The organism is Microbacterium sp. NPDC076895 (assembly GCF_040687115.1).
Lineage (GTDB): Bacteria > Actinomycetota > Actinomycetes > Actinomycetales > Microbacteriaceae > Microbacterium.
In genome coordinates, this window is sequence record NZ_JBFBMQ010000017.1 from 1 (window position 1) to 55,731 (window position 55,731).

The window sequence follows — 55,731 nt, forward strand, 5'->3', positions numbered from 1 at the left end:
GGAACCGGCCGATGGACGTGCACCTGGGCCTTGCCGACCCCACCATCCCCAACTTCGAAAGAGAAGAAATCCTGCCAAATACTTGACGCGGGACAGGGGCGCTCATCCGGTTCGCGGTCAGGTCCGCGTTGGAGGGCGGGTCTACGGTGCCGAACAGCTGCGTGTTGACGTGCGGGTACGCTTCGCCCGGGTCGGGGATCGGACTGGACATGATCCTGTCGGTCGGTCCGGTGTACACGTGGGCGGGTACGACCTCGTTGCCGCCGGGAACGGGGTTGCTGTAGGTGCCCTGATGCAGGCCGGCGAAGCGGGCACCGGCGGGCACCTCGTTTAGTGGGTAGAGCCAGCCGAGGATGTTGTCGAAGGACCGGTTCTCGAACATCACCACGATCAGGTGGTCGAAGGCCTGAGCCGGGCTTGCGGTCGGCGGAGGAAACGTGGGTACGGGGAGAGCGGTTAGCCGGTTGTACACCGCCACACCCCCCAGCCCGATGCCGGCAGCGCCGGCAGCGGCGACACCGAGGCCGCGGATGAAGGACCGTCGTGACGGTGTGGCGGACGCTGTCGCAGGCCGTTCGGGCTCAGATGGTGCGGGTGTGTCCATCCGCCGCCTCCTGTCCCGCCGCTGACCCTCAGGGTACGGGTGCCGGCGACGACGGCCCAATGCGCTCTCATCCTGGTCTCACAATCGCAGGCCTAACGTCACCGTCATGAGAGATTCAGCAATCACCCTGACCCGGCTCAGCCGCATGTTCGGGGACACACCTGCCGTCACCGATGTGAGTGTAGAGATCCCGGCCGGGGAGATTTTCGGGCTGCTCGGCCACAACGGCGCAGGCAAAACGACCACGGTCAACATGCTGACCACCTTGCTGCCCCCCACGTCGGGAGACGCCCGAGTCGCAGGCAAGAGCATCACCAGGGATGCGGCCGCCGTGCGTAGCCTGATCGGCTACCTGCCCGAGAACGTGCAGTTCTACGACAACCTCACGCTCATGGAGAACCTCCGCTTCTTCGGCCGGCTGTCCGGCATGAGGCGGCCGGACGCGCGGATCGCGGACGTCCTGAAGTTCCTAGATTTCACGGGGCACGAGCGTCAAAGGCTGGGCACGTTCAGCAAGGGCATGCGGCAACGGGTCGGGATCGCGCAGGCGATCCTGCACGCCCCGACCGTGCTGTTCCTGGATGAGCCCACCTCGGGGCTGGACCCGGAAGGTGTCCGCACCCTGCGGGAGACGATCGTGCGCCTCAACAGAGAGCTCGGGATGACGGTGTTCATGAACACCCACCTGCTGTCGGAGGTGTCCCGCACGTGCACCAGCATCGGCATCCTCAACCAAGGCCGCCTGGTGCACCACGACACCGTCACCGGCACCCTGGCGGCATACCCGCAGGAACAGTCGTTGGAGGAGATCTTCTTCCAGCTCGAGCGGGCCGGAACGCCATGAACATCGTCTGGACGAGCGCCCGGCATGAAGTGCTGAGCATCACCCGCGCTCGCGTGGCACAACTGCTGCTGGTGGTGTTCGTGGGCATGGTGTCGGTGTCTTCGGTGATCGGCTGGATCACCACCCGCACCGTCACCGCCGTCTACGAGGGCATCCTCGCCGCGGGCCTGACCGCCGCCGCAAATCCCTTCACCGACGTCGCCCCCCTGTATTACGCCCGTAACTCGGCGATCTACGTGGTGTTGATCGGATGCCTGATGGCCATCGTCCTCGGCGCACAGGCCACCCTCCGTGACCGCAAACAGGGCACCGCGACGCTGGTGCTCAGCCGCCCCCTCACCGTGCGCGCCCGTCTCCTCGGCCAGCTGGCTGGGATCGGGTTGGTGCTCGCGGTCGTGCTGCTGGTCAGCACGCTGATCAGCTGGATCTCGATCGCCGTGATCACCGGGAGCCCCCTGAGCGCGGATCTGACCGCCCGGCTGCTCGGATTCGCAGGAGTGTCGTGGTTGCTGCTGACGTTCTTCGCGATCATCGGGATGCTCTCCGGTCTATTTGCGCGGCGCGAGAGCACCGCCTTCCTGGTCCCGTTCGTGGTGTGGAGCGGCATCGCGTTCGTGCTCCCGCAACTGGGCACGGCAGCTCGCCCCGTCGCCCTGTTGAATCCTGTTCCGGCCGTCCCCGTCGCAGGGGACGCCTTCTCCGCACTGTCGTCGTTGACCAGCCCGCTGGCCATCACCGAGCAGTTCAAGACGACCGCGAGCGTGCTTCTCCAAAACGACCTGGTCACCGGCAGTGCTGGCGCCGGTGTCCTCGCAGTCACGGTCTTCCTGGTCGCCGGTGTGATCGCGATCGCCGTGATCCCAAGACGAAAGATTCGGAGTTCCCTCCATGACTGACATCGCCACGGTGGCGCGCAAAGAGATCCTCGAACTGCGCCGCGACCGCCTCTTCCTCATCCTGATCGGCTTCCTCGCCGTCGTCACCGTGATCTCCGTCGCGGTCGGCGCCGCGGACTTCCGCGCCCAACTCGACGCGTACAACATCTACGTCGCCGAGGTCACCGCCAGCGGCTCCGGTGTCACCCCCGCGGCCCCGCAGCTGTTCCCGTTGCAGCTGCTCCGCGGCGGGATCGAATACCTGGAGATCCTCGGTGCGCTGTTCGCGATCGTCCTCGGTTACGCCACGGTCGCCAAAGAGAAGCACCGCGGCACCCTGCCGCTGCTGCTCAGCCGCCCCATACAGCGTTTCGCCCTGGCCGGCGGCAAGATCGCTGCCCTCGCCGCCGTCTGGGGGGTTGTCGTTCTGGCCCTGGCCGTCGTATCGGCCATCGCGGTCACCACGATCGGCGGGGGAACTCTCGGGGGAACGGACCTGGTTCGACTCGCTCTGAGCTGCGGGTTCGCGTGGCTGTACCTGGTGTTCTGGTCGGCTATCGCGATCACCGTCACAGTGCTCACCCGGCAGCTCAGCGCCGGGCTGATCATCAGCCTGGTGATCTGGCTGGCGTTCGTGCTGGTTATCCCTCAGATCGGCGACACCATGGACCCCGACAACCAGGTCCCCGGCGGCCTGTTCGCCGCGTTGCAGATCCAGAAGCCCGACGAGCTCGCCGTCCTTGCCCAGTTCGCCGGGTTCGACGGGATCCGCAACGGCCTGGAAGTGTCCTCGGTCACCAAGCACTTCGAACGGATCTCGTTCGCGTTCTTGGGCATCAAAGACCAGTACAACCAGCAACCGCTGTCCCTGGTGTGGGTGGCGATGCTGCCCTACATCCTGACCCTCACGGCCGCGACCCTCGCCTCCGTGATCATCGCCGGCGCCGTCACCACCCGCCGCACACTGCAAAGGAAAGAATCATGAACAAGAAAACCCTCATCCCGCTCGTGGCCGGACTGGCGCTGACGGCCGGCATCCTCGCCGGGTGCCAAACCACCACCTCGACCACGCCGCCGGCCCCGGCGGGCTCGGTGAGCGCCGCGCCCGCGAGCGGGACAGTGCTGCCGGTCGCGTCGAATCCGATCAGCAACACCAGCACCGCTCCAGGTCTGAGCATCACCGCGGCGGCCGTGGAAGATCTTGTCGACCCGGCAACAGGCAAGGCGATGGATGACCGCCTGCAGATCACGCTGGCCAACAGTACGAGCAGTCCCTTGACGAACGTCGAGATATACTATCAGATGACCGACGTCACCACCCAGCAGTCCGAGGGGTACTACACGGCGCTTGCCGGTGTGACCATCCCCGCGCAGGGCGAGACGACCGTGTACTTCGACAACGGCACCGAGCCGGGGCACTTCCCGGAGAACATGTTCAGCTTGTACCGCACCTCCACCAACCAGGTAGATTTCGCCATCCAGGCCAGCGCCGACGGTGTCCAGGTCGCGAACGCCACCGCATCGAAAGGGGCCGGAACCGGTGAACAGCCCGACTGACGAACACCCGCACCAGCGGCCGGGGGGTGTGCGGTGAGGATCCTCGTCGTCGAAGACGACCTCGCGATCGGCGACGTCATCCGCCGCACCCTCTCCGAAACCGGGTACTCGGTCACGGTTGCCGCCACTGCGCCGGCCGGGATCGAAGCTTTCGAGATCGACACGTACGACCTGGTCATCCTCGACCTGATGCTGCCCGGTCTCGCGGACGGCGGGATGGGCGTGTGCCGCCGCATCCGGGAGATCAACCGCGACACTCCGGTGTTGATGCTGACCGCACTGGACTCGATGCGCTCCAAGGTCGCCGGGCTCGACGCGGGTGCCGATGACTACCTCGTGAAACCGTTCCACCTGGTGGAGTTGCTGGCCCGCACACGGGCGCTGCTGCGCCGTTCACCCCGGGCGCAGCCACCCGTGCTCACCGCGCAGGGTGTCACCCTGATCCCGTCCACCCAGACCGCGACCCGGGCGGGGCGCACCATCGACCTCACCCCGAAGGAGTACGCCGTCCTGGAGTACCTGATGCGCAACGCGGGCACGATTATCAGCTCCACCGAACTGATCGACCACGCCTGGGACAGCAACTACGAGGGGTTCAGCAACGTCGTGCAGACCTACATCCGTTACCTCCGTCAGAAACTCACGCTCCCCGGTGAGCCCGACATCATCCAGACCCGCCGCGGCGCGGGCTACCTGATCGCCGCCGACGCGTGATCTTCCGCCGTGCGACGATCCGTCTGACCGTCGCCTACACCGTCATCCAACTGGCGATCTTCGCGATCTTCGCAATCGGCGTCTACACGTTCGTCACCGGAACCTTCGATTTCGACGCCGCGGAAAGTGACGGGGAAGGTGCCGTCAACGCCGCTGAGCAAGGATTCGCGCTGCTGCGGACCGTGCTGATCATCTTCTACGCGTGCCTGCTGATCGTGATTCCGCTGTCCAGCTGGCTGATGGCACGGTCCGCGTTGAAGCCGATCAGGGCGAGCTTCGAACGACAGCAGCAGTTCGTCGACGGGGCGTCGCATGAGATGCGCACCCCGCTCAGCATCATCCAAGGGGAACTCGAACTGGCGCTGACCCGTTCCCGCACGCCGGCCGAGTATCAGGCGGCGATCACCGTCGCCCTGGCCGCGACGGACGGAATCATCCGGTTGACCGATGACCTGTTGAAACTGTCCCGCACCAGCAAGGAGGAACTCTCGGACAGCTTCACCCTGATCGACCTGAACCAGCTCCTCCCGGACCTGGCAGACGCGGCCGCCGCGGCGGGCCGCCGCGCCGACATCCACGTCGCCCTGCACACCGTTGCTGAACCCCTCCGGGTGCGCGGATCAGCCGAACTCCTCTCCCGCGCGATTGGGAATGTCCTGGACAATGCGCTGAAGTTCAGTCGCCCCGGCGGCACGGTCGCCCTCAGCGCCAGCACCGAAGGTAGCGCCGCCGTGATCCGCGTGATGGACGATGGGGTCGGCATGACGCCGGCAGAGCTCGCGCACGCTTTCGACCGATTCTGGCGTGCCGAGACATCACGAACCACCCCCGGGCACGGATTGGGGCTGGCATTGACCCGGCAGATCATGCACGCGCACGACGGCACCATCACCCTCGCATCTCAGCCCGGCCAAGGCAGCACCATCACCCTCAGGCTGCCCACCGCTACGCGCTGACCGCACGGACGGGTTTGGCCACTCTCACGTTCATCTCACGGTGCCGTCCGTAGCCTGAAACCGGTTCAGGCGGACAGCCGATGTCGGCACGCTCGCCACCGCGCTCGTTCGTTGGCGCGAGACGCACAAATCGAGAGGAATCAGTATGGACTGGCGCGTTCTCCCGACAGGTGCGGTGGCCGCCTTCGTGATCGCCGCGACCTGGCGCGTCGTTGTCCTGCTGTCCGAGGTTGCCCAGCAGCAAGCCGACGCCGGTATGCTGGACGAGTCCGACGCCGCGTCAGAGCAGTGGGACCGCTGGTGAGTGGGAGCAGCGCGAAGCGAAGTGCCGTGGTGAGGGAACGCGCATCATGAGAGTGATACGGATGAAGCACCTTCCCTCTCGGGTGAGGCGTTTCGTGCACTCCCAAGTCCACGCCCACTGGCGAAACCAGCCGATTGAACCGGGGACAGTGCTCTACGAGTCCTTCTCCGGCAACGGCATGCTCTGCAACCCGGAAGCCATCTTCCGCGAGCTTTTGGCGACGCCCGATCTGGCCGGGCTCACACACATTTGGGTCCTGACGGACCTGCGCCAGTATGCCGCGACGGTCCGGGAGTTTGCGGGAGCGCGCAATGTGAGGTTCGTGCGCCACGGGTCTGCGTCCTATTACCGTGCCCTGGCCACGAGCGAATACCTGATCAACAACGCGACCTTCCCACCCCAATTCAGCAAGAGACCCGGCCAGATCTACCTCAACACGTGGCATGGCACCCCGTTGAAGCGCATGGGCTACGACATCGACCGCGGCGCCCTCGGTACAGCCAACATCATCAGGAACTTCGTTGCCGCTGACTATCTCGTGGCCGCCAACTCCTTCATGGCTGAACAGATGTATGAAACGGCGTACAAGCTCGACGGAATATTCCGCGGCCGGATCATCGAGGAAGGGTATCCGCGAATCGACCGTCAGATCCTCGATACCGACGGCGTTGCTGCTGGCCGAGCGCGACTCACGGCTGCCGGTATCCCGCTCGGTGATCGCACGATCGTGCTCTACGCCCCCACCTGGAAGGGCGCGTCCTTTGCGCGCCCCGAGGACAACATCGACCAGCTGCTCGATGACGTCGCCCGGATGACCGCACGGATCGACACCAGCAAGTACGTCGTGCTCCTCAAAACACACCAGGTCGTGGACGCCCTCGCCGCCGACCGACCCGGACTGTCCCGACTGCTCGTGCCCAACGACATCCCCACGAACGTTGTCTTGGGCCTCACCGGGGTGCTCGTCACGGACTATTCGAGCATCTTCTTTGACTTCCTGGCGACAGGACGCCCGATCCTCTTCTTCGCGCCAGATCTCGACGACTATTCAGGCACACGAGGTCTCTATTTTGAACCGAGCGAGTTGCCCGGTCCCGTGTGCCGGACTATCGACGAGCTGGTGGCAGAACTAGCCGGAATCCCCGCGACCGACCGCATCCCGGCTGAAGCGGCGGCACGTTATCGGGCCGGCCAGCAGCAGTTCTGCGGCCAGGAAGATGGCCGGGTGAGCGAGCGGATCATCGACATCGTCTTTCGCGGCAACAGTGTTGGCCACCACACCCGACGCGTACGTTCCCAGAGTCGCCCATCGCTTCTGATCTACCTGGGGGGGGATGCGCTCGAACGGCATAACCACATCCGCCCTCAACCTGCTCAACAACATCGACCACTCCCGATTCGACGTATCTGCCTGCTTCAGCCAAGGCAAAACTCCCGCAGCGATCGAGAACCAACTGGCCATCAATCCCGCCGTGCGCCAGTTCCCACGCGTCGGCGGGCTAAACGGCTCTGCGATCCGTCAGCTGACCCGGCGTCTTCACTTTCGCCTGGGCAACACTCGTCGGCACCAGGTTGAGCCGCTTCAGAAAGCCCTGTGGGACGACGAGTGGACCCGCTGCTTCGGTGACAGCCGTTTCGACTATGTAGTCGACTTCAGCGGCTATGCCCCGTTCTGGGCGGTACTCCTGCTCCATGCCCCCGGATCGATGCGCTCAATCTGGCTCCACAGCGACCTCGCCGCGGACGCGCACCGCGAAATCAGGGGAAAGAAGCCGATGTCGCGCAACCTCCATCAGGTATTCGACCTCTACGAGCAGTACGACCACCTCGTGTCCGTCTCACCCGCACTGAGCACAATCAACCGTCGCAAACTCGGCCAGCATGCCGGCCCGGCGAAGTTCGCCTTCGCGCTCAACACCGCAGACGCCCAGCGCCTCAAAACCTCGGCCGCTCAGGATCTGCGAGAGACGACCCGCGACTCGGAGACGGGGATCACCCCTGATTGGGTGGCGGACCTCCTCGCCGACGACAAAGTGGCCAACTTTGTCTCGGTGGGACGACTCTCCCCCGAGAAGAATCAGGCACGCCTCGTCCGCGCGTTCAGCATCGTCCACGACGCGACGCCGACGACGCGACTCGTGCTCGTGGGAGACGGTCCCCTCCGAGGGGAGTTGGAGTCCCTGATCGAAAAGCTCGGGTTGGAAGGGTGCGTCATTCTCGCCGGTGAACAGCCCAACCCGTTCCCCATCATTGCCGCATCAAACTGCTTCGTCCTGTCCAGTGACTACGAAGGGCAGCCCATGGTCCTCCTCGAGGCGCTGGTGCTCGGACTCCCGATCGTCACGGTCGAATTCGAGTCAGCGACCAACGCACTACCGCCTGGATTCGGAATGGTAGTGCCGCAGACCGACGAAGACCTCGCCAGAGGGCTCCATGCCTTCCTCGCCGGAGAGGTCCGGTCAGGCGCATTCGATCACGAGACCTACACCCGGCTGGCGCTCGAGCAGTTCTACACCGCGATCGGCGTGCCCGTCCCCACCCCGGTGCAGGACACACCGAGGACGACGGGTGACTGAATCACCTCCGCGATCTCCCAGGGCAATTCGGAGGCTCTCACGTTCATCTCACGACCACTTTCTTAGCCTGAATTCACGGTCAAGAACTCACTTGACCCGCAACGAAAGGCAGTCCGCAACCGCCGTTGTGGTGGTCAACGACACCGAGAAGGAGAACACCATGAAGACAACAGTCAAGCGGGCGATCGCCACCGGCACGCTCGTCACCGCACTGGCCCTGGGCGGCACCGGAGTGGCCGTCGCCACCACCGGTGGTGCGGCCACCCCGGCAGATTCGACCAGCAGCGAGCAGGACCCCAGCTACGTCGGAACCATCCCCGCGCCGAACGACGGCACGGCCGACGAAGCCGAGGGCGCCGAAGGCGCTGAGGGCACCGAGGGACCGGAGGGTGCGGAAGGTGCCGAGGGGGCGGATGACAGCGCTGCGGACGCCGCCGAGTCAACCGCGCTGGAGGGTCTCGCGACGGTGACGCCTGAGGAGGCGACCGCGGCCGCACTGAAGGCCGTCCCCGGGACCGCGGCGACCGCGCAGCTGGAGAACGAGAACGGCTTCGTTGTCTACGGCATCGAGGTCACCGCCGCCGACGGGACCGTCATCGACGTGAAGGTCGACGCCGGCGACGGATCGGTCCTCGCCCAGGATGCCGCAGACGCGGAGACCGCCGACTAGCCTCCCGGGTCGGCACGAGGGGGCAGATGCAGACGACCGCATCTGCCCCTTTCTGTGCCCAGATCCCAACGACCCTGGCCGCGCCCTGCCTACCTGTCTTTGCGCTCTGCGCGACGGGTAGACGGAGGGTTGCGCTCGGCACCCTCGCTGGGTGGCGGCGGGATTTCCGGGGTGGACTGTTCGGTCTTGGACTCCACCAGGGACAGAGCGAACAGTCCCGCGAGCAGGCCGAAGATGAGCGCTGCCGCAACGAGGTCTCCGAGCTGAAGCGGGAACAGATCAGCGTCGGTCGAAAGGACGAAGTACGTCTCAGCCAGCGCGAAGATGGGCGTGAGGAACGAACAGGTGACAACTGATCGTTAGTGCCGGGAGGCGCTGGCGGGGAGGATGTCATCATGCCTGGTCCTTATCCCAAAGAGTTCCGCGAAGACGTTGTCGCGGTCGCTCGTAGCCGCGAGAGCGGCGTCACCATTAAACAGATCGCCACCGATTTCGGTATCAGCGAAGCAACCCTGCAGAACTGGCTCCGCCAGGCCGATGTCGAAGACGGCAATCGACCTGGTCAGACCGCCGCGGACGCGGCAGAGGCTCGGGAGCTGAAGAAACGGATCCGGTTGCTGGAGCAGGAGAACGAGGTGCTCCGTCGCGCGGCGGCGTACCTATCGCAGGCGAACCTGCGTCTTGGCGGCTCCCCAAAATGACGTACCCGCTCGTTGCTGAGCTCGCCGAAGCGGGGATTCCCGTCACGGTGTCGTGTCGGGTTCTCAAGCTCGCAAGACAGCCCTATTACCGGTGGCGCAACGCCCCTGTCCGGGACGCGGACGTGCTCCGCGCGTATCGGATCAACGCGCTGCATGACGCGCATCACGACGACCCGACTTTCGGGTATCGATACCTTGCCGACGAAGCCCGTCGGGCGGGGTGGCGGATGAGTCGGCGGACGGCGTGGAAGCTGTGCTCGCAGGCCGGGATCCTCTCGTCCGCGCAGCGCCGGCGACGTGGGAAGGGCAAGAAGGCCGGCCCGCCGGTGTTCGACGATCACGTGCAGCGGGTGTTCCGTGCCGATGCCCCGAACCGGCTGTGGCTCACGGACATCACGGAGCATCGGACGAGCGAAGGAAAGCTGTACTGCTGCGCGATCAAGGATGTGTTCTCCAACCGCATCGTCGGCTACTCGATCAGCGACCGGATGACTGCGAAGCTCGCCATCGATGCCGTCCGCAACGCCGTCGCCCGTCGCGGTGAGGTCGCCGGGTGCATCCTGCACGCTGACCGGGGCAGCCAGTTCCGCAGCAGGGTGATGGCCCGCGAGCTGCGCCGTCATGACATGGTCGGATCGATGGGACGCGTAGGCGCCGCCGGAGACTGTGAGAGTGTCGAGTACCTCCTGGCGGCCTGACTCTTGCTGACGACTGACCTCGAAGTCTGGGTGTCCTTGCTGTTGATCTGTCGTCCGTCAGGGGGCGTATCACCTTCGTGGTGCTGGCCGGGCGGGCGTGACCTCATAGGAGCCTGATCGCAACAGTCCCATCACAGTCCCGTCCACCCGACCGGCCAGTGTCACTCACCCTGTCCTGATCTGGTTGGAGCGAGCACTATGAGCATGCAGCATGTCCCCCCTCACCGTCGAGTCGTTGTCGGCGTCGACACTCACAAACACGTCCACGTCGCCGTCGCGATCGATGAGCTCGGCGCGGTCTTGGATCGCCGGTCTTTCGCGGCGGATTCCGGTGGCTACGGTCAGCTGATCGACTGGGGTGAATCGTTCGGTGGGAAGCTCACCTTCGGGATCGAAGGCACCGGTTCCTATGGCGCAGGCCTGGCCGGCGCAGTGCGCCGTCGTGGAATCGGGACGCTGGAGGTGATGAGAACGGACCGTCGCGACCGGCGGTTGCGAGGCAAGTCCGACACGATCGATGCCGAGAACGCAGCCAGGGCAGTTCTCGCGGGCCTGGCCACGGCCATCCCGAAGTCAGCTGACGGAACGGTGGAGATGATCCGTCAGATCAAGGTCGCCAAGGACATCGCAGTCAAGGCGCGAACATCCGCGATGATCAGCCTCAAGCAGGTCATCGTGAATGCCCCTGATGATCTGCGTCAGGAGCTGCAGCCGCTATCGAAGATGGCGCTCATTCACCGTTGCGCGGCGCTTCGTCCGGGCCAGGTGACCACGATCATCGCGTCGACCAAGCACACGTTGCGGTCGATCGCTCGTCGGTGGGAAGTACTGGATGCCGAGATCTCCGGGCATGAGAAGCTCCTGGCAGAGCTGACCGCGCAGATCGCTCCCGACCTCGCGAAAGCCTTCGCGGTCGGTCCTGACACCGCGGCCGAGATGCTGATCGTCGCCGGCGACAATCCGGAACGGATCCGTTCGGAGGCCGCGTTCGCCAGGCTCTGCGGTGTCGCCCCGATCCCCGCATCGTCGGGGATGACCACCCGACACCGGCTCAATCGGGGCGGTCACCGGCAAGCGAACGCCGCGCTCTACCGTGTCGTCATCGTTCGCATGCAGCACCACGAACCCACCAAGTCCTACGTCGCCCGACGGATCACCGAAGGCAAGACGAAGTCTGAGATCATCCGGTGTCTGAAACGTCTTCTCGCCCGCGAAATCTGGGCCGCGATGCGACCCATCCGCGAAGCCCGACCACCTCTCCAAATCGCGGCTTGACAGATATAGGAGCATCAACGCCGCCATGGAGTCGTTCTGGTCGCTGCTGCAGACGAACGTCCTCAACCAGCAGCGGTGGACGACCCGGCAGGAACTCCGGCTCGCGATTGTCGTGTGGATCGAGCGGAAGTATCACCGCCAGCGCGCCCAGGACACCCTCGGCGGCTTGACGCCCATCGAGTTCGAAGCCAAGCTAGCTGAGCCGCTCACACTGGCGGCCTAAACCGAAACTGTCACCTGTTCGTTCCTCACGCCCTAGGACGGTTCAAGCCCTCGCGCGCCTGTACTCGAAAACACCGTCCCGGCCGTGCGCTTCAAGGAGGTCATAGAGCACGCCATCGTGATCGAGGATGGGCTTGGGTTGCCCGTCCGGCTGGAGCGGGCAGAGGACGGATTCGCCACGATCGGCCGCCGCTTCGTCGTCGTGCAGAACCGCGATATACGTTTCGATCGACATACCGCCACGCTACCTGTGGCCCTTCACTTTGTCCGCGCTCTTTGCCGTAGCGAGACCCCTACCGCAGCTGCGCGAGTTCAGAGTGTCGTGCTGCCCTGTCTCAGCCGAGTTCTTCGTCCAGTTCGCGACGATTCTGCCGAGTCGGGTGGAAGGTGTGGATGTCGACGAGAGCGGGGAGGCCGGTGAGACCGCCGGGGCCGGCCATCGTCTCGAGGATGTCGTCGGTGACCTCGGCGTCGTTTGCTTCTCCGACCCATACCGCTGACGCGCCAGCGCTTCTGCCGTCCGCATCCGGAATGATGACGATGACGTTGGAGTGTTCGCAGGCATCCAGACATCTGCTGACCGTGACCGCGACTTTCGTGCCGGCGGCGTTTCTGATCTCGCGCAACTGTGCGACGTGGTCAGTGCCGGGATGCTTACGCCTGCTGCCGCAGTCGCCGCCTCGGCACACCACCACGATCATCTGATCGTGGGATGTCACCTGCGCTCGTCGTTGCTTCTTCGCCATCTGAACACCGCCTCAGTCTCGCCTTCCAGTTGTGCCGGGCGTTCCGTTCTGCAGTGGCGACGCTTCAGCGAGATGCTCGGCGCGTTGCAGGTTCTTCGATCTGGCGAAAACAAGCGCGGAGGCGGCCGCCACGATGGCGATCAAGGCCAGGGCGAGCGCTGCACCGGAAAGGCTGGCAGCGCCGAGCCAGCCGGCGATCGGATACGTGATCAGGAAGCAGGCGTGGGAGAGCGCGAACTGAGCCGTGTAGACAAGGTTCCGATTCGCGGGTGTGGAGGCATCGGCGAGAAGCCGCGACGATGGCGTGTTCACCAGGGATGTGCCCATGCCCAGCAGCACCCAGGTGCCCAGTAGCGCGATCCAACCTGCCCCGGTCGTCCCAGAAACGACGGTGACGGCGACGGCGGCGAGCAGGCCGACGACGATGAGGATCGTTCCGATGATCATCGTGCGGATGACGCCGATCCTCTCGACCACCCAGGGGATGTTCAACGCGACCACGAGGGAACCGATGCCGTAACAGGCCAGTGCAAGCGCGAGGGCGGCGTCATCGAGATGGAAGACTCCGCGGGCGTACACCACGGAGTTCACGAGCACGATCGCGGTGCCGGCCGCGACGACGATGTTGGTGAGCATCAGGAACCGCAGCGTCGGAGTGCGCGCGAACACCTTCGCCCCCATAGGGAGCCGCTGCCAAAACGACATCACCGGCCCGTCATCTGACCGGACCGGCAGCCGGGAGAGCAACACGAGGCTCGCCGAGCACGCGAACCCGATCGCGGTGCCGACGAACAGGTTGTTGTAACTGACTACAGTCAGCAACGCTGCGGCGATCATGGGGCTCACCAGCGCCTCGAGGTCATATGCGAGCCGCGACAGTGACAGGGCACGCGTGTAGTCGTTCGGCTCGGGCAGAACCGAGGGAATCAGGGACTGAAACGCCGGGGTGAAAGTAGCAGACGCCGACTGCAGCACAAAGACCAGCACGTAGATCTGCCACGCTTCCGTGACAAACGGCAACATCAGCGCGATCACCAGCCGCACCAAGTCGGCCGTCACGAGCACCGCCTTCTTCGGCAACCGGTCAACGACCGCGGCGATCAGCGGCGCGACGCCGACATAGGCGACCATCTTGATCGTCAGCGCCGTGCCCAGCACGGATCCGGCCGCATCCCCGGCGATATCGAAAGCGAGCAGCCCCAAGGCAATCGTGAGAAGCCCCGTACCCAGCAGGGCGATCACCTGCGCGGAGAACAACTTCGCATAGGTGGTGTTGCGCAGAACGCGCAGCATCAGCGGAGGTTCTCCGGTGACGGGTGTTCGCCACGGTGGTGCGGGGGGTCGTTGCTCAACGAGTGCTGTGCCTGGAAGATCGCGTCCGCGACCAGCTGCCGGGCGTGCTCGTTCGCGAGCCGGTAGAAGACCTTCGTGCCCTCCTGCCTGGCCAGCACAATCCGCGCCAGGCGGAGCTTCGCGAGATGCTGCGAGACGGCGGCCGGGGACTTGTCGACGATGTCGGCGAGGTGGTTCACCGAAAGCTCCTCATCGCGAAGCGCGAGGATGATCCGCACCCGGGTGGCATCGGCAAGCATCGAGAACACCTCGGCGGCCAGCTCGACGTAACTGCTCTCAACCGACAACGAACACTTAGTATCTGCATGCATACGCGGATTATTGCATACTAGTCAGAGTCGAAGGGGGGACATATCGAGCCGGATCGCTGCACTCAGGGTCCGGACAGGACCGTGACGGAGCGATCAGTTGCTCACCGAAGAGAGGCGGGTGCGACCATGATGATGAGTAAAGGCATTCAGATCGATGCCAGATGAGGAACGACGATTTCGTGATGCTGTCGAGTATTCCTAGTCCGCCTCCTTCGTGGGCGCAGTTCGCTCTCGGTCCGCTGACGATTCACACCTACGCACTGTGCATCATCGCCGGAATCATCGCGGCAGTATTCATCACCCAGCGGCGCCTCGCGGCGCGAGGTGCCGAAAGCGGCGTCGTCATCGACATCGTCATCTGGGCCGTCCCCATCGGGATCATCGGAGCCCGGTTTTACCACGTGTTCACACACGTCGGCGACTACTTCTATCCCGGAGCTAACCTCGGGAACATCTTCGCCATCTGGGACGGGGGTAACGCCCTCTACGGTTCCCTGCTGGGCGGCGCGCTCGGCGCTTACATCGGATGCCGTCGCACCGGTATCCGTTTCTGGTCATTCGCCGACGCGCTCGCTCCCGCGATGCTCATAGCCCAATCGATGGGCCGAGTGGGCAACTACTTCAACCACGAGCTGTTCGGGATACCGACGACGCTGCCCTGGGGGCTCGAGGTCCTCCCCACCGACACGATGTTCCCAGACGACCTCCCCGCGGGCACACTGTTCCACCCTCTCTTCCTGTACGAGATCATCTGGAACCTGATCGGCGTCGCGATCATCATTCTCCTCGAACGCAACTTTCGATTCCGGTGGGGACGAACGTTCGGCCTTTACCTCGTTTGGTACGGACTCGGGCGTAGCTGGCTCGAGGCCATCAGAATCGACCCGACCAGCGACGCCCTACTCGGGATTCCCGCGAACGTGTGGGCATCGTTCATTGTGGTCGCACTCGGAACCGCCCTGTTCATCATTCAGGGACGACGACACCCGGAAACAGAGCTCTCCGTATACCAGGAAGGACGCACCCCAACCGCAGCAAACGTGGGCTCTCCCGCGCGAACGTGATTTCGTGGACGCACCGTAGCCGCGGCGATGATTGGGTCGGCTTTCATACATGGTGTGGTCCGTGTAGTGAACATCAGGCGACGAAACGCCAGCGGATAGTTCCCCCCGGAATACTTCCTTCCGCCGACAAGACCGACCAGCTGGTGGCCGAGTTCGTCGCGCAGGGCGGCCGCCCACAGGACTGGCGTCCCGCGTACTCCATCGCCCCGACCGTCAACGCCCCGATCGTGCGGGAGTGGCAGGACGAGGGAACCATCGAGCGTGAGATCACCCTGGCCCGCTGGGACTGGCCCAAACCGGCGAACCGGCCCACGGGCGCCCCGATCATCAACGCACGCATCGAGAAGCTGCCCACCGGGTTCTGGGTGGGCGCGTTCTCCAACGCCCGCTGCATCGTCCCGATGATCGGCTACTACGAGTGGACGGGGGAGAAGGGCAACAAGCAGCCGCACTTCATCCACGCCGAAGACGACGCGCTGCTGGCCGCGGCCGGCCTGACCTGGACGACTGAGATCGACGGGCAGCGACGGCGGGTGTTCGTCGTCGTCACCCGCGAGGCGCGAGACGCCTCCGGCGAAGTCCACGACCGGATGCCGGCGTTCCTGTCTCGCGATCTCTGGGACGACTGGCTCAGCCCTGCCTCCCTCACCGTCGACGGCGACAGCGCCGCGTCCAAGAGCAACCGGCTCGAGCTGCTCGACGAGCTCGACGCGAGCTCGAGCGCGATCGCCGAGACGATGCGCACCCACGAGGTCGACCGGCGCGTGAACAACAGCCGCACCGCCGACCCTCGAGACCCAGGGCTCATCGCCCCCGTCGACGGGACTGTCGGAGACCATCGCTAGGGTTCGCTCATGCGCGTTACCGGCACGATCCGAAGCACTGCGACGGACACGATCACCGTCGAGGCCGACAGCTACGAGCAGGCCCGCGAGCAGCTGCACGCGCAAGTACCCGAAGGGCACGAGCTCCTCTCCATCCGGGTCGACCGGGGCGGTGAGGGAGAGTGACCCGCCCGCGCTACATGGACGCTCCCGAGGGCGTCGTCGTCTACGAGAACCCGTTCGTCTACCTGGCGGAAAACCCCGCGCGGGAAGCCGCCAACGGAGTCACCGGAGATCTCGGCGGGTGGGATGTCGCTGACGGGTTCCGCCTCACCGAGATACAGCTGCCCGGCGCCCCTGAGTCCGAATGGCGGATCTCCGTGATCGCCGGCGAGGTCTACGCCGTCCTGCGCCGCCTGCCGCTCGAGCGCGCCTACACATTCGACGGGCCGGTCTGGCTGATCGACCGCATCCCCGCTCAGCTGCAGGACGGACCGGCGTGGAGCCTGCTGCCGCCCGAACCGGTCGTGACGTTCATGCGGGAGATCGAGGCCCTCCGGCGCGAGCCGGACTCGTTGCTGATCGCGGTGCGCACCATCCGGGAGCAGCTGCCACAGCTGGCCAGCGCCTGACCGCCCGCGAAAAACCCACTTGCATATGTGCAAGAGCTAGTAGACTTGGGGTGAGAGGAGGCGATCGATATGACAACGACCACCGACACCGCCGCGGAGCTTCGCGAGCTCGCGAACCTGAACCTGCGGCACGAGCTCATCGAGAAGGCGATCAATGAGCGCCTCGTGGCCCTTCGTTTCGGCAAGGGCGTCCAGCTGCAGGAGCTCGGTGCCGCGCTGGGCAAGAGCGAGTCGCAGATGTCGCGCATCCTCAAGGCGCTGGAAAAGACCAAGGGCGTCGTCGTGACGGCCGACAAGCCGGTGGCTGCGACGGCTATGGAGCTCGTGCGCCAGGCACAGCGCGGCGAGATCTCGCACGAGGAGTTCATCGAGCTCCTCAAGCATTGGAACTACGACCCGCAGTACAAGACCCAGGGCGAAGCCGACGACTGGGAGGTCGTGGACAACAGCTTTGACGCGGTCTACCACGCCTATGTAGGGCTCGACCTGCTCTCTGACGAGGAGTACGAGGAGATCGAGAGCGCAGCCGCTTGACGGACTCCGACCACTCGGAGCACCTGGCTGCGCTTCGATCCCTCACCGCTGTCAACGGCCCGATCGACGCCGAGGCTCCCACCGCCACACATCAGCGCGAGCAGAACTACCGCAGAGGCCGCCCCACCGCGTCTCGAGCGAGGCTGCACAAGCAGATCATCCGGGAGTTCTTCGCCGAGAACGACGCGGTGATCCGTGACCGCCAGGTGCTGGTGATGGCCGGCCCTCCCGGCGCCGGCAAGAGCTCCGCGCGCCGCGAACGCATCCCCGAGGCCGAGGAGAAGCACTGGCGGTTCATCGACCCCGACGATTTCAAGACGCGGCTGCTGCGCAAGCTGCGTGAGTCGGGGGAGTACGACGACATCGTGCCGCCGGCGGTGAAGTCCCGCATCGACGCCGGCGACCGATTCGCTCCCGGTGAGCTCGCCGCCCTCGTGCACGAGGAATCATCCGACCTCGCCGCAGAAGCGGCGACGATCTCCCTCGAGCGGGGCGAGCGAGTCGTGATCGACGGCGTGCACGGCAGCAAGGTGAAGCTGCTCAAGCGGTTCCAGCAACTCTCCGACCAGGGGTACACGTCGATCGAGATCATCGCCGTCGACGGGCCGCGGGAGGTCACACGGGCTCGGGTGATCAACCGCTGGGAGAAGGGCTACGCCGCCTTCCAGGACGGCACCGACGACGCCGCCTACCAAGCCCGGTACGTCCCGGAGCACATCACCGACTCGCTGTACGTCGACGACGACCGATTCTCCGCGTGCGCACGGGCCGTGGCCATGGCCACCAAGGGGGCACCCGAGGGGATCACCGTGCGCGCAGACGTCTACTACGTCGACGACGTCAACGCCGCCGGCGCCCCGTGGCGCACCTACCGCAAGGACGTCGACGGCTTCGCTTACGACAAGCTCCGAGACATCCCCCGACCGCAGCCTCGCACGGCCGTCGGCGGCGCCGCGAGCACGCCTGCAGGCGGCGACGGCACCGCCGGAGTGGGGGAGGTCTACGTCGCCGGCTACGAGCGCTCAGACGGCACCGTGGTCCCCCCGCACACCCGCGCGCGGCCAGCTGGACAGTAGACCGGTTCTCCTAGGCTCCTCGCTCTTGCAAGCCCCGTGACCCATCCGGGTGCCGTGAGGTACGACGGAACCACCAAACGAAGGGAGCATCATGCCGGCAGGAGACGTCGAGACGTTCCACCAGGACGGTGCGTGGCACAACCGCATCGAGGGAGAGAAGGGGACCACCGGCCCGTTCTCCACCAAGGCCGAGGCGGTTGAGGCCGGCCGCGAGGAAGCTCGCCGCGCCAAGCGCGAGCACATCATCAAGAACGAGAACGGTCAGATCGCGGAGCGGAACTCCTACGGGAACGACCCGCGCGACGTGCAGGGCTGATCGTGCCGCTGCCGGTCGCGCTGCGTCCGCCGTTGGAGGTCGCGTTGGCGCGACCGGTGGCCACGATCCCCGCGCCCTCCGCGATGCCCGGCGGGTGTCTGTACGAACCGAAGCGCACCGGCGCGCTGATAGCGCTCGCGCAGGAACTCCCACCCGTCGTTCTCAGCCGGCTGACTGGCCTGGACATCTCCTCCGCGATCGCCTGGTCCAACGCGATCGGCGCGAACAGCACCGCCTACGCCGCCGCGGTCGTCGAGCGCGTCGGCATGCCCCTCCCAGTCGTCCTGCACTGAAATCTGACGATGACGTTTCCAGGGATGTCACGTCGTGAGAATCGGGCGGCACCGATTCTGCTCGGCGGTCAACTCGTCCTGATCGTGGCCGCGCTCTCCTTCGACATAGGCCACGAACAACACCCACGCCGTGTCCGATGATCGGCGTCGGGTGGGAGGGCGTCTGGTGTCCGAGTTCGTCGTTCCGGTCAACCACGTCGTATGACCTTGACGTGCAGGAGCCGCTCAATGCCGCTCGGTCGGCACGCTCGGCCGGTCCCCGGGAGAGTGCGTCGACTGAGGGTCGCAGCAGTCCTCCTCGGTCCTCCGTCCGGAGTTCCGACGGCGTTGATGAAGGAATCCGCTTAGTAGCACGATGAGCACCACGGTGGTAGACAGGCCGGCGATGACGCCGGTGTTGCTTTGGAGCCAGTTCGATATCGTCGCCGAGACAGCGGCGACGTCGGTGCGCCCTGCGGAAGGGGCATCGCCGACGACAACTGGAAACCAGTACCAAGCCAGGTAGACGCCGGTGAGGATCAGGACGGCGGCGGTGACCTTGGGAACGAATCGTGTCAGTGCGGCGATCCGCCTGGACAGCACAGAACCGGCTACGGCGGCGACCACGGCGACAAGCAGCAGGACGGTGGCGGAGCCGGCGGCATAGATGGCGAAGACGAGGAGCAGCCCGACGAAACTGGCTGTCGCCTGGGCCTGGGCGATGACCGCGAGGAGTACGCCGAAGGTGCACGACAGCGAGGCCGCGGCGTAGCCGACGCCGAAGACGACCATGCGCACGGCGCTGGGCAGCCGTTCGATTGCGCGGCCGGGTATGCCGGGAAGCCGGAGGGACATAGAGCGTCCGGCTAGCATCGCCCCGCCGAGCAGCACCAACAGGATCCCGACGGCGAGGCCGAGGGCTGGGGCGGCCTGGATCAGGCCCCGTGCGCCGGCGCTTACCGCGACGCCAGCCAAGGCGAGCGTGCCCGCAAACCCGATCGTCAGCGCGAGGCCAGCCCGTAGGGCGCGCAGCAGGCGCACCGGGGCTGAGGAAGAGGCGGCGTCGCCCAGCGCATGGGTGATCCAGGCCGGGAGCAGCGCGAAGCCGCAGGGATTGACGGGGGCGATCATCCCGGCGGCGAAGGCAAGGGCGAGGAGTCCGCCCATCGCTCAGGCCCCGGCCTTGTGGAGCGCGGAGACGATCGTATCGGCGTCGGGGTCGGTGGCGCGGAAGGTCACCTGTCCGTCACTGTCGACGATGATCAGTGTAGACAGCGCGGCGACCCCGAAGCGCTGGGACAGCGCCGCGCCCTCGTCGATGGCGGCGGGGACATGCACGGCGTCGACGTACTCCATGAACCTCTGAATGGTCTCGGTAGGTTCGCGCGGATCCATGTCGACGGCGAGGAACTGGGCATCGATGCCGGCCTCCTCGGCCGCGGCTGCCGCCCGCCCCCCGTGCCGCGTGGCTCCGCAGCGATCCCAGCGACGCCGCGTAGCCTGAACGATTGTGACCTCCGAGTATTCCGCCCACCATCTTCAGGTACTTGAAGGCCTCGAGGCGGTTCGCAAGCGGCCCGGAATGTACATCGGATCCACCGATTCGCGCGGACTGATGCACTGCCTCTGGGAGATCATCGACAACTCCGTCGATGAGGCGCTTGCCGGGCACGGTTCGACGATCGAGATCGTGCTGTACGCCGACGGGAGCGTCGAAGTGCGCGACCGAGCCCGCGGCATCCCGGTCGACATCGAACCCCGCACCGGGCTATCGGGCGTTGAGGTTGTCTTCACGAAGCTGCATGCGGGCGGAAAGTTCGGTTCCGGGTCGTACAGTGCGTCGGGCGGGCTCCATGGTGTGGGAGCGTCAGTCGTCAACGCACTGTCGGAGCGACTGGATGTCGAGGTCGACCGCGGCGGCAAGACGTGGGCGATGTCGTTCCACCGCGGTGAGCCGGGCGAGTTTGCCGGTCCCACGCCGGACTCTGCGTTCACGCCGTTCGAGAAGAGCTCCGTCCTGCGCGTTGTCGGCAAGGCCGCGAAGGGTGTCACTGGCACACGCATTCGGTACTGGGCCGATCGGCAGATCTTCACCCGTGACGCGGCGTTCTCCCTCGAAGACCTGCAGCAGCGGGCTCGACAGACGGCGTTCCTCGTGCCGGGCCTGACGATCACGATCACCGACGAACGCAATCCTGAGACACCGGTCACGACGGAGTATCGCTTCGACGGCGGGATCTCGGAGTTCGCCGAGTATCTCGCCCCGGACGCCGCGATCACCGACACCTGGCGGTTGCAGGGTACAGGGACGTTTACCGAGACCGTCCCCGTGCTGCAGGCATCCGGGGCCATGGTGCCGACCGAACTCGAGCGATCGTGCGAGGTCGACGTCGCAGTGCGCTGGGGCACCGGCTACGAAACGACGTTGCGCTCTTTCGTGAACATCATCGCGACCCCGAAGGGCGGCACGCACCAGCAGGGCTTCGAAGCCGGCCTCATGAAGGTGATTCGCACTCAGGTCGAGCAGAACGCGCGCCGACTGAAGGTGGGCAACGACAAGCTCGACAAGGACGACATCATGGCGGGCCTCACTGTCGTGCTCACCGTCCGACTTCCCGAACCGCAGTTCGAGGGCCAGACGAAGGAAGTGCTCGGCACGCCCGCGGTACGCCAGATCGTCTCGACCGTGGTGGCCCGGGAACTGGCTGCGCGATTCTCCTCATCCAAACGCGATGACAAAGCCCAGACCTCGCTGCTGCTTGACAAGGTCGTCGCCGAGATGAAGGCGCGGATCTCGGCGCGCGCTCACAAAGAAACGCAGCGGCGCAAGAACGCTCTCGAGTCCTCGTCGCTCCCAGCCAAGCTCGTGGACTGCCGCTCCAACGACGTCGCCGACTCCGAGCTGTTCATCGTCGAGGGCGATTCGGCTCTCGGCACCGCCAAGCTTGCGCGCAATAGCGAGTATCAGGCGCTGCTCCCGATTCGCGGAAAGATCCTCAACGTCCAGAAGGCGTCGATCAGCGACATGCTCTCGAACGCGGAGTGCGCGTCGATCATCCAGGTCATCGGTGCCGGGTCGGGTCGGTCGTTCGACATCAGCACGGCGCGCTACGGCAAGGTGATCCTGATGAGCGACGCTGATGTCGACGGCGCTCACATCCGCACGCTTCTTCTCACGCTCTTCTTCCGCTACATGCGTCCGCTGATCGAAGAGGGGCGTGTGTTTGCCGCCGTTCCTCCGCTTCATCGTGTGGTCGTGAAGCATCCGGGGACCAAGCCCAACGAGACGTTGTACACGTACAGCGAGGCTGAGCTTCACGCGCTGCTGAACCGGCTGACAAAGGCCGGCCGCACGTGGCAAGAGCCCATTCAGCGCTACAAGGGCCTCGGCGAGATGGATGCCGAGCAGCTGGCGACTACCACGATGGATCGCGCTGGTCGAACCCTGCGTCGCGTGCGGGTACAGGATGCCGAGGGTGCGGCATCGGTCTTCGAACTGCTCATGGGTAACGACGTCGCACCGCGGCGCGAATTCCTGATCGAGTCGTCAGACCGGCTCGCCCGCGAGCGCATCGACGCCTGATCCGCGCAGGCAAGAGCCGCTGGTGTAGCGACTCAGCGGACGACAGTGCCGATCGCTGCGACGCCGGCTTCGAGTGACACCCCTGAGGCGTCGCGCTTCGCGCCCGCGGGCGGCAGCGTGCGCGCCGCCCCATCCTGCGCGACCGCGCGCGGGTCGGATCCTGCCCAGGCAAGAACCAGGCGGTCTTCGCCCTTCAGCAGTCGGTGCGCGCGCACGCCGCCGGTGGCACGTCCCTTCGGGGGGAACTCACCCAGCGGCGAGACCTTGCCTGAACTCACATCTGCCCCGGCCAGCGCGCCTGCGCTTCCCGCGGCCGTCACCACGACAGCCTCGGCAGCATCCGCGGCGGGGATCACGGCAAAGCCGATGACGGACGCGCCTGAGCCGAGTCGGATGCCCGCCATACCGCCCGCTGCACGACCCTGCGCACGCACGGCGCTCGCCTCGAATCGCAGAAGCTGCGCATCGTCGGTGATGAAGAGAAGCTCGGCGTCGTCGGCGGCCAGCGCCCCGCCGACAACAGCGTCCCCCGGCTTCAGGGAGATGATCTCGATCTCATCGCGGGCTGCGATTTCGCTCGGAAGCACGCGCTTGACGACCCCCTGCGCGGTACCGAGCGCGAGCGGGATCGTGCCATCGAGCGGAACGATCGCAATGACGTGTTCTCCGCCCGAGAGCCCGAGGTACTGGTCTGCGCGGGTTCCGGCGGCGAGTTGCACGGCGTTACCGGGAACCGAGGGGAGATCGACCGGCGTGAAGCGCACAAGACGTCCGCGGGTCGTCAGGGCTCCGAGGTGGCCTCGCGTTGTCGCGTCGGCGGCGCTCCGGATCGCATCATGCTTCGACCGGCGCGTGGGAGACACGATTCCCCCACCCGTCGCGTCGGGATCGAGGTCCGCCCGAACCATCCGGCCTGTCGCCGAGAGGAACACGCGGCACGGAGTGTCGGCGATTTGCAGATCGACGGGCTTCTTCGACGACGAGCGCGACGCGACGGGCCCGCCGTTGAGCAGCAGAGTACGGCGCGGCGTACCGAATGCCTCGGCCGCGGCATCCAGCTCGGTGGCGACCTGCGCGCGGATCAGCCTGTCGCTCGCGAGCAATGCCTCGAGTTCGGCGATCTCAGCTTTCAACGCGTCGCGTTCCTGCTCCAGTTCGATACGCGAGAAGCGGGTGAGTCGGCGCAGCCGCAGCTCGAGGATGTACTCGGCTTGTGGTTGTGAGAGGTCGAAGACCTCCATGAGTCGGGTACGTGCCTGCTCGCCGTCATCGGAGGTGCGGATCACCTGGATGACTTCGTCGATGTCCACGATCGCGATGAGGAGGCCCTCGACCAGGTGAAGCCGCTCGCGCCTCTTGCCGAGGCGGTGGCGGCTGCGCCGCGTCACGACCTCGATGCGGTGACCGACATAGACCGCCAGCATCTCCTTGAGACCGAGGGTCTGCGGCTGCCCCTCGACGAGGGCGACGTTGTTGATACCGAAAGAGTCCTCAAGCGGTGTGAGCCGGTACAACTGCTCGAGCACCGCGTTCGGATCGAACCCGGTCTTGATGCCGATGACCAGCTGCAAGCCGCGGTGCCGGTCGGTGAGGTCGGTGACATCGGCGATGCCCTGCAGCTTCTTGGAGGTGACGGCATCCTTGATCTTCTCGATCACCCGCTCGGGGCCGACGAGGTAGGGAAGCTCGGTCACCACAAGGCCGGTTCGTCGCGGGCCGAGAGACTCGATCGACACCTTTGCGCGGGTTCGGACCGAGCCCCGGCCCTTCGCGTAGGCATCCTTCACTCCGTCGAGTCCGACGATGATGCCTCCCGACGGAAAGTCGGGCCCGGGAACGAACTCCATGAGCTCTTCGACCGTCGCTTCGGGATTCTCCAGCAGATGGATGGCTGCGGCCACGACCTCGATGAGGTTGTGCGGCGCCATGTTCGTGGCCATACCCACTGCAATGCCCGACGCGCCATTGACGAGCAGGTTCGGGAAGGCTGCGGGGAGCACTGCTGGCTGCTGGAACTGTCCGTCGTAGTTCGGGATGAAGTCGACGACGTCCTCATCCAGGTTCTCTGTCAGCGCGAGTGCGGGAGCCGCGAGGCGTGCCTCGGTGTATCGGGGAGCGGCAGGTCCGTCATCCAATGACCCGAAGTTGCCGTGCCCGTCCACCAGCGGAACACGCAGCGAGAAGGGTTGGGCGAGGCGTACCAGGGCGTCGTAGATCGCTGCATCTCCATGGGGGTGGAGCTTTCCCATGACCTCGCCCACGACACGCGAACTCTTCACGTGGCCGCGGTCGGGCCGCAGACCCATGTCTGCCATTTGGTAGAGGATGCGACGCTGCACCGGCTTCAAACCATCGCGGGCGTCGGGGAGGGCCCGCGAGTAGATCACCGAATACGCGTACTCGAGGAACGAGCCCTGCATTTCTGCTGCGACGTCGACATCCTCGATCCGCTCGGCGACCTCAGCGGGCTGGGGGGGACGGGATGACGGCATGACAAAACCTCGGACGCTGGAACGGACGCACCTCGCCCTGCGGGAAGAGGGCGCGTGGGAGACTGGCGTGGATGCCGATCACACTACCTGCGCACTCGCCGAGAACCCGGAGCCTCACCGACGTCGTGCCGGAGATGTTTCGTTCGCTGCGTGGGGAGGGCACCTGGCTGCGGCCTGTCCGCAGCACCGTCCTGGTCATGCTCGACGGTGTCGGAGCCGCACAACTCCGGGCGCGCGCTGGCCACGCGCGGTTTCTCGCGAGTGTCGGCGGTCCGCGGGATGTCGCGCGCACGACGTTCCCTTCGACCACAGCGAGCGCGCTCACGAGTCTCCTCACCGCGACAAACCCTGGACGCAACGGCATGCTCGGGTACCGTGTGCGGGTTCCCGAGACCGGCCGAATTGCCAACCTGCTGCATGGGTGGGAAGACGGCGATCTGCCGTCGGATTGGCAGCCGGAGACACCGCTCACCCGCCCACAGACGCAGCACGGGCCCGTCTACGTGGTTTCGAAGCCGGAGTTCGCCACCTCGGGCTTTACCCGTGCGACCACCGACGGTGCCGATTTCATCGGGGTCGCTGACCTCGATGACCGAATTGCCCGGGCCGGTGCGATCGCGGCGCAGCATCCGGGAAGTTTTACCTACCTCTACGTTCCTGAACTCGACGGCATCGGTCACCGCGTCGGCTGGGAGTCGGGTGCATGGACCGACGGTCTCGAACGCGTGGATGCCGCGCTTCGCGACCTGGCCCAAGCGGCACCCCAGGCAGGCCTGCTCATCACAGCGGATCACGGCATGATCGATGTACCAGCGAGTCGTCACGTGCTCCTGGATGACGGTGACCCGCGCATTGAGGGGGTCGCCGACATCGCGGGAGAACCGCGCATGCTGCATCTGTATACGCAGCCGCAGGCAGCCGATGCGGTGGCCGGTGTCTGGCGGGCGGTCGACGCCGAGCGCGCTTGGGTCATGACCCGTGACGAAGCGATCGCCGCCGGGGTGTTCGGGACCGTGAACCCAGACATGGTCGAACGGATCGGGGATGTACTTGTCGCGGCGAGGGCACGGGTCGCCTACTACGACAACCGGCTCGACGACCGGTCACCACAGCGCATGGTCGGACAACACGGATCGCTCACGCTCGAGGAGTCTGTCGTTCCTCTGCTTCGAGCTGGCGCATACGCCGCCTGACCGTTGTCGCTGCGTCCTTCAGGCTACTCGTCCGAGCGGGCGCCGAAGACGATCTCGTCCCAGCTCGGAAGGGCAGCGCGACCGCGCCGACGAGATGACGACAGTTGCGTCGCCTCGAGGTCAGCAGATTCCTCTTCAGCTGCCGCCGGCGGGGGAGCGGTGGCTTCGTCGTAACCGGGCTCGAGGGCATCGAACAGGGCAACCGGTGCACGCTCCGCCTCATCGGTGCTGGGCTCCGGAGCGGACTCCCGCTGACCGCGACGTCGTCGCAGCGCTTCGAGCAGATCCGCTGTCTCGGGGGACGTTGTCACGACGGGATCGGCGGCGCGCTTGGTAGCAGCCTCGCGAACCGCAGCGCTCGCCCGCTCCGGGGTGCGCTCTGCAGGTCTCTCCGCGTCGCGTGCCTGGTCATCGTCTCGTCGGGGACCGAACGCTCCGGAGTCGAATCGCGAGTCATCCTTCGACGGCGAAGGATCGAGAGCGCGCAACCGTGGGATGAGACCATCGGGGAGCGAGCCCTGCCGCGACAACTGCGTCGCATCGGTGTTCAGCGGCGACAGCGTCGTGCGGCGCGGGTCGAACCCCCAGCGGGCATCGTGATCGACGTCGCCGGTGCGGAACTCGAGCTTGATGACCCAGCCCGTGGCGTCCTTCCAGCTGGTCCACCGTTCCGTCGTGGCACCTGCCTCGGTGAGTTTCGCACGCACCGCAGCGCCGAATGTTGACTCACCATCGGGTTCCAGTTCTGCAGACACGAGCACGGGAACTGCCAGCGCTTGGCTGAGAACGTGCTCGCGTTCAGCAAGGACGGGGCCCTCGTACCGGCGCACGTCTTCGACCCGAGCTCCCAGAAGTTCCGCGACTTCCTCCGCGCTCAGCCCCGCACGGATCTGCGTCTGGATCTCACGGGGGCTCGGCCGGGCAGCCGTCGTATCGGACTCGCGTGCTCGCCGCGCGCGCCGAACTTCGAATGCCAGCGCGTCATCAAGTGCGAGCGTGAACCTGTCGCCCGACTCCGTTGCGAGGATCAGCTGATCGTCTTCCGTTGCGATGACTTTGAGCTGTTCCATCCCACGCTCCTCCCGTGCCTCTGCGGCGTGTCGGCCCCATGGTGACACACCGAGCCGCCGCGGCAGGGAATATCCGTCGCGCGCCGCTCGTTTCGTGGACGTCGGCATACGGACCGAGCATTTGCAAAATCCCGATCCGTCGTGCAAACTATCGCCGCCCATAGCGGCCCCGCAGCACCGCACCACAGCATCACGCAACGGAAGTAGAGAATGGCCACCGACTACGACGCACCGCGCAAGAGCGACGACGACAGCGAGTCCATCGAGGCGCTCAAGGAGCGGGTCCCCGACAAGATGTCGGGTTCGGTCGACGTCGACGATTCGGACAACCCGTCGGGCTTCGAGTTGCCGGGGGCAGACCTCTCAGACCTCGAACTCGATGTCGTGGTTCTGCCGCCGCAGCAGGACGAATTCACGTGCGCGAGCTGCTTCCTGGTGAAGCACCGTTCGCAGGTGGACCACGAGGAAGCCGGCGGAATCATCTGCAAGGAGTGCGCGGCCTGATCCCGGCGCGCTATCGCCGAAGCGCCTAGCGCGCTGTCTGAGCGCGTCGAATCGCCGCAGCGAGCCTGTCCGGTGTTCGGCTGGAGATGACCCAGGCTCGTGCCGGGTCATCCGGGTCGACGACAGGGACGACGACGACGCCGTCGATTCCGCCACGGATGACGTGCCACGCCGTCGCATCCAGGCCCGGACCACGGGCGAAGCGCGCATCCTCATCCGTGAGGGCAACGGGTTCGCCGAGGTAGCGAGCCTCAATCCAGGCTCGACCGGCGAAGAGGCGACCGTCGGCGACGCGCACCGTCGGGCTCACCCAGACCAGGAGCGCGATCGCGACGACGCCGATCGCTGCGCCGGCGGCCAGTGCGACGGTGGTGTCGATGGGGGTGAGAACCAGTGCCGCCATGGGTGCCACCACTGCGGCAGACACGATCACCCACAGCGACGGCCCCAGCCGTTCGCGATAGTCGGCCGCGGTCTGGACTCTCGTCGTTGCCATCGTGTTCTGCATTACCCTCGTTGCGTGACCCCATCCGTGGACATCCCCATTATCGCCGCCCACCCGCCGACGTATAGCCATCCGGGTGATGCCGGCGCGGATCTGGTCGCCGCTGAGGCTGTGCGCCTCGAACCGGGGGAGCGCGCGCTGGTGGGAACCGGTGTTCGCATCGCCCTCCCGGATGGCTACGCGGCCTTTGTCGTTCCCCGGAGTGGGCTTGCAGCCAAGCACGGCATCACCGTTGTGAACTCGCCGGGCACAGTCGATGCCGGCTACCGCGGCGAGATCAAAGTGTGCCTTCTCAACACCGACGCACGCGAACCATACGAGATCGCGGTCGGCGACCGTATCGCTCAGATGATCATCATGCCCGTCACCATCGCCCGGTTCCTCCCCGTCGAGGAACTGCCCGATAGCGCCCGCGGCGAGGGCGGGTTCGGATCGACCGGCTACGTCGGGGGTAGCGTTGACGCTATGGGACGGAGCGCAGCACGATGACGGAGCAGATCGACGAGGGTTCACCGAACGCCTCGGCTGATGGACCCGAGAAGGATGCCAAGTCCGCTCCCGTAGATCGGGATCAGTCTGGCCCCTTCGATGAGGCCGAAGCGCGCGCCGTGCGTCCCTACATCGACCTCGGCGCGATCAAGATCCTGCCGCGGGAAGGGCTGAACCTACGACTCGAGGTCGAGGAGCAGACCAAGCGCATCGTGGCCGTCGGGCTTGACTATGCCGGTTCCACGTTGCAGGTCCAGGCCTTTGCGGCGCCGCGATCGACCGGATTGTGGAACGAGACGCGAGACCAGATCCGCGCGCAGATCCGCCAGCAGGGCGGTCGCGTCGAGGAGCGTCAGGGCCCGCTCGGCCCGGAGCTCCTGGCGGAAGTACCCGTTGTCGCGGGGACGGATCCGTCGGCAGGCAAGCGCATCGCGCGCTTTATTGGCGTGGATGGGCCCCGGTGGTTCCTCCGTGGCGTTGTGGGTGGTGCTGCGGCCACCGATGTGGACGCTGCAGCGCAAGTCGAGGATCTGTTTCGGTCGATCGTCGTGGTGCGCGGCACCACGCCCATGCCGCCGCGCGACCTGATCCCGCTTCGAATGCCCGCAGCCCCGGGTACCACGTGAGCATTCCGCCCTCGGGCGCCGATGATGCTCCACAGCCCGACGAGTCAGCCGCTTCCTCTATGAGCGGAGAGCAGCCTCGGGTCTCGGATGCCGTCAGCGCCGCTCTTGGTGAAGCTGCTCGTCGCGCTGGTCTTGATCCCGCACAAGACGTCACGACGGGTCGCGCTGTCTGGGCTGCGATCGGCGGCTGGCGCGGCATCCTCGAATCAGTCCTCCCGAGCCTCGCCTTTCTCCTGCTGTACACACTCACGAGCGAGCTCGTGCTGGCGCTGGGTGTCTCGGTGGGGCTCGCACTGGTCTTCACCGTGGTGCGGCTTGTTGCCCGCTCGTCGGTGAACGCCGCGCTCGGGGGCTTGATCGCCGCCGCAGCAGCTGCAGCGCTTGCCCTCTGGACCGGGAGGGCCGAAGACAACTTCGTTCTTGGCTTCGTCACGAACGCCATCTACGGATCAGCGTTTCTCGTGTCAGCCGTGGTGGGATGGTCGTTGATCGGACTCGCCGTGGGATTCCTCATGGGCGAGGGGACAGCCTGGCGACGTGATCCGCGCAAGCGTCGGGTCTTCTTCTGGCTCTCGATCGCCTGGGCCAGCCTGTTCGCTGCGCGCCTGATCGTTCAGCTCCCGCTCTATTTCGCGGGAGACGTGACCGCGCTCGGAACCACCAAGCTGCTCATGGGTATCCCGCTGTTCGCCCCACTCATCGCCGTGACGTGGCTGGTGGTTCGGGCGCTGTATCCGCGACGCACCGAGTGATAGCATTTATCTTGACGTCAAGATACTTTTCGGCTTCAGATCCAGTAAGGGTCGCCTTGCTGGCAGGGTCTGATTCCGACGAACAAGATGGGGAGCGACCGGCTTCCCGCCTCCGCCGACGAAGGAGCACACATGTCCACCGTTGACAGCTTCGGTGCCAAGAGCACACTGACAGTCGGGGAGACCGACTACGAAATCTTCCGGATCGACTCCGTCGCCGGGTACGAAAAGCTCCCCTTCAGTTTGAAGGTGCTCCTCGAGAACCTGCTTCGCACCGAAGACGGCGCGAACGTCACGAAGGAGCAGATCCAGGCGCTCGGCTCCTGGAACCCGGATGCCGAGCCCGACACCGAGATCCAGTTCACCCCCGCTCGCGTGGTGATGCAGGACTTCACCGGTGTTCCCTGCATCGTCGATCTCGCCACGATGCGTGAGGCGGTGACCGCCCTCGGCGGCGACCCCGCCAAGATCAACCCGCTCTCGCCCGCCGAGATGGTGATCGACCACTCGGTCATCGCGGATCTGTTCGGCACGCCGAACGCCCTCGAGCGCAACGTCGAGATCGAGTACGAGCGCAACGGCGAGCGTTACCAGTTCCTGCGATGGGGCCAGACTGCCTTCGACGACTTCAAGGTCGTTCCCCCCGGCACCGGCATCGTCCACCAGGTGAACATCGAGCACCTTGCGAAGGTCGTGTACGACCGGGAAGTCGGCGGCGTGCTCCGCGCCTATCCCGACACCTGCGTCGGCACGGACTCGCACACCACCATGGTCAACGGGCTTGGCGTGCTCGGCTGGGGAGTCGGTGGGATCGAGGCTGAGGCCGCCATGCTCGGCCAGCCGGTGTCCATGCTCATTCCGCGGGTCGTGGGCTTCAAGCTCACCGGATCCATTCCGGCCGGTGTGACCGCGACCGACGTCGTGCTCACGATTACCGACATGCTCCGTAAGCACGGCGTGGTCGGCAAGTTCGTCGAGTTCTACGGCGAGGGCGTTGCATCCGTGCCGCTTGCCAACCGCGCGACCATCGGCAACATGAGCCCCGAGTTCGGCTCGACTGCCGCGATGTTCCCGATCGACGACGTCACGCTCGACTACCTGCGCCTGACGGGCCGTGACGAGCAGACTGTTGCGCTCGTCGAGGCTTACGCGAAGCTGCAGGGGATGTGGCACGACCCCGCGCGTGAACTCGTCTTCAGCGAGTTCATGGAGCTTGACCTCGGTACTGTCGTCCCCTCGATCGCCGGTCCGAAGCGCCCGCAGGACCGCATTCTTCTCTCCGAGGCCAAGTCCCAGTTCGAGAAGGACATCCTCAACTACGCCACGCCCACCTCATCCGAGTCGATCGTCGACCTGGAGTCGCAGGGGTCCTTCCCGGCATCCGACCCGGGCGGGGAACCCGGTGATGAGGACGGGCACGTGCACAACGTCCTGATCTCCTCCGGAGGGCCTGCGGCGGCATCCAAGCCCGTGAAGGTGACCACGCCCGACGGGCAGAGCTACCTGCTCGACAACGGCGCAGTCACGCTCGCAGCGATCACCTCGTGCACCAATACCTCGAACCCGTCGGTCATGCTCGCCGCAGGCCTGCTGGCGAAGAAGGCCGTCGACAAGGGACTCAAGCGCAAGCCGTGGGTCAAGACGACCCTAGGCCCCGGATCGAAGGTCGTCACCGATTACTACGAGTCCTCCGGTCTCGACAAGGCGCTCGAGGGGCTCGGCTTTTATACGGTCGGCTACGGCTGCACGATCTGCATCGGTAACTCCGGTCCGCTCATCGATGAAGTCTCGGCAGCTATCAACGACAACGACCTCGCGGTGACCGCCGTGCTCTCGGGCAACCGGAACTTCGAGGGGCGCATCAGCCCGGACGTCAAGATGAACTACTTGGCCTCGCCGCCGCTCGTGGTGGCCTACGCCCTCGCCGGCTCGATGAACTTCGACTTCGAGACCGACCCGCTCGGCAAGGATCAGGACGGGAACGACGTGTTCCTGAAGGACATCTGGCCCTCGACTGAGGAGGTCCAGGAAGTCATCGACTCGTCGATCTCGCGCGAGCAGTTCATCAAGCAGTACGCGACGGTGTTCGACGGTGACGAGCGCTGGCGCAGCCTCCCCACCCCGGATGCCGCGCAGTTCGAGTGGGACGAGAACTCCACCTACGTCCGCAAGGCCCCGTACTTCGACGGAATGACGATGGAGCTCACCCCGGTGAGCGACATCCGCGGAGCTCGCGTGATGGCAACGCTCGGCGACTCGGTGACGACCGACCACATCAGCCCCGCGGGGAACATCAAGGCCGGCACGCCCGCCGCTCAGTACCTCGCCGAGCACGGCGTCGCGCAGAAGGACTTCAACTCCTACGGTTCGCGCCGAGGCAATCACGAAGTCATGATCCGCGGAACGTTCGCCAACATCCGACTGAAGAACGAACTGGTCGCAGCGGTCAACGACGGTCAGATCGTCGAGGGCGGCTACACCCGGGACTTCACGCAGGAGGGCGGCCCGCAGTCGTACATCTACGACGCGAGCATGAACTACCAGGAGCAGGGGATTCCGCTTGTCGTGTTCGGCGGCAAGGAGTACGGCTCGGGCTCGTCGCGCGACTGGGCGGCCAAGGGAACGAACCTGCTGGGCGTGAAGGCCGTCATCACCGAAAGCTTCGAACGCATTCACCGCTCGAACCTCATCGGAATGGGAGTCGTGCCGCTGCAGTTCCCCGCCGGAGAAAGTTGGAAGTCGCTCGGCCTGGACGGCACCGAGATCATCAGCATCACCGGCCTCGAGCAGCTCAACGAGGGCGTGACCCCGAAGACGGTGCGCGTGACCGCTGAGCCGAGCGAGTTCTCACCGGAGGGCAAGCAGACTGTCGAGTTCGACGCGATTGTTCGTATCGACACACCCGGTGAGGCTGACTACTACCGCAACGGCGGCATCCTCCAGTACGTGCTGCGCTCGCTCGTCTGAGAGTCGAACGCAGCCGAGGGGCGGGGTGGAGACACGGGAGTGCTCGATCCCGCCCCGCGGCTCATCGATAGACTTGCGAGATGGCATTCCGGCTGGGATGCCACCCGACGGGAGGAGTGAGATGGCTTTGCTTCCCACGATCCGCTCGCCACGGGATCTGGACGCTCTCACGACGGATCAGCTCTGCGAACTTGCGGAAGAAGTGCGCGCGTTTCTTGTCGAGAACGTCGCTCGCACAGGAGGCCACTTAGGGCCGAACCTCGGCGTGGTCGAACTGACCATCGCGCTACATCGGGTGTTCTCTTCGCCGGATGACCCGATCATCTTCGACACCGGGCACCAGTCATACGTCCACAAGCTCCTCACGGGGCGCCAGGACTTCTCGCAGCTGCGCAGCCGTGGCGGCCTTGCCGGCTACCCGCAGCGCTCAGAGAGCGAGCACGACGTCGTCGAGTCATCGCACGCGTCCAGCTCCCTCAGCTGGGCCGACGGAATCTCACGCGCGTTCGCCCGCACGGGGCGCCGTGACCGCCATGTCGTCGCCGTTGTCGGGGACGGCTCGCTGACCGGCGGCATGACGTGGGAAGCGCTCAACAACATCTCCGACGACAACGACCGCAATCTCGTCATCGTCGTCAATGACAACGGACGCTCATATGCCCCGACGATCGGCGGCATGGCGCGGTACCTGAATCGCGTGCGTACGGCATCCAGCTACGAGACGCTGCGCAAGCGGTCCGACCGGATCTCCAGCCGGCTCGGGCCCGCGGCTCGCGCCTTCTACCGGGGCGTCCGGGGCGGAACCCGGGGTTTCCTTTCCCGATTCACGAACAACGAGGCGTTGTACTCGAACCTCGACATCAAGTACCTCGGCCCGATCGACGGGCATGACCTTCCGATGCTGATCGAGACACTCGAGCTCGCAAAGGAGCACGGGGCACCGGTCATCGTGCACGCGATAACCGAGAAGGGGCGCGGGTACGAACCGGCGCTCCGCGACGTTGCCGACCAGTTCCACGCTGTCGGCAAGATCGACCCTGTCTCGGGTGAGCCTGTCGGCGGTTCCGGTGCATCGGCGTGGACTGACGTCTTCGCCCAGGAACTCGTTGAGGTGGGGTCCGAGCGTGAAGACGTCATCGCCATCACCGCTGCGATGCTGCGCCCCACCGGCCTGCAGCCCTTCGCGGAGCGCTTTCCGCAACGGGTTTATGACGTTGGCATCGCTGAGCAGCACGCCGTGGCTTCAGCGGCGGGTCTGGCCTTCGGGGGCCTGCATCCCGTCGTCGCCGTCTACGCAACCTTCATGAACCGCGCCTTCGATCAGGTCATGATGGATGTCGCACTGCACCGCGCGGGGGTTACCTTCGTCCTCGACCGCGCGGGGGTCACCGGGCCCGACGGGCCCAGCCACCACGGTGTGTGGGACCTCGCCATGCTGCAGCTCGTGCCCAACATCCGGATTGCGGCACCGCGGGACGCGGAGCGACTTCGTGAAGAATTCCGCGAGGCGGTTGCCGTCTCGGACGCACCGACGGTTGTGCGGTTCCCCAAGGGATCCGTGCTTCCCGATCTGCCCGCCGTGGAGCGCCTCGAGGACGGGGTCGACGTGCTGGCTCGCGGGGGAGCGGAAGACGTCCTGCTCATCGGCATCGGACCTATGGCCCACATCGCGATGGACGTGGCCACTCGTCTTCGCGCCCAAGGGATCGGCGCGACGGTCATCGACCCGCGCTGGGCGATCCCCGTACAGCCTTCTGTGATCGACCTCGCCGCAGCACACCGCCTCGTGATCACGATCGAAGACGGCATCCGTGTCGGGGGGATCGGAACCCGCGTCCGCCAGGTCCTGCGGGAGGCTGGCGTCGACACTGCCGTTGACGAGCTCGGGCTTCCCGACGAGTTCATCGCTCATGCGACCCGCGAACAGATCCTCGAGGATGCCGGGCTCGTCGCCAGCAAAATCGCCCAGGATGTCGTCGCGCAGGTCCTCGGCACCAGGATTCCGATTGCACGCCGCGCTGAGAACAGCGCCGATTTCGTCGCCGAGTTCGCGGAACGGCGCGACTGACGAGGCAATGTCAACCAGAGAGGGGCCCCGGCTGATCCAGCCGGGCCCCCTCTCTCGTGTGCGGTCTGATCAGACGGCGGCGATTCCTCGGATGGGCGGTTCGTGGAACGTGCCCCCAAAGACGCGCTGAGACGCCCCTTCCCGATCGAGGTACGGCGAGGCGCCGCCATCGATGAAGGGCCAGCCTGCCCCCAGGATCAGGCAGAGATCAATGTCTTCAACCTCCGGCACGACGCCCTCATCGAGCATGATGCGGATCTCCTGTGCCAGCCCGTCCTGCACACGGCGAAGAATCTCGTCTTCGCCTGCCGGTGCATTCCCCACGGCGGGCTTGAGGATCTTCTCAGCGGCCTTCGTCCAGCCGGTGACCTTGCCGTTCTTGTCCTTCTCGACGACCTGCGGCAGCTCCGCCAACTCGTGGAAGTTCGCGTTGGCGTAGAAGCGCTCGGGGAAGGCTGAGGTCATGGTGTCCTGCACGTGTGCGGCGACTTTCCAACCCACCAGATCGATGAGCTGGAAGGGTGTCATGGGCAGGCCGAGGGGGCCGAAGGCCTTCTCGACCGTAAGCAGCGGCGTGCCTTCGTACACGGCCCGAGCCGCCTCGCCCATGACCTTCGCAAGAAGGCGGTTGACGACAAAACCCGGGGCATTGGCGGTGAGAACAGCGTTCTTGCCGAGCCCCTTGGCCACGACGAAGGCGGTCGACAGTGCCGCCTCGTCGGTCGCGGGTGTTCTCACGATCTCGATCAGCGGCATCACTGCGACCGGATTGAAAAAGTGGAATCCGACGAGTCGCTCGGGGTGCTCGAGCTTCTCGCCGATCTCCGCCACCGACAGGGACGAGGTGTTTGTCGCGAGAATCGCGTCTTCGGCGATGATCTTCTCGATCTCACCGAACACCTGCTGCTTGACTCCAACCTCTTCGAAGACCGCCTCGATCACGAAGTCGCAGTCTGCGTACTCGCTCTTGTCCGTGGTGCCGTGAATGAGTGCGCGCAGGCGATTCGCGGCATCCCCGTCGAGACGTCCCTTCTGCTCGAGCTTGCCGATCTCTTCGTGGATGTAGGCGAGCCCCTTATCAACGCGCGCCTGATCGAGGTCGGTGATCAGGACGGGAACCTGGAGCTTGCGCACGAAAAGCAGCGCGAACTGGCTGGCCATGAGGCCCGCCCCGATGATCCCGACCTTCTGGACCTTCTTGGCCAGAGCCCTGTCCGGCGCACCGACGGGTCGCTTAGCGCGCTTCTGCACGAGGTCGAACGCATACATGGATGCCGCGAACTGATCACCGGTGATGAGATCAGTCAGCGCCTCATCCTCGCGCGCGAACCCCTCCGCTTTCGTGCCACTCTTGGCCTTATCGAGCAGGTCGAGTGCCACATAGGGGGAGCGGGGGACCGTGCCGATGCGGCTCTCGAGCATCCCGCGGGCCATCTTGATGGCGATCGGCCATTTGGTGAGACGCTCGATCTTGCCCGGCTCGTTCTTGCGCTCGACCTTGACGGAGCCGGTGAGGACGCCATCTGCCCACCGCAACGAATCCTCGAGGTAGTTCGCCGCGGGGAAGATCTCGTCCATGATGCCGAGGTCATAGGCCTGCTGGGGCTTCAGCACCCGGTTCTGCTTGAGTGGGTTGGATATGACGACCTCGAGCGCGTTCTCGATGCCGATGAGATTCGGGAGCAGGTACGCCCCACCCCACCCCGGGATGATGCCCAGGAACACTTCAGGGAGTGCGATGGCGGCCGCCGAAGCATCCACCGTGCGGTACGTGGAGTTCAAGGCGATCTCGAGCCCACCGCCGAGGGCGAGGCCGTTCACGAAGGCGAAGCTGGGGACGCCCAGGCTCGACAGCTTGCCCAGAACCTGGTGACCCCGCTGCGCGATGAGCTTTGCGATCGCGGCCGAAGGAACCCGCGAAACGTCGCTGAGGTCAGCGCCCGCTGCCAGGATGTACTGCTTGCCCGTGATGGCGACCGCGTGGATCTCACCCGCGGCGGCCCGAGAGGCTAGACGGTCGAGCGTCTCCCCGAGCTCCTTCAGCGTTGCCGGTCCCAGCGTGTTGGGTCGGGTGTGATCGCGACCGTTGTCCAGGGTGATGAGGGCGAGCGTCTTGCCCGAGGCCAGACGCACGTCAGTCACCAGCGAGTGCGTGATGACCTCGCCGTCGGCGAGGGCATCGAGCGGCGAGAAGTCGATCTCGTCATAGTTGGTCATGGCGGCGAACTCCTACTTCTTCTTCTTGCCGTCGTAGTGCGGGTTTTCCCAGATGACCGAGCCACCCTGTCCCAGGCCCACGCACATCGCGGTGAGCCCGTACCGAACGTCGGGGCGCTCGGCGAACTGCGCCGCAAGCTGAATCATCAGGCGCACACCGGATGCTGCGAGGGGGTGGCCGAGGGCAATGGCGCCGCCCCACTGGTTCACGCGGGGGTCGTCATCCGCAATGCCGAAGTGGTCGAGCAGCGACAACACCTGAACGGCAAAAGCCTCGTTGAGCTCGAATAGCCCGATGTCATCGATTGTGAGGCCGGCCTTCTGCAGCGCCTTCTCGGTCGAGGGGATCGGACCGATGCCCATGATCTCGGGTTGCACTCCGGCGAAAGCGAACGACACCAGCCGCATCTTGGGGGCAAGCCCGAGCTGCTTGACCGCATCGCCACTGGCCAGCAACCCCATCGTCGCACCGTCTGTCAGCGGTGACGAGGTACCTGCGGTTACGCGCCCGTGGGGGCGGAAGGGGGTCTTCAGCGATGCGAGTCCCTCCATTGTCGTTTCCGGGCGGCGACCCTCGTCCTCGGTCGCGAGTCCCCAGGCGCCGTCAGCTGTCTTGATCGCAACAGGGACGAGATCCGGCTGGATCTTGCCGGCGTCGTATGCTGCCTGCGCCTTCTGCTGGCTGAGCATCCCGAAGCGGTCGGCGCGCTCCTTGGTGAGCTGTGGGAAGCGGTCATGGAGGCGTTCGGCCGTGACGCCCATGTTCAGCGCGCCGGGGTCGACCATCTTCTCGGCGACGAAGCGCGGGTTGGGGTCTGCGTTGGAGCCGATCGGATGACGCCCCATGTGCTCCACACCGCCCGCGAGTGCGAGGTCGTACATGCCGAAACCGATCGAGCCGGCCATGGTGGTGACGCTTGTCATCGCGCCTGCGCACATCCGGTCGATCGCGAAGCCCGGAACGGTCATCGGTAGTCCGGCGAGGATGGCCGCTGACCTACCGAGCGTCAGGCCTTGATCGCCCGTTTGCGAGGTCGCAGCGATCGCAACATCGTCAATGCGGTCCTTTGGGACGTCAAGATTGCGTTCCATCAGCCCGATGATCGCCTTGACTGCCAGGTCGTCAGCCCGGGTGTTCCAGTACATGCCCTTTTCGCCCGCGCGCCCGAATGGGGTGCGCATACCGTCGACGAAAAAGACGTCCGACATTTCGGCCACTCTGCCTCCAAGGATTGGGAATGAAGCCAGCCTAGGAACGCGTCAAAACGGCACAGAATCGGTTGGGTCGAACCTACGAAGCGCTCTCCGAGGCCTCGGAGGAGGGTTGACCGGATTCCACAAAGGCTTCAGCGATCACCTGTGCAGTCTGCTCAATCTGCCACGGTCGCGCACCAAGTTCCGCCAGCGCTGCGGCGATTCCGGCGGCGTCGGTGACAGCCGGGGGAGCCCAGGCGACGCGTCGCAGCAGCTCTGGGGTGAGAAGGTTCTCGACCGGCATATGCAACGACTGCGCGAGTTCGTCGATCGCCGGCTTGGCTGCTTTGAGCCGGGCGTCGGCCTCGGGGGCTCGGTCGGACCATGCTCTCACCGGCGGGATCGTGTCGGTGTTGCGCACCCGCTCGGGCGGGAGATCGAGGTCGGTGCGTCCCGCTTCGAACGCCGCCCACCATCGATCGAGTTCGGAGCGGCTGGCTCGACCGGTGAACTCCTTGAGGCCTGCGAGCTGCTGCTTGGTCTTCGGATCCGCGAGGATCGCGGCGACCAGAGCCCTGTCGGGAACGAGGCGTCCGGGCGAGACATCCTGCGTGATGGCGAGTTCTTCGCGGGCGAGCCATAAGGCCCGCGCGATCGCCAGTCCGCGGCGCCCACGCACCGTGTGGAGACCGCTGAGTCGGCGCCACGGGTCTTCCCTCGGTGGCTTTGGCTCCCGGGTGAGCACAGCGGAGAACTCTTGTGCCGCGAACTCCGTCTTGCCGGCATCCGCGAGCTGCTGCGCAAGGATGTCGCGCACATCGATGAGGTACTCGACGTCGAGCGCAGCGTACTCGAGCCACGCTTGTGGAAGCGGACGGGTCGACCAGTCGGAAGCCGAGTGAGCCTTCGCGAGAGTGACGCCGAGGGTCTCCTCAACAACGGCGCCGAGGCCCACGCGCTCTCGTCCGAGGAGTCGTGATGCTAGTTCGGTGTCGAAAATCGTCGGAGGCTCGAGGCCCAACTCGCGCAGGGAAGGCAGGTCCTGACTGGCGGCGTGAAAGACCCACTCGAGGTCACCGATTGCCTGCTGCAGCGACGAAAAGTCGGTGCCGACCGCTGGCGGGTCGACCAAAATCACGCCGGCGCCGCGGCGGAAGAGCTGCACGAGATACGCGCGTTGCGAGTAGCGGAACCCGGAGGCGCGCTCAACGTCGACGGCTACCGGGCCTTCTCCTGCTGCGAGGTGCGCAGCCGCGGCACGGAGGGCGTCGGCATCCGTGATCACGGTGTATTCAGCCACGGCTCACCCTGCGGGAGGTTACGGTTGCGATCTGTTCAGACCCGGGCGGAAGTCCCGCCAGCATGCACACGAGCTCTGCCCACGCCTCGACGTGCGCGTCGAGGTTCGCGGTCGGTGTCCACGACGCGCGAAGTTCGATCTGCGCGCCATCGCCTTCGTCGGCGAGACTCCCGAATCCCTTCGAGAGGGTCTTCGTTGCGGTGCCTGAGGGGGAGTGATAGGTAGCGGCGTGTGCCTGCAGGGCATCAGTGAGCCACGACCAGGTCACATCAGCCAGCAGCGCGTCCATGCCGATTTCGGGCTCGAGTGGCGCCTGGGCAAAGCACACGATGCGCCACGCTCCGTTCCACTGGGAGGGCTCGTCCGGGTCGTGCAACAGGATGAAGCGACCCGTTCCGTACGCTGAGTCGATGCCGGATGCCTCGGGCCTCACGTCGGCAGCAAGGGCCAGTGCGTGAGGAGCAAGGCCGGTGGGTGCGGGAATCTCGCGGACCGTGAGGTCGTCACGAAAGGTGGCCTCGCGAATCACCGCGGCCACGTCGTCGAACGCCACCCCCGACAGAAGGTCTCCGGTCACCCCGACAGACTAGAGTGAGGACCCCATGGTCGAGTCCAGGCGCGCCGCCTCCCCACAGTACGTCGTTGTTGTCAAAGCGGCCCTCACGGTGATCTCGTTGGCCCTCGGTGCCGTCGTTGCGCTGTGGGGCGGTATCGCCGTTCGCATGGCCCGGAAAGTCGTCACGCCAGCGGCTCGGATCCCCGATTGCCGCATCCTCGAGCTTGATACGTCTGCCCAGACCATCACGCTCACGCGGACCCCCGACACCGAACTCGCTGGCCGGTATGGCCTGTTCACCACGGGCACAGAGCGCTACCTCAAACTCGGATCCGTGCTGTCGGAAGCGACCGACACGGTCAAGCGCAAGCTCCTGACGCACGTCGGTCCCCAGGCGCGGATCGTCAGGGATGCCGCGTTCAGCGGGTGGTATTACGAGCGACCCGAAGAACTGCACCTGCCCTTCAGCCCGGAGTTGGTCGGCTCGGCGCTCGGACCCTGCCCCGCATGGTTGTTTCCCGCCGGTCAGGGCGACATCTGGGTGATCCAGGTGCACGGGCGTGGCACCACGCGAGCGGAGTGCCTGCGCGCCGTGCCGGTGTTCCACGGGTTGGGAATCACGTCGTTGGTCGTCTCGTATCGCAATGACGGCGAGGCGCCTCGGAGCCGATCGGGTACCTACACGCTCGGAGCTACCGAGTGGCGCGATGTCGACGCCGCGGTCGGGTTCGCCCGCCGGCGGGGCGCGAAGCGGGTCATCATCATGGGCTGGTCAATGGGCGGCGCGATTGCGCTGCAGCTCGCCCTGAACTCGGCCCACCGTGACCTCATTGTCGGGCTCATCCTGGACTCGCCTGCCATCGCCTGGCGAAGCATTCTCGACTACCAGGCGCGGGAGATGAAGCTTCCCGCCCCGATCACGCGCCTGGCGATCACGGTCCTTGGTGCCGATTGGGCGACGGCGCTCACCGGCGCGGGAGCAGCGATTCCGTTCCGTCGACTCGACGTGCTTGCCCGCTCGGCGGAGCTGCGGCATCCGATTCTCATCCTGCACAGCGACGATGACGGTTTCGTGCCCTCGGACGCCTCTCACGATCTGGTCGTCGCGCGTCCCGACATCGTGGAACTCGACGTCTTCAGTGTGGCTCGTCACACCAAGCTGTGGAACTACGACCAGGAGCGCTGGACCGGCCGAATCACGCGGTGGCTCACCCAGCATGGGTTCGTCAGCGAGCCCGCAGACGCAGATAGGTGAATCCGTCGTCGTCGACGAGGTGACCGGCGACCTCGGTCGCGACGGGGTCGTGGACCCCCAGAAACGGATGCTGCGCCGGTGTCAGCGCTGGTGCGACGGTTATGCAGTACTCGTCGATGACGCCCGAATCAGCGAACTTGCCAGCCAATGAGGGGCCGCCCTCACACACGAGGTGACGCATGCCCCGATCCCGGAGAGCGTCAACGATGAGCTCGGGCGTCGGCTCGTCGGAGGGGAGCCCAATGACCTCGGCCGAAAGGTGGGCGACCGATGCTTCCACCTGCTTCGCCCGGGATGCGGGGCACAGCGCAATCAGGGGTTGGTCCGCCCCGTCAGGCATCCGGAGTCCCTCCAATGAGCCGGAACGGGTCACGACCGCGAGAGCCGCCGACCGGGGGAGGAGATAGCCCTCGGCGCGCACTGTCTGAGCCCCGACGATCACGGCATCCGCGGCCCCACGGATTGCGCTGAGAATGAGCCGGTCTGCCCCGCCGGTGAGGGTCTCACTCGTGCCGTCGGCGCCGACGGCGGACCCGGTGAGCGAGGTGATCATGTTCAGCCGCACGGAGTCCGGATCAGCGGAGCCGTAGCGCGCGGCGACCCACGCACGTGCTGCGTCACGGTCGTCGTCGATGTCGATCGTGTCGAGGGTTCGTGGCGACAGTTCGGTCACGATCATGGAGAGATCCTCTCTGGGCCCATGGAACGCGGTCGGGGAGCCTCCGGGTGCGCGGGGTGTGGCGACACGCCGCGTAAAGTAGGAGGGTCCTCCCGCCCTCCCCGACTCTAGGCGGCACGCGGCACGCCCGCATCCGCCTCCTCCGCGGAAGCTACCCATGCCAGCATCCGGCCCCACCGGCATCGTCCACCTCGCAACGCGCGCACCCGAGCTCTCCGGCGACCAGATGGTGGCGGCGCTCACGCCCCCACCGCAGTTCGCCCATGCGTCGTTTGAGTCCTACCGCGCCGACCCTGCCTTTCCTTCCCAGCAGGAGGCGAAGGAACTGCTCATCGCCTTCGCCGGGGGGCGCCCTGAGGTGGCGCGCGGAGGCCTGTTCCGGCGCCGACCCAAGCAGCCCGAGCTCAAGCCCGGCGTCTACCTCGACGGCGGATTCGGCGTCGGCAAGACTCACCTACTTGCCGCGATCTATCACGCGATGCCCGTACGTCGGAAGTACTTCGGATCGTTCATCGAGTACACGGCCCTGGTCGGGGCGCTGGGCTACCAGAACGTCGTGAAACTCTTCACGGGTGCCGACCTGCTGTGCATCGACGAGTTCGAACTCGATGATCCCGGCGACACGATGGTCATGACCCGTCTGCTGGGTGAGCTCGTAGCCACGGGAACGCGTCTGGCTGCGACGTCCAACACCCCGCCCAACGCCCTCGGTGAGGGGCGATTCGCCGCGCAGGACTTCTTGCGTGAAATCCATGCGATGGCCGAGAGCTTCCAGACCATCCGAATCGACGGAACCGACTACCGTCATCGCGACGTCGATGGGCACGCAATATCGCTGGACTCCGCCGACTACGAATCAGCAATCGAATCGGCGTCCGCCGGAGCGATCGTGAGCGACGACCCATTCGAGGACGTGGTCGCTCAGCTGGCACGCGTCCATCCGTCGCGCTACATCCGGCTCATCGAAGGGGTGTCCCTGGTCGGTCTTCGCGATGTGTCGGTGTTCACCGATCAATCCGCCGCACTCCGATTCGTCGCCCTGGTAGACCGCATCTACGACGCGCAGATCCCGATTCGCGCGACCGGCCTCACCCTGGACACGGTGTTTCCGGAAGAGATGTTGGCGGGCGGATACCGCAAGAAGTACCTGCGCGCGATCTCACGCCTCGTGGCGTCCACACTCGCGTGAATTTCGTGGCGACCTCGGGGTCGTCCGAAACGTGATGTTTACCTGAGCGTCGGTCGTGTAACAGACGCGAAACACGGGGCACCCTCTGGTCGAAACCGGTCGCCGCGAGACTGGCCCCGCAAGTGCATCGGCTACCCGCGTCGATGCAGCTTTCGACACACGACACGAATTGAGGACTCTCAATGGATGCTGGAACTCTCGCCTGGGGTATTACCTCATCGGCGCTAGTCCTGTTCATGACGCCCGGCGTCGCCTTCTTCTACGGTGGTCTCGTCAAGGCGAAGAGCGTCATCAGCATGATGATGATGAGCTTCGGCGCGATGGCTCTGATCGCTGTGCTCTGGATCCTCTACGGATTCAACATGGCCGCCGTGAGCGACCCCTGGGCTTTTGCAGGAAACCCCTTCTCGAACTTCGCACTCTCGTCGCCTGAGCTTTCCAGCTCGGACTTCGTGCTCGCGCTCTTCGGCTCCACCTTCGCGATCATCACGGTGGCCCTGATCTCGGGCGCCATCGCTGACCGCGCCCGGTTCGGATCGTGGATGATCTTCGCCGGTGTCTGGGCGACAGTCGTCTACTTCCCCGTGGCCGCATGGGTCTGGGGTGGCGGCTGGATCATGAACCTCGGCACCACGCTGTTCGGCGAGGAGTCCGGGATCTTCGTGATGGACTACGCGGGTGGTACTGCCGTTCACATCAACGCGGGTGCTGCAGCCCTTGCCCTGGCCCTCGTGCTCGGCAAGCGCATCGGCTTCCAGAAGGGCATCCAGAAGCCGCACAACGTGCCGCTGGTCATGCTCGGCGCTTCGATCCTGTGGTTCGGATGGTTCGGCTTCAACGCGGGTGCAGAGGCCAACTGGTACTACGCCGACACCGAGACCTACGGCTCGATGGGTCCTGACTCGCTTGCCGGTGTGATCGTCATCAACACGCTCGGTGCAACCGCCGCCGCCATCATCGGTTGGCTGATCGTCGAGAAGTTCAAGGACGGCAAGGCCACGTCGGTCGGTGCTGCTTCGGGTGCCGTCGCCGGTCTCGTTGCGATCACCCCTGCCTGTGCGTTCCTGACGCCCGGCTGGGCGCTCCTGCTCGGTCTCGTCACCGGTGTCATCTGTGCCTTCGCCATCGAGCTCAAGTGGAAGCTCGGCTACGACGACTCGCTCGACGTTGTCGGCATCCACCTCGTCGGTGGTGTCATCGGAACGCTGTACCTCGGCTTCTTCGCAACCGAGACCGGTCTCTTCCTCGGTGGCGGCATCGAGCAGCTCACGGTACAGGCGATCGCAGCCTTCGGCGTCCTGATCTACTCCTTCGTCGTGGCCTGGATCCTGGGCTTCGCGATCGAGAAGACGATCGGCTTCCGCATCAAGAACGAGGACGAGCTCGCCGGTGTCGACACCAGCGTGCACGGCGAAGAGGGCTACTCGCTCGCCGGGCAGGTCTGATTCACCCGGAGTTCGTCTCCTTACCCTCAGGGGCGTCGCGACTGGTTCGCGGCGCCCCTGAGGCGTTTTCTCGTGTGTTCGCCGGTTAGGGTGACTTCGTGAATCGGCTGTCATCGCTTGTCCGTAAGGTTGCGCGTGCGCTCACGCCGCCGATGCGCAGGAAGGAACGTACGGATGCCGCACCAGACGCGCCGCCGCTCGCCGTCCGCACGCGGCTCATTGCGGCACCTGGCGCGAACGGCCTGAAGATCAGTTATGCACCCGAAGCGGACGGGGACGCTGACGCCGGCGAGATCGTGTGGACCTGGGTGCCTTACGCCGAAGGCGACGGACGAGGCAAGGATCGTCCGGTTCTCGTGATCGGCCGCCAGGACTCCGATCACGTCTACGCGGTGAGACTGACCAGCCAGCCGCACGACGGTGACCGGGACTACATCGCGATCGGGGCAGGGCCGTGGGATGCGCGAGGGAGAGCATCCTGGGTCGACATCGAGCAGCTCTACAGCGTGCATCATCGGGGGATGCGCCGTGAGGCCGCCGCGCTGGATCTCGACCGCTTTGTACTCGTCGCTAACGCGCTGCGTAGCCGCTACGGCTGGGATGCCGAGAAGCGTCGGTGATACTCAATGTGGTGGGCGATACCAGACTCGAACTGATGACCTCTTCCGTGTGAAGGAAGCGCGCTACCAACTGCGCCAATCGCCCAAGACCCTCGCGGGCCGAGTCTCGATCCTACCGGATTCCTGGTCAAGCACACGACCGCGGACTCCGACACGCGCGGAGCCGTTTCGGTTTTGCGCGGCGGCGATTCTCGACTAAAGTCGATCAAGCGCCACACGGTGGCGCAATGCGGATGTAGCGCAGTTGGTAGCGCATCACCTTGCCAAGGTGAGGGTCGCGAGTTCGAGTCTCGTCATCCGCTCGAGTGCGGGGCTTCCTTCGGGAGCACGACACGTGGGTCGAACCACACACGGTGGCGTGGCCGAGCGGCTAGGCACCGGCCTGCAAAGCCGTTTACACGGGTTCGAATCCCGTCGCCACCTCGCATGACAACTGAATAGCCTTTTAGGCGCGATTGGCGCAGCGGTAGCGCGCTTCCCTGACACGGAAGAGGTCACTGGTTCGATCCCAGTATCGCGCACCACCTGAAACCCCCGGAATTCCGGGGGTTTTTCGTTTACGTTGCTGGCACACGGCACGACGCCGTATCACCACGTTCCGTCGCGCCCTGTGGCGGAGCTGAGCCCATTGCGGCCGCAGTGTGGCGCGACCGAAAGGGTCCAAGATCCACGCTCACGACGAAGGCCCCCACCCTTCATCGGGTGGGGGCCTTCGGGTCGCGCTGGATCAGGCCTCGCTCATTGCGAGCTTCTCCTTCTGGCCCTTTGCTGCGTAGTAGGCGGCACGGGCTGCATCCCGGCGCGCCTGCTCGGCCTGGCCGGCCTCGCGAATCTCCTCCGAGACCGGGTAGTACTCGGTGGTGGGCTTGCCGTGGTACTTCTCGATATAGGCGTCAAGCTCCGGGCCCGATGTCCACGAGGTGATGAGGCAGTAGCGCGGCTTGTCGCCCTGGTGGTGGACAGCGTGCCAGAGTCGCTGGGTGTCGACGATCAGCTGAGCACCGGCGGGAAGAGCGATGCGGTACTCGATGCTCGGGTCGGTGCGGTTCTCACGAAGGACGAAGTAGCTGTCCTTGTCGTCGGTCAGATTGAAGAAGCCGCGAACGACCCAGCCGGTGCCATCGGGGTTCAGGCGGTTGTTGTCGTCCTGGTGGAGGTTGTACAGGCAGTCCGCGTAGGAGTTCGGCTGCAGCTCGATGATGCGGCAGCGTCCGACGTTCGCGCCCGGCTCCTTCGCCCGTGCAGTGAGAGTGGGAGCAAGTTCGGTCTGCGAATCGATCCAGACGCCGTCCTTGTCGGTGCGGGGCGGCTGGTGATTCCAGAAGCCGTTGCACTCGATCTCGCCCTTGGCCGAGGCGAGGGGAGCGAATCGGGTGTCACCCGAGGACTTCCAGTCCACGTATTCGATGTCGAGCCATTCCTTCGGATCGACGGGCTCGTTGTAACTGTCGAGGACGACAAAGCCGGTCTCGTCGAGAGCGGCGCTCTTGATGTAACCCATAGGGTCTGTGCCTTTCGGTCGGTGAGCCAGCGCGTTTTTACAGGCCCAACTTAGGTAACCCTACCTCCGGCCCTGCGCGGGAACCTGGGCATCCGCGCCGTGATTATTAGACTCGTCGGGGTCGTCCACACAGCCGGAGGAGACACTCGATGATCACTGCGACGAACATCCGCGCTCACGCCGTGAATACGGTCGCGTGGCTGGCGTCGGCTCAGGCCACGATCGTCGTCCCGGTCTATCAGCGGCAGTACCGGTGGGATATCGGGGGCTGCGAACAGCTCCTGAGCGACATCCGTGCCGTGGCCGATCGGGATGACGACCAGATGCACTTCATCGGCTCGGTCCTCAGCGCAGCCGATTCGGCGGGCCCACGCTCGGGCGAAGACGCCGAGGAGTGGGTGCTCATCGACGGGCAGCAACGCATCACGACGCTGATGCTTCTGGTTGCTGCCCTGTTCCACACCATCCGGGACGAAGACTCCGTACTTGCAGAGGAGCTTCAGCGCGTGTTCCTTCACGGCGCGACCGGTGACACGAAGCTTCGGCCCCATCGCGAGTGGGCAGGACTTTTCCGTGAAGTCGTCGTTGGGGCTACGGATGTCGCGCCGACGCCCTCGCGGTTCGCCGACAACTATGCGTTCTTTCGTAGTCAGATTGCCGCCGATGATGTCGCTCGGGTCTGGCGCGGACTCCAGCGGCTGGAGCACGTCGCCATCTCACTCGGCACCGGCGCCAATGCCCAGCAGATCTTCGAGAGCCTGAACTCCACCGGCGAGCCACTGCGCGACCATGAGCTGATTCACAACTACGTACTCATGGGACTCTCGCACGCCGAGCAGTTGGTCATCGAAGACGAGTACTGGGCCGCCATCGAGCGGAGCACCGGTGAGCACATCGCGTCGTTCTGGGCTCACTATCTCGTCATGGTCGGCGGACGCGAGGTCGCCACGACCGCATCGGGTCGCGGTGTCTATGACGTGTTCCGGGCGCATTTCCCTCGACTCGACCCCGCGGCGCTTCGAACCCAGGCGGAGCAGTGGAGATCCTTCGCCCAGCTCTACGCGACGCTGCTTGACCCCACGGGTGAGCCGGATGCCGAAATCCGGGTGCGTCTGCACCACCTCAATACGTTCGGCCGCGGGATGTACCCGTTGGTCATGTCGCTGTACGCGCGACACCGCGGCGGCGAGGTCGGACGTGACGATCTCCTCGACGTGCTCGACGACCTGCAGTCGCTTCTCTTGCGCCGCGATGTCGTCGGCGTGGGCTCGGAGCGCCTCGTTGCCCGCCTTGTGCGCGCATCCCGGGACGGCATCGACTCGCTCGTCGCGGCAATCTCGCGCCTGACTCCGTCGGATGACCGTGTGCGCGTTGCACTGAAGCACAGCCCCCTGCCGCATCCGGAGTATGTTCTGTCGCGGCTGGCCGACACCGATCCGGCGCAGAATGACCTCGTCATCGACCATGTCTTCCCGCCCGCGCCATCGGATGACTGGACCGGCGGCGATGGGCGGCGGTGGAAGGACTACAGCGAGGACGAACAGAACAGTCATCGTGCCCTGGCCGCGACCCTGGGCAACCTCACGCTGCTGGAGGAGGCACTCGCGGCTCAGGTCTTCGACGCCGACTTCCCCGTCAAGCGCAGTGTCTACGGGAAGAGCTTCATCACCCTGACACGGCAGCTGGAGTCCATCGAGACGTGGGGGACCGGTGCGATCAGCGCGCGGTCTGCAGAACTCGCTCAGCAGGTGATGACCCTCTGGCGACGCCGAGGACCCCTCGTGATCGACGATGACGGTTTGACGCCCATCCTGGATGCGACCCCGCGGCGTGGCTGGCCACGAGGCTGGGAGCGCGAGTTCTCGTACGTGGAATACGTCGGCGAGCACTGGGAAGTCCCCGATATCAAGTACCTCTTCAATCGCATCTTCAAGCGGCTCTGGGCAGATCGACGCGATGCCGTCATCGCGTACTGCTCACGGCGAGGTGGGCCCGTCTACAACGATCGCGCGTGGAACGGCGACTGGGACAGCCTGGATGCCGACCACCACCTGTACATGGGATGGGACTCGCGCTACATGATGGCTGCCGTCCAGGGAGTGCTCGAGGAGGCGGGGCTCGCGCCCGAGGTCTTTGTCAAGTACTCGTACATCGGGCAGATCATGTGATCGCTCTGGTCCGACGCCCCCGCTCGGCTCGGTAGCCTTGAGACTGACATCGCCCAGGAGTTCGCTGTGACACAACCGCTCGTCCCGTCCGACGTGGCCTATCCCGCCGACGGCTTCGCTCTCTTCCCCGACCGCTCCGTCGTCGCCCTGCGGGTCAACGGCACGTTGCGGGATCTCGCGACGGTTGTGACCGCTGAGGACACCGTGGAGCCGGTGACGATCGACAGCCCTGACGGGCTCGACATCCTTCGCCACTCCACCGCGCACGTGCTGGCACAGGCCGTTCAGCGGATCCGTCCGCAGGCGAACCTCGGCATCGGCCCGCCGATCACCGACGGGTTCTACTACGACTTCGGCGTCGATGAGCCGTTCACCCCCGAGGATCTCAAAGCCATCAAGAAAGAGATGGAGCGGATCGTCCGTGAGGGCCAGCGCTTCACACGCCGTGTCGTGACGGAGGGTGAAGCGCGCGCAGAGCTTGCCGACGAGCCGTTCAAACTCGAGCTCATCGGGCTGAAGGGCGGCGGTGCGGATGCCGCGGAAGGGGCATCGGTCGAGGTCGGCGGTGCTGAACTGACGATCTACGACAACGTGACCCGCGATGGCGAGACGGTCTGGAAGGACCTCTGCCGCGGACCGCACGTTCCGGGCACGCGCATGATCGGCAACGGCTGGGATCTGACCCGGATTGCCGGCGCCTACTGGCGGGGCAGCGAGAAGAACCCGCAGTTGCAGCGTATCTACGGAACGGCGTGGCCGACCAAAGACGAGCTTCGGGCCTACCAGCACCGCCTCGAGGAGGCAGCTCGTCGCGACCACCGCAAGCTTGGCGCGGAACTTGACCTCTTCTCGTTCCCCGACGAGATCGGGCCGGGCCTTGCGGTCTTCCACCCCAAGGGCGGCATCATCCGCTACGAGATCGAGCAGTACATGCGCCAGCGCCTGCTCGCCGCCAACTACGAAATGGTCAACTCGCCCCACATCACCAAGGGCGACCTCTTCATGACCAGCGGTCACCTGCAGTGGTACGCCGACGGGATGTACCCCCCGATGGAGCTCGACGAAGTCGTGGATGCCGAGGGCCACGTGACCCGGCAGGGGCAGGAGTACTACCTCAAGCCCATGAACTGCCCGTTCCACAACCTGATCTTCCGGTCGCGGGGCCGCAGCTACCGTGAGCTTCCGCTGCGTCTTGCGGAGTTCGGCACGGTCTACCGATACGAGAAGAGCGGAACCCTCGCGGGGCTCACTCGCGTGCGGGGGATGACCCAGGATGACGCGCACATCTACGTCACAGCCGACCAGGTGCGAGACGAACTCACTCGCAACCTCGACTTCGTGCTGTCGGTGCTGCGCGACTACGGTCTGCAGGACTTCTACCTCGAGCTGTCGACGAAGGAGGAGGGCAACCCGAAGTTCATCGGTGACGATGCCCTGTGGGCAGAGGCCACCGAAACGCTGCGCGAGGTGGCCGAAGCCTCGGGTCTGGAACTCGTGCCCGACCCGGGCGGCGCCGCGTTCTACGGACCGAAGATCTCCGTGCAGGCCCGCGATGCGATCGGCCGCACCTGGCAGATGTCGACCATTCAGCTCGACTTCAACCAGCCCGAGCGGTTCGAGCTCGAGTACACCGGCCCCGATGGGGCAAAGCACCGTCCCGTGATGATCCACCGTGCGCTGTTCGGCTCGATCGAGCGCTTCTTCGCGATCCTGCTCGAGCACTATGCGGGAGCCTTCCCGGTGTGGCTCTCGCCGACGCAGGTGGTCGCGATCCCCGTGGCTGAAGAATACGGCGAGTACCTCGATGAGATCGTGGCGCGCCTGCGCGCGCGCGGAGTGCGGGCCGCGGTCGATCACTCCGACGACCGGATGCAGAAGAAGATCCGCACGCACACGACACAGAAGGTGCCGATCCAGCTGATCGCGGGGGAGCAGGACCGCTCCGCAGGGACAGTCTCGTTCCGCTTCCGCGACGGGTCGCAGACCAACGGCATCCCGGTCGACGACGCGATCGAGCGCATCCTGACGGCGATCGCAGATCGCACTCTCGTGGACACCGCTGAGGACCTGGCATGACGGATGCCGGGACATCCGAGCCGGCATCCGTTCCCTCTTCCGAGTATGCCGGTGTACCCGACGGCTTTCAGCGACTGTGGACTCCACACCGGATGGCGTACATCCAGGCCGGTGCCGACGCAATGCGCGCCGCGTGTCCGTTCTGCGCGGCGCCCGGCAAAACGGATGCCGACGGCCTGATCGTCCACCGCGGCACGAGCGCCTACGTCTTGCTGAATCTCTTTCCGTACAATTCCGGTCACCTCCTGGTGTGCCCCTACCGCCATGTCGCAACCTACGACCTCGCGACGACGGAGGAGACTCAGGAGATCGCCGAGTTCACACAGACGGCGATGCGCGCGCTTCGCGCCGTTTCACGGTGCGACGGCTTCAACATCGGCATGAATCAGGGGGCGGTAGCCGGCGCGGGTGTCGACGAGCACCTGCACCAGCACGTGGTGCCGCGGTGGGCCTCGGACGCGAACTTCTTCCCGATCATCGCGCGCACCAAGGCACTCCCTCAGCTCCTGGGCGACGTGCGCGAGACTCTCGCGGCAGCCTGGCCCGCCTACTGAGCGTCGGGGTCAGCGGACCCGCGTGACCTCGAACTGCATCCGCGGGTGGGCATAGGCCCCCTGCGACTCGACCAGCTGCAGCTCCCGCTCGCCCGAGTCATACGTGTTCTGCAGAAGGTCGAACACGCTCGACACGGTCCGTGCGAGAGCAAGCGCTGGGTCACCGGTGGCGCCGTAGTGGGCGGTGAACAGCGCGGCAGTCACGTCGCCAGAGCCGTTCGCCTTCATCGGGATTCGCGGCGTCTGCACGATCCACGCGCCATCGTCGGTGACGGCGAGCATCTCGATCGTTCCTTCGGGTGCGTCTGGACGTTCGACGCTGGTGACGAGGACCGTGCGCGGGCCCATGTCGCGGGCGAGATCGGCCGAGACGAGCGTGGACTCGAGATCTGCCGGTTCCGTTCCCGTCAGGAAGCCCAGTTCGAACTGGTTCGGGGTGATGATGTCGGCAGCGGGGACCACACGCTCGCGCAGCAACACCGGGATGGCGGGTGCGACGAAGCATCCTGACTTTGCGTTGCCCATGACCGGATCACAGGCATAGACCGCAGCCGGGTTGGCAGCTTTCACCCGCGCGACGGCATCAAGGATGACGTCGCCGATCCCTTCCGACCCCTGGTAGCCCGACAGCACCGCATCGATCTGCGGAAAGACGCCGCGTTCTTCGATACCAGTGAGTACCTCCGCAACGTCGGCGGGGGAGATCAGCGGTCCGCGCCACGCGCCGTACCCGGTGTGGTTGGAGAAGTTCACGGTGTACACCGGCAGAACCTCGACGCCGATGCGCTGCAGGGGGAACACCGCTGCAGAGTTGCCGACGTGGCCGTAGGCGACGGCTGACTGGATCGAGAGGATCTTCATGAGGGCTGGCCTGCTTTCGTGGAACGAGCCGCTTCGATAGCGGCTGACAGATCGGATGCCAGGCGTGTCGCCTCGGCATCGGTGAGGTCGTGCACCGTCAGACGCAGGTGCTGCGCGGCATCCTCCCCGGCGAGCACGAACTCTTCGCCTGAGCGCGCGAGCCACCCGCGCCGCATGAGGTACTCGCCGACGTCTCGAGCAGGCACTCCGAGCGGCACCCACAGATTGAGACCGTCGGCTGCATGCGCCGGAACACCGGCATCCTGCAGCAGCTTGGCAACTGCTGCGTTGCGCTCGGCGTAGTGCTTGCCTGCCCGCCGGATGTCGTCTCGCACGGCATCATCAGTGAGCAGCGCGTGAGCCAGGCGCTGCAGCAGATGACTCACCCACGTCGTTCCCGGGCTCAGACGCAGCGCGAGGCGTGCCGCCGTGTCGGCGTCTGATGCGGTGACCGCCAGGCACATGTCGGGGCCGAGGAACTTCGACACCGACCGGATGAGAGCCCAGCGTTCGTGATCGGGTCCGACGATCGTGTGGAAGGGGCGCTCGGAGAGCAGCGAGAAGTGGTCGTCCTCCACGACGAGAACGTACGGATGCTCGGCCAACTCGGCACGCAGCGCCGCTGCCCGCCGGGCCGACAGGCTGGCGCCCGTGGGATTCTGCGCGCGCGGGGTGCTCACGATGGCGCGCACCCCGGCATCCAAGGCCGCACGGAGCCCGGCGACTGTCATGCCCTCGTCGTCGACGGGAACCGGCACCGCCCGGTATCCACCCAACCGCAGGATGTTCATCGTCGACAAGAAGCACGGATCTTCGACGGCGACGGCATCGTCACGAGTGAGGGATTGGCCGAGCAGCCGTTCGATCGCGTCCGAGGCTCCGCCCGTGATCGTCAACTGCAACTCGGGCTGATCGACCATCGCCTCGCGCATCCATGCGGTGGCCCACAACTCGAAGTCGCGGTCGATGACCGGCTCCCCGTACAGCACGGGTCGGCCGACGACGCGCGCGAGTACCCGAGCAGGATCAGGGATCAGTGCGGCATCCGGGTTACCGGTGCCAAGGTCCCGCAGCACGGTTCCGGCAGAGAAACCTTCTTGCGGCATCCGGGGCGATCCGGCGATGAGCGTGCCGCCCCGACCCCGCGTCACGACCGTGCCCGCCTGGGCGAGGTGTCGATAGGCGGCGACGACCGTATTGCGGTTCACGCCCAGACGCTCGGCCAGGGCACGGACCGGGGGAAGCGCATCCCCGGGAGCGAGCATGCCGCGTTCGACAAGGCCTCGAACGCTCTCGGCGATGTCGGTCGCCGTGGAGCCGGCGATAGCCGGTTGAGCATCGAGATCAGTCATCCCGACGAGTCTAAGCGGTGGGACATGCTAGGTTTTGGCATAGGTCAAGACGAAAGGGTCCTCGTGTCCGCATCCACCACCGGTTCGTCTCGCGTCAAGCGGGGTCTCGCCGAAATGCTCAAGGGCGGCGTCATCATGGACGTCGTCACGCCCGACCAGGCGAAGATCGCCGAGGATGCTGGCGCTGTCGCGGTGATGGCGCTCGAGCGGGTGCCCGCCGACATCCGCGCCCAGGGTGGTGTCTCGCGCATGAGCGACCCCGACATGATCGACGGCATCATCGAGGCGGTCTCGATCCCGGTCATGGCCAAGGCCCGCATCGGCCACTTCGTCGAGGCTCAGGTACTGCAGGAACTCGGCGTGGACTACATCGACGAGTCCGAAGTCCTCTCGCCCGCCGACTACGTCAACCACATCGACAAGTGGGGTTTCACGGTGCCGTTCGTCTGCGGCGCCACGAACCTCGGTGAGGCCCTGCGGCGCATCAACGAGGGCGCCGCGATGATCCGCTCGAAGGGCGAGGCCGGCACCGGTGACGTCTCCGAGGCGATGAAGCACATCCGCAAGATCAAGGGCGAGATCGCGGCGCTCGGAGCTCTCTCCAAGGACGAACTGTACGTCGCTGCCAAGGATCTTCAGGCCCCGTACGAGCTCGTCGCCGAGATCGCCGAGACCGGAACACTGCCGGTCGTGCTCTTCGTCGCCGGGGGTGTTGCAACGCCAGCGGATGCCGCCATGATGATGCAGCTCGGCGCCGATGGCGTCTTCGTCGGATCGGGCATCTTCAAGTCCGGGAACCCGGCGCAGCGCGCCGCGGCGATCGTGAAGGCGACAACCTTCTACGACGACGCGAAGGTCATTGCCGATGTGTCGCGCGGCCTCGGCGAGGCGATGGTCGGCATCAACGTCGCTGACCTTCCGGCACCGCATCGACTGGCCGAGCGGGGCTGGTGAGCACGACCCGTCCGCACGTCGGTGTTCTCGCCCTCCAGGGCGACGTGCGCGAGCACGTGGCCGTGCTGCGGTCCCTGGAGGTCGAAGTCTCACTCGTGCGTCGCCCGGAGGAACTCGCCGCGGTCGACGGGCTCGTCATCCCCGGCGGGGAGTCCAGCGTGATCGACAAACTCTCGCGGGCGTTCGGGATGCGCGAGCCGATCATCGCGGCGCGCAAGTCCGGGATGCCGATGTACGGTACGTGCGCCGGCCTGATCCTGTTGGCCGACGACATCGTTGATGGAATCGAAGGTCAGCAGACGTTCGGAGGCCTGGACGTGGTGGTTCGCCGCAACGCGTTCGGGAGCCAGGTCGACTCGTTCGAAACCGAGCTCATTGTCCCGGCTTTCGACGATCAGACCGTACATGCCGTGTTCATCCGCGCGCCGCTGGTCGAG

At 65.6% G+C, this 55,731-nt stretch carries 56 protein-coding genes, 4 tRNA genes and 2 pseudogenes (1 of these 62 only partly in view); 42 read left to right on the plus strand and 20 right to left on the minus strand.

The genetic code is table 11. The annotated features are described in order from the left end of the window. Together AB0O89_RS13080 and AB0O89_RS13085 are read right to left on the minus strand one after the other, a co-directional pair. Window positions 1-478: alkaline phosphatase family protein (locus tag AB0O89_RS13080; RefSeq protein WP_363498508.1), on the minus strand; the 478-nt coding region annotated here is incomplete at its 3' end. Between the two features lie 30 nt (window positions 479-508). Further along, window positions 509-604, minus strand: a pseudogene (locus AB0O89_RS13085) (hypothetical protein); the annotation flags it as partial. A gap of 106 nt (window positions 605-710) precedes the next feature. Here AB0O89_RS13085 and AB0O89_RS13090 point away from each other — a divergent pair. The 14 genes and pseudogenes from AB0O89_RS13090 to AB0O89_RS13155 all read left to right on the plus strand — a co-directional run. Continuing rightward, window positions 711-1,448 carry an ABC transporter ATP-binding protein gene (locus AB0O89_RS13090; RefSeq protein WP_363498363.1) on the plus strand — a complete coding sequence of 246 codons (738 nt, stop codon included), beginning with the start codon at window positions 711-713 and terminating at the stop codon, window positions 1,446-1,448. Continuing rightward, the gene (locus tag AB0O89_RS13095; RefSeq protein ID WP_363498366.1) at window positions 1,445-2,344 is read left to right on the plus strand and encodes an ABC transporter permease subunit; all 900 of its coding nucleotides are present in this window, start codon (window positions 1,445-1,447) and stop codon (window positions 2,342-2,344) included. The genes AB0O89_RS13090 and AB0O89_RS13095 overlap by 4 nt, the downstream gene beginning before the upstream one ends. Further along, the gene (locus tag AB0O89_RS13100) at window positions 2,337-3,308 is read left to right on the plus strand and encodes an ABC transporter permease subunit (RefSeq protein WP_363498369.1); all 972 of its coding nucleotides are present in this window, start codon (window positions 2,337-2,339) and stop codon (window positions 3,306-3,308) included. The genes AB0O89_RS13095 and AB0O89_RS13100 overlap by 8 nt, the downstream gene beginning before the upstream one ends. Next, complete coding sequence (locus AB0O89_RS13105) at window positions 3,305-3,880, plus strand: hypothetical protein (RefSeq protein ID WP_363498372.1); 576 nt, start codon at window positions 3,305-3,307, stop codon at window positions 3,878-3,880. Before AB0O89_RS13100 ends, AB0O89_RS13105 begins: the two co-directional genes overlap by 4 nt. A gap of 33 nt (window positions 3,881-3,913) precedes the next feature. Further along, window positions 3,914-4,594, plus strand: coding sequence for a response regulator transcription factor (locus AB0O89_RS13110; protein ID WP_363498375.1), 681 nt, complete (start codon window positions 3,914-3,916; stop codon window positions 4,592-4,594). Then, complete coding sequence (locus AB0O89_RS13115; RefSeq protein ID WP_363498378.1) at window positions 4,591-5,550, plus strand: HAMP domain-containing sensor histidine kinase; 960 nt, start codon at window positions 4,591-4,593, stop codon at window positions 5,548-5,550. The genes AB0O89_RS13110 and AB0O89_RS13115 overlap by 4 nt, the downstream gene beginning before the upstream one ends. 145 nt (window positions 5,551-5,695) lie before the next feature. Continuing rightward, window positions 5,696-5,854 (plus strand): hypothetical protein, encoded by a 159-nt coding sequence (locus AB0O89_RS13120; RefSeq protein ID WP_363498381.1) that lies wholly within the window; start codon window positions 5,696-5,698, stop codon window positions 5,852-5,854. A gap of 61 nt (window positions 5,855-5,915) precedes the next feature. Then, window positions 5,916-7,430, plus strand: coding sequence for a CDP-glycerol glycerophosphotransferase family protein (locus AB0O89_RS13125; RefSeq protein ID WP_363498384.1), 1,515 nt, complete (start codon window positions 5,916-5,918; stop codon window positions 7,428-7,430). A 199-nt stretch (window positions 7,431-7,629) separates the two neighbouring features. After that, complete coding sequence (locus AB0O89_RS13130) at window positions 7,630-8,430, plus strand: glycosyltransferase (RefSeq protein ID WP_363498387.1); 801 nt, start codon at window positions 7,630-7,632, stop codon at window positions 8,428-8,430. Window positions 8,431-8,590: 160 nt separating this feature from the next. After that, window positions 8,591-9,100 (plus strand): PepSY domain-containing protein, encoded by a 510-nt coding sequence (locus AB0O89_RS13135; protein WP_363498390.1) that lies wholly within the window; start codon window positions 8,591-8,593, stop codon window positions 9,098-9,100. A gap of 395 nt (window positions 9,101-9,495) precedes the next feature. Continuing rightward, window positions 9,496-9,801: a transposase gene (locus AB0O89_RS13140; protein ID WP_071642904.1), complete on the plus strand. Its 306-nt coding sequence runs from the start codon at window positions 9,496-9,498 to the stop codon at window positions 9,799-9,801. After that, window positions 9,798-10,499 (plus strand): IS3 family transposase, encoded by a 702-nt coding sequence (locus tag AB0O89_RS13145; RefSeq protein ID WP_363498393.1) that lies wholly within the window; start codon window positions 9,798-9,800, stop codon window positions 10,497-10,499. The genes AB0O89_RS13140 and AB0O89_RS13145 overlap by 4 nt, the downstream gene beginning before the upstream one ends. A 198-nt stretch (window positions 10,500-10,697) precedes the next feature. Further along, on the plus strand, window positions 10,698-11,774 hold the full coding sequence (locus AB0O89_RS13150) for an IS110 family transposase (RefSeq protein WP_363498396.1): 1,077 nt from the start codon (window positions 10,698-10,700) through the stop codon (window positions 11,772-11,774). 16 nt (window positions 11,775-11,790) lie between these two features. Further along, window positions 11,791-11,997, plus strand: a pseudogene (locus AB0O89_RS13155) (IS3 family transposase); the annotation flags it as partial. Window positions 11,998-12,039: 42 nt separating this feature from the next. Here the strand turns inward: AB0O89_RS13155 and AB0O89_RS13160 are convergent. The 4 genes from AB0O89_RS13160 to AB0O89_RS13175 form a co-directional block, all read right to left on the minus strand. Next, the gene (locus AB0O89_RS13160) at window positions 12,040-12,231 is read right to left on the minus strand and encodes a hypothetical protein (protein WP_363498399.1); all 192 of its coding nucleotides are present in this window, start codon (window positions 12,229-12,231) and stop codon (window positions 12,040-12,042) included. A gap of 100 nt (window positions 12,232-12,331) precedes the next feature. Further along, window positions 12,332-12,715, minus strand: a complete 384-nt coding sequence (locus tag AB0O89_RS13165) for a (2Fe-2S) ferredoxin domain-containing protein (RefSeq protein WP_363498402.1) — start codon at window positions 12,713-12,715, stop codon at window positions 12,332-12,334. A 39-nt stretch (window positions 12,716-12,754) separates the two neighbouring features. Beyond that, complete coding sequence (locus AB0O89_RS13170; RefSeq protein WP_363498405.1) at window positions 12,755-14,035, minus strand: MFS transporter; 1,281 nt, start codon at window positions 14,033-14,035, stop codon at window positions 12,755-12,757. Continuing rightward, window positions 14,035-14,406 carry a metalloregulator ArsR/SmtB family transcription factor gene (locus AB0O89_RS13175; RefSeq protein ID WP_363498408.1) on the minus strand — a complete coding sequence of 124 codons (372 nt, stop codon included), beginning with the start codon at window positions 14,404-14,406 and terminating at the stop codon, window positions 14,035-14,037. Before AB0O89_RS13175 ends, AB0O89_RS13170 begins: the two co-directional genes overlap by 1 nt. A 182-nt stretch (window positions 14,407-14,588) precedes the next feature. Between AB0O89_RS13175 and lgt the strand changes: the two genes are divergently transcribed. The 8 genes from lgt to AB0O89_RS13215 all read left to right on the plus strand — a co-directional run bounded on the left by lgt (window position 14,589) and on the right by AB0O89_RS13215 (window position 19,145). After that, window positions 14,589-15,470 carry a prolipoprotein diacylglyceryl transferase gene (lgt, locus tag AB0O89_RS13180; protein WP_363498511.1) on the plus strand — a complete coding sequence of 294 codons (882 nt, stop codon included), beginning with the start codon at window positions 14,589-14,591 and terminating at the stop codon, window positions 15,468-15,470. Continuing rightward, the gene (locus AB0O89_RS13185) at window positions 15,467-16,315 is read left to right on the plus strand and encodes an SOS response-associated peptidase family protein (RefSeq protein ID WP_363498410.1); all 849 of its coding nucleotides are present in this window, start codon (window positions 15,467-15,469) and stop codon (window positions 16,313-16,315) included. The genes lgt and AB0O89_RS13185 overlap by 4 nt, the downstream gene beginning before the upstream one ends. A gap of 9 nt (window positions 16,316-16,324) precedes the next feature. Next, the gene (locus AB0O89_RS13190) at window positions 16,325-16,480 is read left to right on the plus strand and encodes a hypothetical protein (RefSeq protein ID WP_259983381.1); all 156 of its coding nucleotides are present in this window, start codon (window positions 16,325-16,327) and stop codon (window positions 16,478-16,480) included. Next, a complete protein-coding gene (locus AB0O89_RS13195) occupies window positions 16,477-16,926 on the plus strand; it encodes a hypothetical protein (RefSeq protein ID WP_363498413.1) in 450 nt (149 codons plus the stop codon). The genes AB0O89_RS13190 and AB0O89_RS13195 overlap by 4 nt, the downstream gene beginning before the upstream one ends. A gap of 69 nt (window positions 16,927-16,995) precedes the next feature. After that, complete coding sequence (locus AB0O89_RS13200) at window positions 16,996-17,460, plus strand: hypothetical protein (protein ID WP_259983384.1); 465 nt, start codon at window positions 16,996-16,998, stop codon at window positions 17,458-17,460. Continuing rightward, on the plus strand, window positions 17,457-18,536 hold the full coding sequence (locus AB0O89_RS13205; RefSeq protein WP_259983386.1) for a zeta toxin family protein: 1,080 nt from the start codon (window positions 17,457-17,459) through the stop codon (window positions 18,534-18,536). Before AB0O89_RS13200 ends, AB0O89_RS13205 begins: the two co-directional genes overlap by 4 nt. Window positions 18,537-18,627: 91 nt before the next feature. Continuing rightward, window positions 18,628-18,852 carry a DUF2188 domain-containing protein gene (locus tag AB0O89_RS13210; RefSeq protein ID WP_259983388.1) on the plus strand — a complete coding sequence of 75 codons (225 nt, stop codon included), beginning with the start codon at window positions 18,628-18,630 and terminating at the stop codon, window positions 18,850-18,852. Window positions 18,853-18,854: 2 nt separating this feature from the next. Next, window positions 18,855-19,145 (plus strand): hypothetical protein, encoded by a 291-nt coding sequence (locus AB0O89_RS13215; protein WP_363498417.1) that lies wholly within the window; start codon window positions 18,855-18,857, stop codon window positions 19,143-19,145. 225 nt (window positions 19,146-19,370) lie between these two features. Here AB0O89_RS13215 and AB0O89_RS13220 read toward each other — a convergent pair whose 3' ends face one another. Beyond that, window positions 19,371-20,291: a cytochrome c biogenesis protein CcdA gene (locus tag AB0O89_RS13220; RefSeq protein ID WP_006947554.1), complete on the minus strand. Its 921-nt coding sequence runs from the start codon at window positions 20,289-20,291 to the stop codon at window positions 19,371-19,373. A gap of 3 nt (window positions 20,292-20,294) precedes the next feature. Further along, on the minus strand, window positions 20,295-20,633 hold the full coding sequence (locus AB0O89_RS13225; RefSeq protein ID WP_363498514.1) for a redoxin family protein: 339 nt from the start codon (window positions 20,631-20,633) through the stop codon (window positions 20,295-20,297). On the opposite strand from AB0O89_RS13225, the gene AB0O89_RS13230 reads away from it, so the two are divergent. After that, a complete protein-coding gene (locus tag AB0O89_RS13230) occupies window positions 20,632-22,707 on the plus strand; it encodes a DNA topoisomerase IV subunit B (protein WP_363498517.1) in 2,076 nt (691 codons plus the stop codon). The genes AB0O89_RS13225 and AB0O89_RS13230 overlap by 2 nt on opposite strands. Before the next feature lie 32 nt (window positions 22,708-22,739). Here AB0O89_RS13230 and AB0O89_RS13235 read toward each other — a convergent pair whose 3' ends face one another. Then, a complete protein-coding gene (locus tag AB0O89_RS13235) occupies window positions 22,740-25,199 on the minus strand; it encodes a DNA topoisomerase IV subunit A (RefSeq protein ID WP_300594804.1) in 2,460 nt (819 codons plus the stop codon). Window positions 25,200-25,270: 71 nt separating this feature from the next. Here AB0O89_RS13235 and AB0O89_RS13240 point away from each other — a divergent pair, with 71 nt between their 5' ends. Continuing rightward, the gene (locus AB0O89_RS13240) at window positions 25,271-26,392 is read left to right on the plus strand and encodes a nucleotide pyrophosphatase/phosphodiesterase family protein (protein ID WP_300594801.1); all 1,122 of its coding nucleotides are present in this window, start codon (window positions 25,271-25,273) and stop codon (window positions 26,390-26,392) included. A gap of 23 nt (window positions 26,393-26,415) precedes the next feature. Here AB0O89_RS13240 and sepH read toward each other — a convergent pair whose 3' ends face one another. Then, on the minus strand, window positions 26,416-27,462 hold the full coding sequence (gene sepH / locus AB0O89_RS13245) for a septation protein SepH (protein WP_363498422.1): 1,047 nt from the start codon (window positions 27,460-27,462) through the stop codon (window positions 26,416-26,418). Between the two features lie 210 nt (window positions 27,463-27,672). Between sepH and AB0O89_RS13250 the strand changes: the two genes are divergently transcribed. Next, window positions 27,673-27,966, plus strand: a complete 294-nt coding sequence (locus AB0O89_RS13250; protein WP_300594779.1) for a DUF4193 domain-containing protein — start codon at window positions 27,673-27,675, stop codon at window positions 27,964-27,966. 25 nt (window positions 27,967-27,991) lie between these two features. Here the strand turns inward: AB0O89_RS13250 and AB0O89_RS13255 are convergent, their stop codons facing one another. Continuing rightward, window positions 27,992-28,462, minus strand: coding sequence for a DUF3093 family protein (locus tag AB0O89_RS13255; protein WP_363498425.1), 471 nt, complete (start codon window positions 28,460-28,462; stop codon window positions 27,992-27,994). Window positions 28,463-28,486: 24 nt separating this feature from the next. Between AB0O89_RS13255 and dut the strand changes: the two genes are divergently transcribed. The 5 genes from dut (at window position 28,487) to dxs (ending at window position 35,373) form a co-directional block, all read left to right on the plus strand. Further along, on the plus strand, window positions 28,487-28,960 hold the full coding sequence (dut, locus tag AB0O89_RS13260) for a dUTP diphosphatase (RefSeq protein WP_300594785.1): 474 nt from the start codon (window positions 28,487-28,489) through the stop codon (window positions 28,958-28,960). Beyond that, window positions 28,957-29,586, plus strand: a complete 630-nt coding sequence (locus AB0O89_RS13265) for a DUF3710 domain-containing protein (RefSeq protein WP_300594789.1) — start codon at window positions 28,957-28,959, stop codon at window positions 29,584-29,586. The genes dut and AB0O89_RS13265 overlap by 4 nt, the downstream gene beginning before the upstream one ends. A 59-nt stretch (window positions 29,587-29,645) precedes the next feature. Continuing rightward, window positions 29,646-30,338 (plus strand): DUF3159 domain-containing protein, encoded by a 693-nt coding sequence (locus tag AB0O89_RS13270; RefSeq protein WP_300594792.1) that lies wholly within the window; start codon window positions 29,646-29,648, stop codon window positions 30,336-30,338. Between the two features lie 132 nt (window positions 30,339-30,470). After that, window positions 30,471-33,305 carry an aconitate hydratase gene (locus tag AB0O89_RS13275; RefSeq protein ID WP_363498430.1) on the plus strand — a complete coding sequence of 945 codons (2,835 nt, stop codon included), beginning with the start codon at window positions 30,471-30,473 and terminating at the stop codon, window positions 33,303-33,305. Between the two features lie 121 nt (window positions 33,306-33,426). Then, the gene (gene dxs, locus AB0O89_RS13280; protein ID WP_363498433.1) at window positions 33,427-35,373 is read left to right on the plus strand and encodes a 1-deoxy-D-xylulose-5-phosphate synthase; all 1,947 of its coding nucleotides are present in this window, start codon (window positions 33,427-33,429) and stop codon (window positions 35,371-35,373) included. A 69-nt stretch (window positions 35,374-35,442) separates the two neighbouring features. Here dxs and AB0O89_RS13285 read toward each other — a convergent pair whose 3' ends face one another. The 4 genes from AB0O89_RS13285 to AB0O89_RS13300 all read right to left on the minus strand — a co-directional run bounded on the left by AB0O89_RS13285 (window position 35,443) and on the right by AB0O89_RS13300 (window position 40,661). Beyond that, window positions 35,443-37,590 (minus strand): 3-hydroxyacyl-CoA dehydrogenase NAD-binding domain-containing protein, encoded by a 2,148-nt coding sequence (locus AB0O89_RS13285; RefSeq protein ID WP_363498436.1) that lies wholly within the window; start codon window positions 37,588-37,590, stop codon window positions 35,443-35,445. Window positions 37,591-37,602: 12 nt separating this feature from the next. After that, window positions 37,603-38,808 (minus strand): thiolase family protein, encoded by a 1,206-nt coding sequence (locus AB0O89_RS13290; RefSeq protein WP_363498443.1) that lies wholly within the window; start codon window positions 38,806-38,808, stop codon window positions 37,603-37,605. A 73-nt stretch (window positions 38,809-38,881) separates the two neighbouring features. Then, window positions 38,882-40,084 carry an HRDC domain-containing protein gene (locus AB0O89_RS13295; RefSeq protein WP_363498446.1) on the minus strand — a complete coding sequence of 401 codons (1,203 nt, stop codon included), beginning with the start codon at window positions 40,082-40,084 and terminating at the stop codon, window positions 38,882-38,884. Next, window positions 40,077-40,661: a DUF3000 family protein gene (locus AB0O89_RS13300; protein ID WP_363498449.1), complete on the minus strand. Its 585-nt coding sequence runs from the start codon at window positions 40,659-40,661 to the stop codon at window positions 40,077-40,079. Before AB0O89_RS13300 ends, AB0O89_RS13295 begins: the two co-directional genes overlap by 8 nt. A 25-nt stretch (window positions 40,662-40,686) precedes the next feature. On the opposite strand from AB0O89_RS13300, the gene AB0O89_RS13305 reads away from it, so the two are divergent. Then, entirely contained in the window at window positions 40,687-41,895 is a 1,209-nt protein-coding gene (locus AB0O89_RS13305) for an alpha/beta fold hydrolase (protein WP_363498452.1), read from the plus strand. Here the strand turns inward: AB0O89_RS13305 and AB0O89_RS13310 are convergent. After that, window positions 41,867-42,574 (minus strand): dihydrofolate reductase family protein, encoded by a 708-nt coding sequence (locus AB0O89_RS13310; RefSeq protein WP_363498455.1) that lies wholly within the window; start codon window positions 42,572-42,574, stop codon window positions 41,867-41,869. The genes AB0O89_RS13305 and AB0O89_RS13310 overlap by 29 nt on opposite strands. A gap of 157 nt (window positions 42,575-42,731) precedes the next feature. Between AB0O89_RS13310 and zapE the strand changes: the two genes are divergently transcribed. The 3 genes from zapE (at window position 42,732) to AB0O89_RS13325 (ending at window position 45,828) form a co-directional block, all read left to right on the plus strand. Next, window positions 42,732-43,763 carry a cell division protein ZapE gene (zapE, locus tag AB0O89_RS13315; RefSeq protein ID WP_331791308.1) on the plus strand — a complete coding sequence of 344 codons (1,032 nt, stop codon included), beginning with the start codon at window positions 42,732-42,734 and terminating at the stop codon, window positions 43,761-43,763. A 182-nt stretch (window positions 43,764-43,945) separates the two neighbouring features. Then, complete coding sequence (locus AB0O89_RS13320; RefSeq protein ID WP_363498459.1) at window positions 43,946-45,208, plus strand: ammonium transporter; 1,263 nt, start codon at window positions 43,946-43,948, stop codon at window positions 45,206-45,208. Between the two features lie 98 nt (window positions 45,209-45,306). After that, the gene (locus AB0O89_RS13325) at window positions 45,307-45,828 is read left to right on the plus strand and encodes a type II toxin-antitoxin system PemK/MazF family toxin (protein WP_363498462.1); all 522 of its coding nucleotides are present in this window, start codon (window positions 45,307-45,309) and stop codon (window positions 45,826-45,828) included. Window positions 45,829-45,837: 9 nt separating this feature from the next. Here AB0O89_RS13325 and AB0O89_RS13330 read toward each other — a convergent pair. Continuing rightward, window positions 45,838-45,913: transfer RNA gene (locus AB0O89_RS13330), tRNA-Val, on the minus strand. A 144-nt stretch (window positions 45,914-46,057) separates the two neighbouring features. On the opposite strand from AB0O89_RS13330, the gene AB0O89_RS13335 reads away from it, so the two are divergent. The 3 genes from AB0O89_RS13335 (at window position 46,058) to AB0O89_RS13345 (ending at window position 46,352) form a co-directional block, all read left to right on the plus strand. Further along, window positions 46,058-46,130 (plus strand) — tRNA-Gly (locus AB0O89_RS13335). A 50-nt stretch (window positions 46,131-46,180) separates the two neighbouring features. Beyond that, window positions 46,181-46,251 (plus strand) — tRNA-Cys (locus tag AB0O89_RS13340). Window positions 46,252-46,277: 26 nt separating this feature from the next. Beyond that, a tRNA-Val gene (locus tag AB0O89_RS13345) sits at window positions 46,278-46,352 on the plus strand. A 203-nt stretch (window positions 46,353-46,555) separates the two neighbouring features. Here the strand turns inward: AB0O89_RS13345 and AB0O89_RS13350 are convergent. Beyond that, complete coding sequence (locus tag AB0O89_RS13350; protein ID WP_300594764.1) at window positions 46,556-47,329, minus strand: hypothetical protein; 774 nt, start codon at window positions 47,327-47,329, stop codon at window positions 46,556-46,558. 149 nt (window positions 47,330-47,478) lie between these two features. Here AB0O89_RS13350 and AB0O89_RS13355 point away from each other — a divergent pair, with 149 nt between their 5' ends. From AB0O89_RS13355 to AB0O89_RS13365, 3 genes are all read left to right on the plus strand, one after another. After that, complete coding sequence (locus AB0O89_RS13355) at window positions 47,479-49,497, plus strand: DUF262 domain-containing HNH endonuclease family protein (protein WP_363498465.1); 2,019 nt, start codon at window positions 47,479-47,481, stop codon at window positions 49,495-49,497. 66 nt (window positions 49,498-49,563) lie between these two features. Beyond that, on the plus strand, window positions 49,564-51,573 hold the full coding sequence (thrS, locus tag AB0O89_RS13360) for a threonine--tRNA ligase (protein ID WP_331791305.1): 2,010 nt from the start codon (window positions 49,564-49,566) through the stop codon (window positions 51,571-51,573). Then, window positions 51,570-52,127 carry an HIT domain-containing protein gene (locus AB0O89_RS13365; protein WP_331791304.1) on the plus strand — a complete coding sequence of 186 codons (558 nt, stop codon included), beginning with the start codon at window positions 51,570-51,572 and terminating at the stop codon, window positions 52,125-52,127. The genes thrS and AB0O89_RS13365 overlap by 4 nt, the downstream gene beginning before the upstream one ends. A gap of 9 nt (window positions 52,128-52,136) precedes the next feature. Here the strand turns inward: AB0O89_RS13365 and pdxY are convergent, their stop codons facing one another. Both pdxY and AB0O89_RS13375 read right to left on the minus strand, forming a co-directional pair. Next, window positions 52,137-52,988 (minus strand): pyridoxal kinase PdxY, encoded by an 852-nt coding sequence (gene pdxY / locus AB0O89_RS13370; RefSeq protein WP_363498470.1) that lies wholly within the window; start codon window positions 52,986-52,988, stop codon window positions 52,137-52,139. Beyond that, the gene (locus tag AB0O89_RS13375) at window positions 52,985-54,340 is read right to left on the minus strand and encodes an aminotransferase class I/II-fold pyridoxal phosphate-dependent enzyme (protein ID WP_363498473.1); all 1,356 of its coding nucleotides are present in this window, start codon (window positions 54,338-54,340) and stop codon (window positions 52,985-52,987) included. Before AB0O89_RS13375 ends, pdxY begins: the two co-directional genes overlap by 4 nt. Before the next feature lie 63 nt (window positions 54,341-54,403). Here AB0O89_RS13375 and pdxS point away from each other — a divergent pair, with 63 nt between their 5' ends. Next, window positions 54,404-55,294 (plus strand): pyridoxal 5'-phosphate synthase lyase subunit PdxS, encoded by an 891-nt coding sequence (pdxS, locus tag AB0O89_RS13380; protein WP_292711130.1) that lies wholly within the window; start codon window positions 54,404-54,406, stop codon window positions 55,292-55,294. Then, window positions 55,288-55,731, plus strand: the 5' portion of a protein-coding gene (gene pdxT, locus AB0O89_RS13385) for a pyridoxal 5'-phosphate synthase glutaminase subunit PdxT (RefSeq protein ID WP_363498520.1). It continues 159 nt past the right edge of the window; the window shows 444 of its 603 coding nt (coding positions 1-444); its start codon is at window positions 55,288-55,290; the stop codon falls past the right edge of the window. The genes pdxS and pdxT overlap by 7 nt, the downstream gene beginning before the upstream one ends.

Coding starts and splice junctions, on each gene's coding strand:
- AB0O89_RS13090 (WP_363498363.1), top strand. CDS start 711: ATGAGAGATTCAGCAATCACCCTGACCCGGCTCAGCCGCATGTTCGGG.
- AB0O89_RS13095 (WP_363498366.1), top strand. CDS start 1,445: ATGAACATCGTCTGGACGAGCGCCCGGCATGAAGTGCTGAGCATCACC.
- AB0O89_RS13100 (WP_363498369.1), top strand. CDS start 2,337: ATGACTGACATCGCCACGGTGGCGCGCAAAGAGATCCTCGAACTGCGC.
- AB0O89_RS13105 (WP_363498372.1), top strand. CDS start 3,305: ATGAACAAGAAAACCCTCATCCCGCTCGTGGCCGGACTGGCGCTGACG.
- AB0O89_RS13120 (WP_363498381.1), top strand. CDS start 5,696: ATGGACTGGCGCGTTCTCCCGACAGGTGCGGTGGCCGCCTTCGTGATC.
- AB0O89_RS13125 (WP_363498384.1), top strand. CDS start 5,916: ATGAAGCACCTTCCCTCTCGGGTGAGGCGTTTCGTGCACTCCCAAGTC.
- AB0O89_RS13130 (WP_363498387.1), top strand. CDS start 7,630: ATGTCGCGCAACCTCCATCAGGTATTCGACCTCTACGAGCAGTACGAC.
- AB0O89_RS13135 (WP_363498390.1), top strand. CDS start 8,591: ATGAAGACAACAGTCAAGCGGGCGATCGCCACCGGCACGCTCGTCACC.
- AB0O89_RS13140 (WP_071642904.1), top strand. CDS start 9,496: ATGCCTGGTCCTTATCCCAAAGAGTTCCGCGAAGACGTTGTCGCGGTC.
- AB0O89_RS13145 (WP_363498393.1), top strand. CDS start 9,798: ATGACGTACCCGCTCGTTGCTGAGCTCGCCGAAGCGGGGATTCCCGTC.
- AB0O89_RS13150 (WP_363498396.1), top strand. CDS start 10,698: ATGAGCATGCAGCATGTCCCCCCTCACCGTCGAGTCGTTGTCGGCGTC.
- AB0O89_RS13160 (WP_363498399.1), bottom strand. CDS start 12,231: ATGTCGATCGAAACGTATATCGCGGTTCTGCACGACGACGAAGCGGCG.
- AB0O89_RS13170 (WP_363498405.1), bottom strand. CDS start 14,035: ATGCTGCGCGTTCTGCGCAACACCACCTATGCGAAGTTGTTCTCCGCG.
- AB0O89_RS13175 (WP_363498408.1), bottom strand. CDS start 14,406: ATGCATGCAGATACTAAGTGTTCGTTGTCGGTTGAGAGCAGTTACGTC.
- lgt (WP_363498511.1), top strand. CDS start 14,589: ATGCTGTCGAGTATTCCTAGTCCGCCTCCTTCGTGGGCGCAGTTCGCT.
- AB0O89_RS13190 (WP_259983381.1), top strand. CDS start 16,325: ATGCGCGTTACCGGCACGATCCGAAGCACTGCGACGGACACGATCACC.
- AB0O89_RS13200 (WP_259983384.1), top strand. CDS start 16,996: ATGACAACGACCACCGACACCGCCGCGGAGCTTCGCGAGCTCGCGAAC.
- AB0O89_RS13210 (WP_259983388.1), top strand. CDS start 18,628: ATGCCGGCAGGAGACGTCGAGACGTTCCACCAGGACGGTGCGTGGCAC.
- AB0O89_RS13220 (WP_006947554.1), bottom strand. CDS start 20,291: ATGGGCGGACTCCTCGCCCTTGCCTTCGCCGCCGGGATGATCGCCCCC.
- AB0O89_RS13235 (WP_300594804.1), bottom strand. CDS start 25,199: ATGCCGTCATCCCGTCCCCCCCAGCCCGCTGAGGTCGCCGAGCGGATC.
- AB0O89_RS13240 (WP_300594801.1), top strand. CDS start 25,271: ATGCCGATCACACTACCTGCGCACTCGCCGAGAACCCGGAGCCTCACC.
- sepH (WP_363498422.1), bottom strand. CDS start 27,462: ATGGAACAGCTCAAAGTCATCGCAACGGAAGACGATCAGCTGATCCTC.
- AB0O89_RS13250 (WP_300594779.1), top strand. CDS start 27,673: ATGGCCACCGACTACGACGCACCGCGCAAGAGCGACGACGACAGCGAG.
- AB0O89_RS13255 (WP_363498425.1), bottom strand. CDS start 28,462: ATGGCAACGACGAGAGTCCAGACCGCGGCCGACTATCGCGAACGGCTG.
- AB0O89_RS13265 (WP_300594789.1), top strand. CDS start 28,957: ATGACGGAGCAGATCGACGAGGGTTCACCGAACGCCTCGGCTGATGGA.
- AB0O89_RS13270 (WP_300594792.1), top strand. CDS start 29,646: ATGAGCGGAGAGCAGCCTCGGGTCTCGGATGCCGTCAGCGCCGCTCTT.
- AB0O89_RS13275 (WP_363498430.1), top strand. CDS start 30,471: ATGTCCACCGTTGACAGCTTCGGTGCCAAGAGCACACTGACAGTCGGG.
- dxs (WP_363498433.1), top strand. CDS start 33,427: ATGGCTTTGCTTCCCACGATCCGCTCGCCACGGGATCTGGACGCTCTC.
- AB0O89_RS13285 (WP_363498436.1), bottom strand. CDS start 37,590: ATGACCAACTATGACGAGATCGACTTCTCGCCGCTCGATGCCCTCGCC.
- AB0O89_RS13305 (WP_363498452.1), top strand. CDS start 40,687: ATGGTCGAGTCCAGGCGCGCCGCCTCCCCACAGTACGTCGTTGTTGTC.
- AB0O89_RS13310 (WP_363498455.1), bottom strand. CDS start 42,574: ATGATCGTGACCGAACTGTCGCCACGAACCCTCGACACGATCGACATC.
- zapE (WP_331791308.1), top strand. CDS start 42,732: ATGCCAGCATCCGGCCCCACCGGCATCGTCCACCTCGCAACGCGCGCA.
- AB0O89_RS13320 (WP_363498459.1), top strand. CDS start 43,946: ATGGATGCTGGAACTCTCGCCTGGGGTATTACCTCATCGGCGCTAGTC.
- AB0O89_RS13350 (WP_300594764.1), bottom strand. CDS start 47,329: ATGGGTTACATCAAGAGCGCCGCTCTCGACGAGACCGGCTTTGTCGTC.
- AB0O89_RS13355 (WP_363498465.1), top strand. CDS start 47,479: ATGATCACTGCGACGAACATCCGCGCTCACGCCGTGAATACGGTCGCG.
- AB0O89_RS13365 (WP_331791304.1), top strand. CDS start 51,570: ATGACGGATGCCGGGACATCCGAGCCGGCATCCGTTCCCTCTTCCGAG.
- pdxY (WP_363498470.1), bottom strand. CDS start 52,988: ATGAAGATCCTCTCGATCCAGTCAGCCGTCGCCTACGGCCACGTCGGC.
- AB0O89_RS13375 (WP_363498473.1), bottom strand. CDS start 54,340: ATGACTGATCTCGATGCTCAACCGGCTATCGCCGGCTCCACGGCGACC.